The 41,789-nt window shown below is 62.9% G+C and carries 38 protein-coding genes (1 of these 38 running past the window's edge); 25 read left to right on the top strand and 13 right to left on the bottom strand.

Going from position 1 to position 41,789, the window contains the following annotated elements; genetic code table 11:
* Together AC57B1_RS23625 and AC57B1_RS23620 are read left to right on the top strand one after the other, a co-directional pair.
* On the top strand, positions 1-890 hold an 890-nt coding region (locus tag AC57B1_RS23625; RefSeq protein WP_496418838.1), incomplete at its 5' end, for an electron transfer flavoprotein subunit alpha/FixB family protein.
* Between the two features lie 124 nt (positions 891-1,014).
* Positions 1,015-2,457, top strand: coding sequence for a purine-cytosine permease family protein (locus AC57B1_RS23620; protein WP_496418837.1), 1,443 nt, complete (start codon positions 1,015-1,017; stop codon positions 2,455-2,457).
* A 25-nt stretch (positions 2,458-2,482) separates the two neighbouring features.
* Here AC57B1_RS23620 and AC57B1_RS23615 read toward each other — a convergent pair whose 3' ends face one another.
* Positions 2,483-4,459, bottom strand: a complete 1,977-nt coding sequence (locus AC57B1_RS23615; RefSeq protein WP_496418836.1) for a putative bifunctional diguanylate cyclase/phosphodiesterase — start codon at positions 4,457-4,459, stop codon at positions 2,483-2,485.
* Positions 4,460-4,645: 186 nt separating this feature from the next.
* Complete coding sequence (locus tag AC57B1_RS23610; RefSeq protein WP_496418835.1) at positions 4,646-5,029, bottom strand: hypothetical protein; 384 nt, start codon at positions 5,027-5,029, stop codon at positions 4,646-4,648.
* A 350-nt stretch (positions 5,030-5,379) separates the two neighbouring features.
* On the opposite strand from AC57B1_RS23610, the gene AC57B1_RS23605 reads away from it, so the two are divergent.
* The gene (locus AC57B1_RS23605) at positions 5,380-5,658 is read left to right on the top strand and encodes an HU family DNA-binding protein (RefSeq protein ID WP_006049832.1); all 279 of its coding nucleotides are present in this window, start codon (positions 5,380-5,382) and stop codon (positions 5,656-5,658) included.
* 217 nt (positions 5,659-5,875) lie between these two features.
* Here AC57B1_RS23605 and AC57B1_RS23600 read toward each other — a convergent pair whose 3' ends face one another.
* The 3 genes from AC57B1_RS23600 to AC57B1_RS23590 form a co-directional block, all read right to left on the bottom strand.
* Positions 5,876-6,994 (bottom strand): 3-deoxy-7-phosphoheptulonate synthase, encoded by a 1,119-nt coding sequence (locus tag AC57B1_RS23600; protein ID WP_496418834.1) that lies wholly within the window; start codon positions 6,992-6,994, stop codon positions 5,876-5,878.
* A gap of 128 nt (positions 6,995-7,122) precedes the next feature.
* Positions 7,123-7,962, bottom strand: a complete 840-nt coding sequence (locus AC57B1_RS23595) for a DUF72 domain-containing protein (protein WP_496418833.1) — start codon at positions 7,960-7,962, stop codon at positions 7,123-7,125.
* A 93-nt stretch (positions 7,963-8,055) separates the two neighbouring features.
* On the bottom strand, positions 8,056-8,802 hold the full coding sequence (locus tag AC57B1_RS23590; protein WP_408295497.1) for a TetR/AcrR family transcriptional regulator: 747 nt from the start codon (positions 8,800-8,802) through the stop codon (positions 8,056-8,058).
* A gap of 294 nt (positions 8,803-9,096) precedes the next feature.
* Between AC57B1_RS23590 and AC57B1_RS23585 the strand changes: the two genes are divergently transcribed.
* From AC57B1_RS23585 to AC57B1_RS23570, 4 genes are all read left to right on the top strand, one after another.
* Positions 9,097-10,278 carry an isovaleryl-CoA dehydrogenase gene (locus AC57B1_RS23585; protein ID WP_091807598.1) on the top strand — a complete coding sequence of 394 codons (1,182 nt, stop codon included), beginning with the start codon at positions 9,097-9,099 and terminating at the stop codon, positions 10,276-10,278.
* Positions 10,279-10,292: 14 nt separating this feature from the next.
* Positions 10,293-11,900 carry a carboxyl transferase domain-containing protein gene (locus AC57B1_RS23580; protein WP_496418832.1) on the top strand — a complete coding sequence of 536 codons (1,608 nt, stop codon included), beginning with the start codon at positions 10,293-10,295 and terminating at the stop codon, positions 11,898-11,900.
* A 31-nt stretch (positions 11,901-11,931) separates the two neighbouring features.
* A complete protein-coding gene (locus AC57B1_RS23575) occupies positions 11,932-12,717 on the top strand; it encodes an enoyl-CoA hydratase/isomerase family protein (RefSeq protein WP_408353007.1) in 786 nt (261 codons plus the stop codon).
* A gap of 80 nt (positions 12,718-12,797) precedes the next feature.
* Positions 12,798-14,840, top strand: a complete 2,043-nt coding sequence (locus AC57B1_RS23570; RefSeq protein WP_496418831.1) for an acetyl/propionyl/methylcrotonyl-CoA carboxylase subunit alpha — start codon at positions 12,798-12,800, stop codon at positions 14,838-14,840.
* Positions 14,841-14,849: 9 nt separating this feature from the next.
* Here AC57B1_RS23570 and AC57B1_RS23565 read toward each other — a convergent pair whose 3' ends face one another.
* The 4 genes from AC57B1_RS23565 to AC57B1_RS23550 form a co-directional block, all read right to left on the bottom strand.
* Positions 14,850-15,641 (bottom strand): phosphate/phosphite/phosphonate ABC transporter substrate-binding protein, encoded by a 792-nt coding sequence (locus tag AC57B1_RS23565; protein ID WP_408353003.1) that lies wholly within the window; start codon positions 15,639-15,641, stop codon positions 14,850-14,852.
* A 25-nt stretch (positions 15,642-15,666) separates the two neighbouring features.
* Positions 15,667-15,945: a DUF1488 family protein gene (locus AC57B1_RS23560; protein WP_091809223.1), complete on the bottom strand. Its 279-nt coding sequence runs from the start codon at positions 15,943-15,945 to the stop codon at positions 15,667-15,669.
* A 189-nt stretch (positions 15,946-16,134) separates the two neighbouring features.
* Positions 16,135-19,314, bottom strand: a complete 3,180-nt coding sequence (locus AC57B1_RS23555; protein WP_496418830.1) for an EAL domain-containing protein — start codon at positions 19,312-19,314, stop codon at positions 16,135-16,137.
* A 233-nt stretch (positions 19,315-19,547) separates the two neighbouring features.
* A complete protein-coding gene (locus tag AC57B1_RS23550) occupies positions 19,548-20,348 on the bottom strand; it encodes an N-acyl homoserine lactonase family protein (protein WP_496418829.1) in 801 nt (266 codons plus the stop codon).
* A 183-nt stretch (positions 20,349-20,531) separates the two neighbouring features.
* On the opposite strand from AC57B1_RS23550, the gene AC57B1_RS23545 reads away from it, so the two are divergent.
* From AC57B1_RS23545 to AC57B1_RS23470, 16 genes are all read left to right on the top strand, one after another.
* Complete coding sequence (locus AC57B1_RS23545) at positions 20,532-21,659, top strand: LacI family DNA-binding transcriptional regulator (protein ID WP_496418828.1); 1,128 nt, start codon at positions 20,532-20,534, stop codon at positions 21,657-21,659.
* A gap of 270 nt (positions 21,660-21,929) precedes the next feature.
* A complete protein-coding gene (locus tag AC57B1_RS23540) occupies positions 21,930-22,709 on the top strand; it encodes a 3-hydroxybutyrate dehydrogenase (RefSeq protein ID WP_408352995.1) in 780 nt (259 codons plus the stop codon).
* A 462-nt stretch (positions 22,710-23,171) separates the two neighbouring features.
* Positions 23,172-24,584 carry an MFS transporter gene (locus tag AC57B1_RS23535; RefSeq protein ID WP_496418827.1) on the top strand — a complete coding sequence of 471 codons (1,413 nt, stop codon included), beginning with the start codon at positions 23,172-23,174 and terminating at the stop codon, positions 24,582-24,584.
* 79 nt (positions 24,585-24,663) lie between these two features.
* Entirely contained in the window at positions 24,664-26,079 is a 1,416-nt protein-coding gene (locus AC57B1_RS23530; RefSeq protein ID WP_496418826.1) for an MmgE/PrpD family protein, read from the top strand.
* A 41-nt stretch (positions 26,080-26,120) separates the two neighbouring features.
* The gene (locus AC57B1_RS23525) at positions 26,121-27,032 is read left to right on the top strand and encodes an NAD(P)-dependent oxidoreductase (RefSeq protein ID WP_496418825.1); all 912 of its coding nucleotides are present in this window, start codon (positions 26,121-26,123) and stop codon (positions 27,030-27,032) included.
* 59 nt (positions 27,033-27,091) lie between these two features.
* Positions 27,092-27,418, top strand: a complete 327-nt coding sequence (locus AC57B1_RS23520; RefSeq protein WP_496418824.1) for an NIPSNAP family protein — start codon at positions 27,092-27,094, stop codon at positions 27,416-27,418.
* 12 nt (positions 27,419-27,430) lie between these two features.
* Complete coding sequence (locus tag AC57B1_RS23515) at positions 27,431-28,321, top strand: NAD(P)-dependent oxidoreductase (protein ID WP_496418823.1); 891 nt, start codon at positions 27,431-27,433, stop codon at positions 28,319-28,321.
* 35 nt (positions 28,322-28,356) lie between these two features.
* Positions 28,357-29,787, top strand: a complete 1,431-nt coding sequence (locus tag AC57B1_RS23510; protein WP_496418822.1) for an aldehyde dehydrogenase family protein — start codon at positions 28,357-28,359, stop codon at positions 29,785-29,787.
* Positions 29,788-29,892: 105 nt separating this feature from the next.
* Positions 29,893-30,288 carry a carboxymuconolactone decarboxylase family protein gene (locus AC57B1_RS23505; RefSeq protein ID WP_091807631.1) on the top strand — a complete coding sequence of 132 codons (396 nt, stop codon included), beginning with the start codon at positions 29,893-29,895 and terminating at the stop codon, positions 30,286-30,288.
* Positions 30,289-30,383: 95 nt separating this feature from the next.
* Positions 30,384-31,733 carry an MFS transporter gene (locus tag AC57B1_RS23500; RefSeq protein ID WP_408352983.1) on the top strand — a complete coding sequence of 450 codons (1,350 nt, stop codon included), beginning with the start codon at positions 30,384-30,386 and terminating at the stop codon, positions 31,731-31,733.
* A 22-nt stretch (positions 31,734-31,755) separates the two neighbouring features.
* A complete protein-coding gene (locus AC57B1_RS23495) occupies positions 31,756-32,670 on the top strand; it encodes an NAD(P)-dependent oxidoreductase (RefSeq protein ID WP_408352981.1) in 915 nt (304 codons plus the stop codon).
* On the top strand, positions 32,667-33,083 hold the full coding sequence (locus AC57B1_RS23490) for a cupin domain-containing protein (RefSeq protein ID WP_408352979.1): 417 nt from the start codon (positions 32,667-32,669) through the stop codon (positions 33,081-33,083). The genes AC57B1_RS23495 and AC57B1_RS23490 overlap by 4 nt, the downstream gene beginning before the upstream one ends.
* A gap of 103 nt (positions 33,084-33,186) precedes the next feature.
* Positions 33,187-33,975, top strand: a complete 789-nt coding sequence (locus tag AC57B1_RS23485; protein ID WP_408352977.1) for a carboxymuconolactone decarboxylase family protein — start codon at positions 33,187-33,189, stop codon at positions 33,973-33,975.
* Positions 33,968-34,183: a hypothetical protein gene (locus AC57B1_RS23480; protein ID WP_408352975.1), complete on the top strand. Its 216-nt coding sequence runs from the start codon at positions 33,968-33,970 to the stop codon at positions 34,181-34,183. Before AC57B1_RS23485 ends, AC57B1_RS23480 begins: the two co-directional genes overlap by 8 nt.
* Positions 34,184-34,196: 13 nt before the next feature.
* Complete coding sequence (locus tag AC57B1_RS23475; RefSeq protein WP_408352973.1) at positions 34,197-34,919, top strand: 2,3-bisphosphoglycerate-dependent phosphoglycerate mutase; 723 nt, start codon at positions 34,197-34,199, stop codon at positions 34,917-34,919.
* A 108-nt stretch (positions 34,920-35,027) separates the two neighbouring features.
* Positions 35,028-35,696, top strand: coding sequence for a GntR family transcriptional regulator (locus AC57B1_RS23470; RefSeq protein WP_408352971.1), 669 nt, complete (start codon positions 35,028-35,030; stop codon positions 35,694-35,696).
* A gap of 29 nt (positions 35,697-35,725) precedes the next feature.
* On the opposite strand, the gene adh is transcribed toward AC57B1_RS23470, so the two are convergent.
* Complete coding sequence (adh, locus tag AC57B1_RS23465; RefSeq protein ID WP_091807645.1) at positions 35,726-37,246, bottom strand: aldehyde dehydrogenase; 1,521 nt, start codon at positions 37,244-37,246, stop codon at positions 35,726-35,728.
* Between the two features lie 426 nt (positions 37,247-37,672).
* Here adh and AC57B1_RS23460 point away from each other — a divergent pair, with 426 nt between their 5' ends.
* A complete protein-coding gene (locus AC57B1_RS23460) occupies positions 37,673-39,400 on the top strand; it encodes a methanol/ethanol family PQQ-dependent dehydrogenase (protein WP_496418821.1) in 1,728 nt (575 codons plus the stop codon).
* A gap of 90 nt (positions 39,401-39,490) precedes the next feature.
* A complete protein-coding gene (locus AC57B1_RS23455; protein ID WP_496418820.1) occupies positions 39,491-40,723 on the top strand; it encodes a c-type cytochrome in 1,233 nt (410 codons plus the stop codon).
* A gap of 193 nt (positions 40,724-40,916) precedes the next feature.
* On the opposite strand, the gene pqqD is transcribed toward AC57B1_RS23455, so the two are convergent.
* The 3 genes from pqqD to AC57B1_RS23440 form a co-directional block, all read right to left on the bottom strand.
* Positions 40,917-41,198, bottom strand: coding sequence for a pyrroloquinoline quinone biosynthesis peptide chaperone PqqD (pqqD, locus tag AC57B1_RS23450; RefSeq protein ID WP_091807652.1), 282 nt, complete (start codon positions 41,196-41,198; stop codon positions 40,917-40,919).
* Between the two features lie 130 nt (positions 41,199-41,328).
* Complete coding sequence (pqqA, locus tag AC57B1_RS23445) at positions 41,329-41,403, bottom strand: pyrroloquinoline quinone precursor peptide PqqA (RefSeq protein WP_007178434.1); 75 nt, start codon at positions 41,401-41,403, stop codon at positions 41,329-41,331.
* A 263-nt stretch (positions 41,404-41,666) separates the two neighbouring features.
* Positions 41,667-41,789, bottom strand: partial view of a sigma-54-dependent Fis family transcriptional regulator gene (locus AC57B1_RS23440; protein WP_496418819.1) — the end only. It continues 1,851 nt past the right edge of the window; only the last 123 of its 1,974 coding nucleotides appear in the window; the start codon falls outside the window, past its right edge; the stop codon is at positions 41,667-41,669.

The following is a 41,789-nucleotide window of genomic DNA, read 5'->3' as shown; positions in this document are numbered from 1 at the left end:
AGGCCGCGACGCTGAACACGATCGCAGCGGCGCAGAAGATTGGCGGGGATATTCACGTGCTGGTGGCAGGGCACAACGCACAAGCCGCAGCGGATGCGGCAGCGAAGATTGCAGGCGTTTCGAAGGTCCTGCTGGCTGACGCGCCGCAACTCGAAGCGGGTCTCGCGGAAAACGTCGAAGCGACGGTGCTGAACATCGCAAAGGATTACACGCACATCCTCGCGCCGGCAACGGCGTACGGCAAGAACATCGCGCCGCGTATCGCCGCGAAGCTCGATGTCGCGCAGATCAGCGACATCACCGCAGTGGACAGCGCTGACACGTTCGAGCGCCCGATCTACGCAGGCAACGCGATCGCGACGGTGCAATCGGCTGACCCGAGCAAGGTCATCACGGTTCGTTCGACCGGTTTCGACGCTGTGGCGGCGGAAGGCGGAAGCGCAACGGTCGAGAAGATCGAAGCCGCAGCGGACAGCGGCATTTCGCACTTCGTGAGCCGTGAAGTGACGAAGCTGGACCGTCCGGAACTGACGTCGGCGAAGATCATCGTCTCGGGCGGTCGCGGCTTGGGCAACGGCGAGAACTACACCAAGGTTCTCGAGCCGCTGGCAGACAAACTTCAAGCCGCCCTCGGTGCATCGCGTGCAGCAGTGGACGCAGGCTTCGTGCCGAACGACTATCAGGTCGGCCAAACCGGCAAGATCGTCGCCCCGCAGCTGTATGTCGCGGTCGGCATCTCGGGAGCGATCCAGCACCTGGCCGGCATGAAAGACAGCAAAGTGATCGTCGCGATCAACAAAGACCCGGAAGCGCCGATTTTCAGCGTCGCCGATTACGGTCTCGTAGGCGATCTATTCGGAGCAGTGCCGCAATTCACGGCTGCGCTCTAGCGCGCCCCTGCGCGCTGCGCAGTTTGGCGAATCGAATAACAACATCAGACAGCCATCGATCGTCACTCAAACCGCTTTCCCATTGCTGCTGCAAGGCAGCGTAGCGACATGTCAGGAGATACACATGGCAACTTCTATTCCGCGCGCAGCGACGCCTTCGCTGATCGAGCGGCGCTCCATCGACTATATCCCCGAAGCGGAGCGCCACGGCAGTCTCGTTAGCCAGTTCACGCTATGGTTCGGCGCGAACCTGCAGGTTACGGCGGTCGTGACCGGCGCGCTCGCGGTGGTGCTCGGCGGCGACGTCTTCTGGTCGTTGATCGGCTTGCTCGTCGGACAGATCATCGGCGGCACGGTCATGGCGTTGCATGGCGCGCAGGGTCCGCAACTTGGTTTGCCGCAGATGATTTCGAGCCGCGTGCAGTTCGGCGTCTATGGCGCGATCATTCCGCTCACGCTGGTGTGCGTGATGTATGTGGGCTTTTCCGCGGGCGGCACCGTGCTTGCCGGGCAGGCGATCGGGCAGTTGCTGCATGTCGAGAACACTACGGCGATCGTCATCTTCGCCGGGTTGATCGTCGTGCTGACCGCACTCGGCTATCGCACCATTCACTCGATGGGCCGTATGTCGAGCATCGTCGGCGTGCTGGCGTTTCTCTATCTGTTCGCCAGTCTGCTGCATGGGCACGATATCGGCGTTCTGTTGAACAACCGGCACTTTACGCTCGGCTCGTTTCTGCTCGCCGTGTCGTTGTCGGCTTCATGGCAGATCGCGTACGGTCCGTACGTTGCCGATTATTCGCGCTATCTGCCGCGTGCCACTTCGGCACTGAAGACGTTCTGGGCGGTCGGCCTCGGTTCCGTGATCGGCGCGCAGGTCTCGATGGTGTTCGGTGTTTTCGCCGCGGCGCTGGCGGGTAATCGTTTCGCGGGGCACGAGGTGTCGTTCATCGTCGGACTGGGCGCGAGCGGCATGCTCGCAGCTGTGCTGTACTTCACGATCGCATTGGGCAAGCTCACGATCACCACGCTCAATGCCTATGGCAGTGTGATGTCGGTGGCGACCATCATGACCGGCTTCGGCGGGCAACGGTCGATTTCGAGCCGCACGCGCCTTGTCTTCATTTTCCTGATGGTGGGTGCATCGACGGGGCTTGCACTAGCGGGACATCACGCGTTTCTGAAGGAATTCACCGCGTTTCTGCTCTTTCTACTCGCCTTCTTCACGCCGTGGAGCGCCATCAATCTGGTCGACTACTATTTCGTGACCAGGGAACGCTACGACGTGCCGGCGCTGTTCGATCCGCAAGGCCGCTATGGCCGCTGGAATATGACGGGCATCGCGGTGTACGCATTCGGTGTTCTGATCCAGATGCCGTTCATCGCGACGAGTTTCTATACCGGCGGGTTGGTGGAAGCGCTGGGCGGGGTCGACATTTCGTGGATCGTCGGATTGGCCGCGCCTGCATTGCTGTACTACTTCGCAGCACGAGCAAAAAGGGCTGACATTCCCGAGCAGATGATTCTGCCGCATGAACTCGGCGGCGTGGACGGCGTGGGGCAATAGAGCAGGGCGCCGGGGCGTGCGGGCTCTATTGCTTCAGCATTTGCGCGGCATGGTCGTGCCCGCGCGGCACCTGCAAATACGCGGCAATGGCGCTCGCCCGCATCGGCCGGCTGAACAGATAACCCTGCACCGCGCGAGCGCCTAGTGCTTTGACGACCTCGACTTGCGACACCGTCTCGAGTCCCTCCACGATGCATTCGAGGCCGAGGTTCCCGCACAGGTCGAGCACCGACTTGACGATCTTTTTCGAAGCGCTGTTGGAATCCACGTCCGTCATGAAACTGCGGTCGATCTTGATCGTATCGAAGGGCAGGCGATGCACGTAGCTGAGGCTTGAATAGCCGGTGCCGAAATCGTCGAGCGATACCCGGCAGCCGGATTTCTTGATCATGGTGAGCGAACAACGGGCCTGTTCGAAATCACGCGTCACCGCGGTTTCGGTGATTTCGAACGACACGCGATGCGGCGGCACGCCGCTTGCCATGACGATATCGATCAGACGGCGGGCGCGTGCCGACGTGCAGATATCGATCGCCGACAGATTGAACGACAGGTAGAGCTCCGACGGCCAGCGCGCCACTTCGTCGAGTGCTTTGTGCAGCAGCACTTCCGTGATGCGTAGAATCAGTTCGGTACGCTCGGCAATCCGAATGAATTCTTCCGGTCTGACGGCGCCGAGCCGTGCGTTATGCCAGCGGCCGAGCGCTTCCATGCCGATGGTGCGCTGCGTGAGCACGTCATAGATCGGCTGAAACTCCAGGAACAGTTCCGACTCGAGATCCGCATGGCGGAGTTCCTGGGTGACGAGGCTCGAGCGGCGGATGCGCGTTTCATGTTCGGTCGAGAAAATGACCGGCGTGCCGCGCCGGCTTTCCTTGCCCGCGTATAGCGCCGCGTCGGCGCGTTCAAACACTTGCGCGACCGTCGTGCCGGCTTCGGGGAACGCGGCCCAGCCGATGGTGCCCGACAGTTCGGCAACGTTGCCGGCGACCCGGTAGGGCTGACTGAGCGCCCCGCAAATACGCTCGCCCAATTCGACGAGCGTCGCGTTCGCCAGTTTGTGCTGGGCGAGCACGCCGAACTCATCGCCGCCGAGGCGCGCGAAGAAAATGCCGGGCTCGGCGAGCGACAACAGGCGTGCGCCGACTTCCTGCAGGACGAGATCGCCGCTGGCGTGGCCGTAGATGTCGTTGACCTGTTTGAAGCCGTCAAGATCGATCAGGCCGACATTGAATCCCCCGCCGCTGTCGAGCGCGTGCTCGGACAGCGCGCGCAGCGAGGCGAAGAAGCTGCGCCGGTTGGGCAGGTCGGTCAGGCTGTCGATGCTCGCGAGCCGGAAGTTGTCGTCGCTCAGGCGCTGCGTCTTCTGCTGGCTCGCCTGCAACTCGCGCTGTGCGTGCACCACATCGGCGAATGTCCGGCAATACAGCTGAATGATAAAGACGAGCGCGACGCCTACCAGTGTCATATCGACAGCCATTGCGATGAATACCGGATAGCCGGTAAAGACCAGAAAGGTGGAAAAGCTTAGGATGACGATCGACAGCAGCAACATGGACGCCGCGCGCAGGTGCATCAGGCAGAACACGCAGCCGACTACCGTGGTCGCCATGTAAAACGCGACTTGCGTCTGTTCGTAGGCGGTGCCGTAGGGAAACAGGAGCAACGACCAGCTGCTGAACGCAACGGCGAAGAGGCCGGCCAGCCAGGTGAGCTTGCGCAGTTCGGACACCGCTCTGTCGTCGGTCAGAACGCGGTGCCGGAGTTGCCACCATCGTATGCATCGGACCACACACATGGCGCACAGCGCCGCCGGAAAATAGATCGCCAACCACGCAGGCGCGCAACTTATATGCGTAATGGCGACCGTCGTCGTGTTGACCAGCAGAATGAAGTAGAGAAGCGGGACCTGGTGGCCAAATGCCTCGAGCTGCGAGCGCACGAGTTCGGGGTCGCGTTTAGCGACCGACAGCGCATCCCTGAATTGGGTTAGCAGAACCATTCCCGTCCTTTTTTAAACGTTTGCGCTGCACTCGCAGCTTGGTATATCGGCAGGACGGGTGGGATCTTAAGGACACCTTGAACGAAATCGAATCCCGGTGCGAACGAGCGGTAAGTTCGACCGTAAAACGTTGCGCGGTCCGTCATTTATGCCGAATCGAGGTGGCGCAAATGACAGGTTCGCGTATCAAAGTGCAGGACACGAAAGTACACGCTGAGGCTCCAGGGTTGTGCCCGGTTGGCCGTTTTGAGCCTGCGTGCCTTGCGGCGGGGTGGAGACGAGACGTACGGCATTCACGCCGGCATTTGCCAGCACATATTTTTCGGGGCTGTTTTCGGGTTGCCAATAAGCCCGGAAAGTGCCGCCATCGCCGAAAACCAGCAGCTTGCCGTGGACGGTTCCGGCATGGCTCACCAGGTCGACGGGTTCGCCGTCACGCACCTGAAAGCTCTGCGGCGACCCGGAATGTGCCACGCCGACCAGGGTGGCGCAGGCTTTGTCGTCGGCTGCGAAGGCTGCGCACGAGGTCACAGCGAGGAGCGCACATGTTGCAATATGGCGAAATTTCATTTTTTTATTCCTCCCGGATTCTTGATTGCGGACCTCTCGTCCTGACAATTTTAGAAACTCTCTAATCCACCATAACATAGTAAAAAAGGCCGCCGGCCAAGGTTTGCGCAGCGCTAAATCACTGAAATTGCAACGGATTGTGATAGCGGGAGAATACGCATGGAGCGCGATAAATGCCTAAGCGCGCGATTCTTATGGCACTTTGCAGGAAAAAATCGTCAAATTCCCTGTGGGCGGGTGATACAAGCCTTACACCCAAGGTTTGCGCGAACCGGCGCCTATGCGTTAGTGTGTCGGTCCCGGCGCGACAGACGTGGCGCCGGTTCCATGATTACCATACGGGAAGTGCTATGAACAAACAGGAACTGATTGATGCAGTCGCCGCAGCGACGGGCGAAAGCAAAGCGGCCACCGGCCAAACCATCGACGCGATCGTCGAAGCGGTGACCAAGGCCGTGGTGGGTGGCGATACGGTGCAACTGGTCGGTTTCGGTTCTTTCTCGACTGGCGCGCGCGCAGCACGCGTCGGCCGCAATCCGTCGACCGGTGCAGAGATCCAGATCGCGGCTGCCAAGACGGTGAAGTTCACCGCTGGCAAGGCGTTTAAGGAAGCCGTCAACGCGTCGTAATGCAACGCGCTTCACGCCGGAGCATCCACGCGCGCTGCCGTGGCGCGCGGCGAGCGATGCATCGGGTGTGAGGAATCACGCGCTGCCCAACCCCGGTCAGATGGATCAACCGGCGGATGGTGCGGCGCGTGTGTTTTTGAGCCGACCCCCAACGGGACTTTCCGCAGGGGTGTTCGACGCAGGGCGTGCTCGACGCAGCGCCTGCGCCCCGGCGCACTCAGCCCGCGCGGCGTTTGCGGGTGGCCTCGGCGAGCGTCTCGAGCGCCGGCTCGGTCTGCGCCCAACTGACGCAGGCATCCGTAATGGATACGCCGCGACGCAACGGCACACCGGGCTTCAGATCCTGGCGGCCTTCTTCCAGATGACTTTCCAGCATGACGCCGATAATGCGGCGCTCGCGCTGCGACAATTGCTGCGCGATATCCTGCACGACCTCCAGCTGACGCAAATGCGATTTGCCCGAGTTCGCATGCGAACAGTCGATCATGACCTGCTCGCGCAACCCCGCTGATTTGAGCGCCGCGCAGGTGGCTTCCACCGACGCGCTGTCGTAGTTCGGCCCTTTCTTGCCGCCGCGCAGGATCACGTGCGCGTCGTCGTTGCCGCGCGTTTCGAAGATCGCGGCCATGCCCATTTTCGTCATGCCCATGAACGCGTGGCTCGCGCGCGCGGCGACGATCGCGTCCGCGGCGACCTGTACGCCACCGTCCGTGCCATTCTTGAAGCCTATCGGGCAGCTCAGTCCCGAAGCCAGTTGACGATGGCTCTGGCTCTCCGTCGTGCGCGCGCCGATCGCGCCCCAGGCGATGAGATCGGCGATGTATTGCGGGCTGAGCAGGTCGAGAAATTCGGTGGCCGTGGACAAGCCGAGGCCGTTGATGTCGAGCAGCAGTTGCCGTGCAAGACGCAGACCTTCATTGATGCGGAAACTGCCGTCGAGCCGCGGGTCGTTGATATAGCCTTTCCAGCCGACGGTAGTGCGCGGCTTCTCGAAGTAGACCCGCATCACGATCAGCAGATCGTCCTTGTAGTTGTCGGCGGCGGCCTTCAGCTTGCGCGCGTATTCGATCGCCTGGTCGTGGTCGTGAATCGAACACGGTCCGACGATCAGCACCAGCCGGTCGTCACGGCCATGCAGAATGTCGGCGATTTCCGCGCGGGTCTTCTCGACCAGCGTCTGCACCGAAAGCGGCGTGGGCAATTCGTCCTGCAACAGGGCAGGGGAAATCAACGGACGTACCGCGCCGATCCGAACGTCGTCGATGCGCGTGGTGTCCTGGGTGGCGTCGGCCGAGCCGACTTCCTGATCGTGCAAAGGATTGTCGATGGCGCTCAAAATGTTCTCCCGGACCTTGATGGTGAGGCGGCCTCGCGGCCTGACTGCGTGAGTGTGGGTGCGTCGATGCTGGCTGTCTTCGCTGCCGGGATTATGACACTCGCGTGCTGCGGCCGGGACGGCACGCGTCAAAGGCGTTTGATCAAGGCCATGGCGGCGGCCGGATTGCACTCCTTGAAGCCGCTGATCACGTAGAGATAGACATCGCGTGCGCCTGTTTTTGCGGGTGCTTCCGCCGAGGTTTCCAGATCGTCCGGTGTCGCGCCCGCCGCCAGTTGCCGCGCGCGTTCCGCCCATGCTTCCAACGCTTTGGTCGAATAACCGTTGGCCTGTTTGTCCGTTGTGCCCATGATGCGCGCGTAGACGAAGGGCGCGGTGATGTCGGCGATCTGCGGGTATTCGCTGTCGCCGGCGAGGACGATGGCGACTTTGTATTTGCGTGCGAGCGCGACGAATTCCGGCGTCTTGAAGGTGTCGTTGCGCACTTCGACCGCATGTCTTAGCTTCTGGCCTTCGATGCTGGCGGGCAGTAGTTTCAGAAAGGCTTCGAAATCTTCCTTATCGAATTTTTTGGTGGTTGCGAATTGCCAGTTGATCGGGCCGAGTTTCTGTTTGAGCAGCAGCACACCGCTGCCGAAAAAGCGTTCGATGGTTTCGCCCGCGTCCGCGAGGACTGTTCGGTTGGTCGCATAACGCGGCGCTTTCAGTGAAAAGACGAAATCGTCCGGCGTTTCCTGATACCACTTCTCATAGCTCGCCGGTTTCTGCAAACCGTAAAACGTGCCGTTGATTTCAATCGATGTGAGATTCCTGCTCGCGTATTCGAGTTCGCGGCTTTGCGTGAGGTCGGCGGGGTAGAAGGTGCCGCGCCAGGGCGCATAGGTCCAGCCGCCTATGCCGATGCGGATGTTCGTCGTTTTGGCGGCCTTCGCGGTTTTTGTGGTTTTTACGGCGGGTTCTTTCGGCACTTGGGCTCTCCATCTGGCTTCGCAGGGGAAGCAGTAGATTAGCCGCTTTTTCGCCGGATAACGCGTAAGTCCGGAGAACCGGAAGCGCGCCTGCTATTCGCCGCTTCGCGACGCGTCTGCCGCTTGACGCGCAGCCTCTTCGAACCGCCGGTTCGCTTCCGCCACTTCCGCCCTGAACTGCTGCAACGCGCTCACCGCCAGGTCGGGCGGCGTGAGCGCGGCCCACAACACGTCGATGAGCTGGTCCGCGGTCGCATCGATATCGATATGCCGGTTCGCGAGCGTGGCGTCCCACAACACGTGCTCCATCGGCCCGAACACCATCGAGCGCAGCAAGCGCAAGGGCATGTCGGCGCGAATCTGGCCGCTCTCCTGGCCTTGCGCGAGCACGCGCATCAACGGTGCGGTATAGCGGCGCTGCAACTCGGTGAGCGCCTCGCTCAATTCATGGTGGCGGGCCCGTCCTTCGGACAACACCAGCGCGCACAGATCGGTGCCGTTCACGAGCATCAACCGCAAGTGCGTGCGAACAATGAACGCGAACTGCTGGCGCACATTGCCGTCGCGCGGCAAGCCGGATTCGATCGCTTCGATGATCTCGTCGTACCAGTCGCCGATCACCCGGGCGCACAATTCGCGTTTGCCGCGGAAATAGCTGAACACGGTCGCCTCGGAAATGCCCAGGCGCTGCGCGATCTCGGCGGTTGTCGCGCGCTCGTAGCCCTTTTCGGAGAACACGTCACGCCCCGCCTGAAGGATCTCCTTCACGCGTTGCTGCGACTTGCGCCCGGCCGGCTGGCGGCGCGAGGCGGGTAACTCGGCCTTCGTGGCAACCGTCATATGAGTCCAGTTCAGATTTGTTGGTCGAATTCGGCGTGAAAGCCTGCCGATTGACCCCGTGACGCCGATGCTACCACGCCATTTCGGCCTTGTAGAGGGTTTGGCCGTTTTCTGAGTGATACTCAAAAATATCTATTGACGCTTACGTAAATCTGGCGTGAAATGCGGCTTGAACGTTGCGCTTCGTGCGGGACGATAAAGGCGGGTCCACCGGTCCGCCACCGTCCGCTGAGCCGCATCCGGACCAGCCGCCGCCTCAAGGCCGGCCGCCAACGAACTCCTGGAGACACAGCAATGAGCAACCTGCCCGGTTTGCAATTCCCGCTCGGCGAAGAAATCGAAATGCTGCGCGACAGCATCGCGGGATTCGCTGCCAAAGAAATCGCCCCGCGAGCCGCGGAAATCGATCGCACGGATCAGTTTCCCATGGACCTGTGGCGCAAGTTCGGCGATCTTGGCGTGCTCGGCATGACGGTCTCGGAGGAGTACGGCGGCGCGAACATGGGCTACACGGCGCATATGATCGCCATGGAGGAGATCTCGCGCGCGTCGGCTTCGGTCGGTCTCTCGTACGGCGCGCATTCGAATCTGTGCGTCAACCAGATTCATCGCAACGGCACGGAAGCGCAGAAGCAGAAATACTTGCCCAAGCTCGTGTCGGGCGAACACATCGGCGCGCTTGCCATGAGCGAGCCGAACGCGGGGTCGGACGTCGTCAGCATGAAGCTGCGCGCCGAGAAGAAGGGCGATCACTACGTGCTCAACGGCACGAAAATGTGGATCACCAACGGCCCGGATTGCGACACGCTGGTCGTCTACGCCAAAACCGATCCCGAAGCGAATTCGCGCGGTATTACCGCGTTTATCGTCGAGAAGGGCATGAAGGGTTTCTCGGTTGCTCAGAAACTCGACAAGCTCGGCATGCGCGGCTCGCATACCGGCGAACTGGTGTTCCAGGACGTGGAAGTGCCGGAGGAAAACATTCTCGGCCAGCTAAACGGCGGCGCTAAGGTGCTGATGAGCGGCCTCGACTACGAACGCGCCGTGCTCGCGGGCGGCCCGACGGGCATCATGGTCGCGGTCATGGACGCGGTCGTGCCGTACATTCACGACCGCAAGCAGTTCGGTCAGCCGATCGGCGAATTCCAGCTCATTCAAGGCAAGGTGGCCGATCTCTACACCACGTTGCAGGCATGTCGGGCCTATCTCTACGCAGTGGGCCGACAGCTCGATACGCTCGGCAAGGAACATGTGCGCCAGGTGCGCAAGGACTGCGCGGGCGTGATCCTCTATACCGCGGAAAAAGCCACGTGGATGGCGGGCGAGGCGATCCAGATTCTCGGCGGCAACGGCTATATCAACGAGTATCCGGTCGGCCGTTTGTGGCGCGACGCTAAGCTCTATGAAATCGGCGCGGGCACGAGCGAAATCCGCCGCATGCTGATCGGCCGCGAACTGTTCGCCGAGACGGTCTGAAGGAGAAGCCCGCCATGCCGATCATCGAATCAAAGCTGAATCCGCGCTCGGACGACTTCCGCGCCAATGCGGCGGCGCTCGAAGCGCTGGTCGCCGACCTTCGCGCGAAAGTCGAAAAACTCGCGCTGGGCGGTGGTCAGGCGGCGCGCGACAAACATACGGGCCGCGGCAAACTGCTGCCGCGCGATCGCATCGCGCAACTGCTCGATCCCGGCACGCCGTTTCTCGAGTTCTCGCAACTCGCGGCTTACGGCATGTATCACAACGATGCGCCCGGCGCGGGCGTCATCACCGGGATTGGCCGGATTGCGGGGCAGGAGTGCGTGATCGTCTGCAACGATGCGACGGTCAAGGGTGGCACCTACTATCCCGTCACCGTCAAAAAGCACGTGCGGGCGCAGGAAATCGCCGCTGAAAATCATTTGCCCTGTGTGTATCTGGTCGACTCGGGCGGCGCGAATCTGCCGAACCAGGACGACGTGTTTCCGGACCGCGATCATTTCGGCCGCATCTTCTACAACCAGGCGAATCTGTCCGCCGCGGGCATTCCGCAGATCGCCGTCGTGATGGGGTCTTGTACCGCGGGCGGTGCGTATGTGCCGGCCATGAGCGACGAGTCGATCATCGTCAAGAATCAGGGGACGATTTTTCTGGGCGGTCCGCCGCTCGTGAAAGCGGCCACCGGCGAAGTGGTCAGCGCGGAGGATCTCGGCGGCGGCGACGTGCATACGCGTCTGTCGGGCGTGGTCGATCATCTCGCGCAAAACGACGCGCATGCGCTCGGTATTGCGCGCAGTATCGTCGGCAATCTGAATCGCAGCAAGCAGGTGCCGGTTGCGTTGCAGGAGCCGAAGCCGCCGCGTTACGACGTAAAGAGCATGTACGGTGTGATTCCCGTGGATACGCGCAAGCCGTTCGACATTCGCGAGGTGATCGCGCGTATCGTCGACGACTCCGCGTTCGACGAATTCAAGGCACGCTACGGCACCACACTCTTGTGCGGTTTCGCGCATATCTGGGGACATCCGGTCGGCATCATCGCGAATAACGGCATTCTGTTTTCGGAGTCCGCGCTCAAGGGCGCGCACTTCATCGAGTTGTGCTGCCAGCGCAAGATTCCGCTGGTGTTCCTGCAGAACATCACCGGCTTCATGGTGGGCCGCAAATACGAAAACGAAGGCATTGCGCGCAACGGCGCGAAGATGGTGACGGCGGTGGCCACGGCCAAGGTGCCGAAGTTCACGGTGATCATCGGCGGATCGTTCGGTGCGGGCAATTACGGCATGTGCGGCCGCGCGTATTCGCCGCGCTTTCTGTGGATGTGGCCAAACGCGCGCATCTCGGTGATGGGCGGCGAGCAGGCGGCGTCGGTACTGGCCACGGTGAAGCGCGACGGCATTGAAGGCAAGGGCGGTGCGTGGAGCGCGGAAGAAGAAGAAGCGTTCAAGCAGCCGATCCGCGATCAATACGAACATCAGGGCCACCCGTACTATGCCAGCGCGCGCCTGTGGGACGACGGCGTGATCGACCCGGCGCAAACGCGCGACGTGCTCGGTCTCGGCCTGTCGGCTGCGATGAACGCACCGATCGAAGACACGCGTTTCGGCGTGTTCAGAATGTGACGATGCGCGAGAAAGCGCGGGAGCTGCGACGATGCAATACGAAACACTGACGGTCGAATTCGCCGGACAGATCGCCACGGTCACATTGAATCGGCCGGACGTGCGCAACGCGTTCAACGAAACGATGATCGCCGAAGTGACCTCGGCCTTCACGGCGCTCAACGATCGCGACGACGTGCGCGCGGTGGTGCTGGCCGCGAACGGCAAGGCATTCTGCGCGGGCGCCGATCTGAACTGGATGAAGAAGATGGCCGGTTACTCGGACGACGAGAACCGTGCCGATGCAATGCTGCTGGCAAACATGCTGTCGTCGATCTATCGCTGCAACAAGCCGGTGATCGCGCGCGTGAACGGCGACGCGTACGCGGGCGGCATGGGTTTGATCTCAGCGTGCGACATTGTGGTGGCGGTCGAAAGCGCGCGCTTCTGCCTTTCGGAAGCGCGCCTCGGTCTGATTCCGGCCACCATCGCACCGTACGTGATTCGTGCGCTGGGCGAGCAGGCGTCGCGCCGCTATTTCACCACCGCCGAGCAGTTCGATTGCGCAACGGCGTTGCGCCTCGGACTGGTCAGTGAAGCCGTCAGCGTGGAGCAACTCGACGCCACCGTGCGGCAGATTGCCGAGACGCTCTGCGCCAACGGTCCGCAGGCGGTACGCGCGTGCAAGCAGCTCGTGCAGGATATCGCGGGCCACGAGTTGAACGACGCGATGATCGAAGACACGGCGGCGCGCATCGCGCGCACGCGTGCCGGCGCCGAAGGGCGTGAGGGCGTGGCGTCGTTCCTCGAAAAACGCCCGCCCGCCTGGCGTAACTAACGCATCTATTCCAGGGCGCGCGCAGCGCCTTGACCAGAACAACAGCCCCGATAAAACGGCACACTTCATCGAGACACTTCATGTTCAACAAGATCCTGATTGCCAACCGGGGCGAGATTGCGTGCCGCGTCGCCGCGACCTGCAAGCGGCTCGGCATTGCGAGCGTGGCCGTCTATTCCGATGCGGACGCCAATGCTAAGCACGTGGCCGCCTGTGACGAGGCGGTGCATATCGGCGGTGCGACGGCGGCGGAAAGCTATCTGGGCGTCGAACGCATCATCGAAGCCGCACGCGCCACCGGCGCGCAGGCGGTGCATCCGGGCTACGGCTTCCTGTCGGAGAACGAAGCTTTCGCGCATGCGTGCGAGGCCGCCGGCATCGTCTTCATCGGACCGCCGGTCGAGGCGATTGCGGCGATGGGCTCGAAAGCCGCCGCGAAGGCGTTGATGCACGCGGCCGCCGTGCCGCTCGTGCCGGGCTATCACGGCGACGGTCAGGACCCGCAACTGCTGCACCGCGAAGCCGATGCGATCGGTTATCCGGTGCTGCTCAAAGCCAGCGCCGGTGGCGGCGGCAAGGGCATGCGCGTGGTCGAGCGCAGCGAGGATTTCGCGGCGGCGCTGGCTTCGTGCAAGCGGGAAGCGGCGAGCAGCTTCGGCAATGATCGCGTGCTGATCGAAAAGTATCTGACGCGGCCGCGCCATGTGGAAGTGCAGGTGTTCGCGGACAGTCACGGCGGCGCTGTCTATCTGTTCGACCGCGATTGCTCGGTGCAGCGGCGTCACCAGAAAGTGCTGGAAGAAGCGCCCGCGCCCGGCTTGCCCGCTGAAATCAAGCGCGAAATGGGCGAGGCCGCGGTGGCCGCCGCGCGCGCGGTGAATTACGTCGGTGCGGGCACGGTCGAATTCATCATGACCAGCACGGGCGAATTCTATTTCATGGAAATGAATACGCGCCTGCAGGTCGAGCATCCGGTCACGGAAATGGTCACCGGCCAGGACCTCGTGGCATGGCAACTGCGCGTTGCCGCCGGCGAACCGCTGCCGCTCACGCAGGAACAGTTGAAGATCGACGGTCACGCCATCGAAGCGCGTATCTACGCTGAGCACCCGGCGCGTGGTTTCCTGCCGTCCACAGGCACGCTCAAGCATGTGCGCATGCCGGAAGGCGTGGAGTTCGCGATCGATGCGGCAGCTCTTGGAGAGCCGGGACGCAAGGCGCCGGTGCGTATCGACAGCGGCGTGCGTGAGGGCGACACCATCACGCCGTTCTACGATCCGATGATTGCGAAGCTGATCGTGCACGGCGCCACGCGTGAAGAGGCGCTCGCGCGTCTGAGCCGCGCGCTGCATGCGTGCGAGGTGGTCGGCCCGCACACCAACATCGAGTTCCTGCAAAGCATCGTGGCTAGCGAGCCGTTTGCAACCGGCGATCTCGATACGGGCTTGATCGAGCGTCATCACGACGCCTTGTTCGCGCCGCGCAAGAAGCCATACAAGGAAGCGCTGGCGCTCGCTTGCGCGGCGCTGCTCACGCGCGAGGGCGGCACGGCGCACGGCGCGTCGCCGTGGGACGCGTTGTCGCACTGGCGCCTGAATGGCGGTTATACGCAGACGCTCGGCTGGCGCGACATGGACAGCAGCGGCGATCACGCAAGCCTGTTCACGGTCGCGTTCGCGCGCGACGGCAGCACGCAAACGCTCGAACACGACGGCGTGCGCGAGGACTTCAGCTGGTCGAGCGGCAGCGGCGCGCATGAATTCCGCGCGACGATCGGCGATGCGCGGGCAACGGGCCGCGTATTCGTCGACGGCGATACTTTCCATGTGTTTTGCCTCGGCGAAGCGCTCGCGTTCGAATGGCAAAACCTGCTCGCACACGCTGCGGACGCCGAAGGCGGCGAAGGCCGTCTGACCGCGCCGATGCCGGGCAAGGTGATCGCGGTGCTGGTGGAACCGGGCACGGCGGTGGAAAAGGGGACGCCGCTGATCGTGATGGAAGCGATGAAGATGGAGCACACCATCGGTGCGCCGGCTGCCGGCACGGTTTCGGAGGTGCTGTATTCGGTCGGCGATCAGGTTGCCGACGGCGCGCAGCTTCTGGTGCTGGACGTGCAGCAGTAAGGGCGCAACTCAGGCGAGGCGCGTATAGCCGACGGCGCGCGCCTCGCTTTCAAGCTGTTCGATGCGGTCGTAATCCGAGCGCGGCAACACGGAAAACCCCTGCAAACGCAGGCGTTTCGCACGCTCGGGCTGGATCACGAGTACCTCGTTCAACGCTTCGCGCAATGCTTCCACGGTGGCCGTGGGTACCGTGTCGGAAGCGATCAAAGGCAGGCCCGGCGAGGGCGCTGTCGTGCCGATCCGGCGCACCTGACGGGCCAGTTCCGGCATTTCGTCGCAGACGAAAGCGAAGGTCACGCAATCGATCGCCGCGACATCCGCGTGATTTTCGGCCACCGCGCGCAACGAGCCGAGATGCGAGCCGGTTCGCAATACCGCGCTGAAAAATAGACCAGCGCGCGCGAGCGGCGCCACGGCGTGGCGAAACACGTTCATGCCGCTATTCGAATCGTCCTGGTTGTACGCCGCGCGCGCGCCGCGACACGCCGCTAATGTATCGAACGGCGCATCCGCGCGCGTCACCAGCACGCTTGCATAATGCGCGCCCTCGCAACCCGGCGCGTCAAAGCGCGGCGTCGCGATCAGTTGTACCTGGTCCTGCAAGCCATGCATGAACGGATAGCCGCAGGTTTGCGAGATCAGCAGATTGGGGCGCCGCCAGAAGCCGTGCAATTCTTCGTCCGGTTCGACGATGCGGCACGCCGGCTTGACCATGCGCAGCACGTCGGCGAGCCACTCGCGCCACTCGAAGTCGAGCGCGGGTGTGACGTTATACATTGGCAGGGCGGCGATCCAGGTCATGACGCTATTCTGGCATGCCTGCTATTTAATGTCTGACCATTCGGAATTCGTCGAGTCCGAGACGCACCGGCTCCGACGGCCTGAACGCCCATTTCTGCGCGGCGACCGAAAGGATTTCCAGTTGCGCATCCTCGAATGCGACGAGCAGGTCCTGCTTGCGCTTGCTCGCCGCGCCGCAATAGGTCACGAGTGCTTCGGCGCTGACCTCGAAGATCTGCGCCCGATCATCGCAGCACACCCGGAACGCGACCGTCGCGCATTCCGTCACACAGGGCCTGAACCCTTCATCCACATAGACTGACATGGCCATCTCCCGCCGCACGCCCGAGTCATCAGGATGACAAGTCGTAAGCTCGCGGTATGTGGGAAAACCGGCATTTGCCGTGAAATGGCCGCGACTTTATCCGCTCCGGCGAGCGGCGGCTTCGCCGGTGGCCCTCAAGCGCCCGAGTTACTGCGGGAACACCCGTACGACCGCGACAGGACGCGCCGCTCACGCCACCATGCGCGCATGGGTCCAGGACCACAAATCGGCCGGCGACAACGATTTCGAAAACAGGAAGCCCTGCAGTTCGTCACAACCGATCGTACGAAGAATGCGCGCCTGATGTTCGCTCTCGACACCCTCGGCGACCACCCGCAGACCCAATTCATGGCCGAGTTCGATGATCGTGCGGACGATGGCGAGGTCCGCGCGGGCATCGAGCATGTCGAGCACGAACGCGCGATCGATCTTGAGCCGATCGAGCGGAAAGCGGTTCAGATAGCTGAGGCTCGAATAGCCGATGCCGAAATCGTCGAGCGCGAGTTTGACTCCGAGCGCGCGGATCGCGTTGATCATGGCGAGATAGTTTTCCGCGTTGTCCATCAACACGGTCTCGGTGATCTCGAGTTCTAGCCGCGACGGCTCGACGCCATGCCGCGCGAGACTGTCCGCGAGCGTGCCGATCAGGTCCGAATCGCGCAACTGGATGGCCGACAGGTTGATCGACACGCGTAGCGGCATCAGGCCTTGCGCGTCCCACTCGGCGATCTGCCGGCAGGCTTCGTCGATCACCCACGCGCCGATCGGAATGATGAGCCGCGTGTCTTCCGCGACCGGAATGAATTGCGCGGGCGACACGATGCCGATTTGCGGGCTGTTCCAACGCAGCAGCCCTTCGACGGCCACCAGTTCGCCCGTGTGCGCATCGACGCACGGCTGGTACTCGAGCCGGAACTCGTGCATCGCAATGGCGGTGCGCAGGCAGGCTTCGAGCGTCAGCCGGTAGCGCGTGCGTTCGGCAATGTCGGGCGCGAAGAACTTCACGAGATTGCGCCCCGCACCCTTCGCCTGGTACATCGCGGCGTCGGCGTTCTGCATCAGCGTCTCGATGTCCTCGCCGTCCTCGGGGAACAGCGCCACGCCGACACTGCACGACACCTGCAGCGTGACGCCGCCGACCTCGTGCGGCTGACGCACGAGCGGCAGCAGACGATCTTCGATCGTACGCGTCACGTCCGCCGCGTTGCTGACGCCGTTCAGGATCACCGTGAACTCATCGCCGCCGAGCCGGCTCACTGTGTCGTTGCTGCGCACGGCTTGCAACAGACGTCGCGAGACCGAGCGCAGCAGACTGTCGCCAATGTGATGACCCAGCGAATCGTTAATGTTCTTGAAGCGGTCGAGATCGATGAACAACACCGCTACGCGCTGCCCCGTGCGCCGCGCGTTGCCGAGCACCACGCCAAGGCGTTTCACGAACAGCTCGCGGTTCGGCAGCTCCGTCAGCACGTCGTGCTCGGCGAGGAACTGGATACGCGCCTCGCTCTTCTTGCGGTCGGTGATGTCGATCAGCGTGCAGATGTAGTGCGACAGGTTCGCGCGCCGGTCGCGCACCGCGCTCACCATCAGCCACGCCGGATAGTCACTGCCCGCGCGCCGGCGCACGTGCGCTTCGCCGTGCCATGCGCTCAGGCGGTCGACGGAATCGATCACGCCCGGGAGAATGTCGTCATGCTCCTGCGAGGCGAAGAGGAAAGCGGGCTCCTTGCCTGTCACGTCGTCGGCGCGATATCCCGTTGCACGATAGAACGACGCGTTGGCGGTCACGAGCCGCCGTTGCGCATCGAGAATCAGGATCGCTTCCGAGGACGCCTCGAACACCTTGCCCCACAATTCCAGGCGTTGCTCCATCAGCTTGATCTGGTTGATCGGCGTGAAGGCGGTCAGCACGGCGTCGCGTCCCTGGAAGTCGAGGCGCCGCGCCGACAGCATGGCCCACGTGGGCTCTTTGGCGGCTTTCCAGCGCACCTCGAATTCGTCGACTGCCTCGCGGTCGGAGAGCTGCTGGAAAAAACGCGCGCGCACCTCCGAGTCGAGGCCGACGGCCCACGGGTCGACCGTACAGCCGTTCAGCCAGTAAAGCGCGGGCTTGTTAGCGTGCAACACCTCGTGCCCCGGGATCGACGTGACGACCATCGGCACCGGGGTCGCCTCGACGAGCGCGTACTGGGCGGCCGACGCGCGTGCGGTCGCCGCGAGTTCCTTCTGCACGTCGCGCTCGCGATCGAGTTGCGCGAGCATGTCGTTGAAACCGCGCACCAGCTGGCCGATTTCGTCCTGGCTATGCCAGCGGGCGCGCAGCGAATGATCGCCCGTGCGCCGCACCGTGTCCATCACGCGCGCAAGCTGGCGCAGTGGCCGCGAAATCTGCTGGGCGACGAAATACACCATGCTCAGGATCGCGCACAGCAGAAATAGCGCTGTGCCGAGATGCAGCCACATGCGCTCAAAGAGGCCGCGCACGCGCTCGTGCAGCAGTCGTTCGAGCTGATTGCCGGTCGCGCTCCATGCGTCGCTCACGCTCATCACCACGCGCTGCTGGGCGGCATCGAGCGCGGTGAGTGTGGCGTCATCCGGGCCGGCATCGACGGCGGCGCCGGCCACACGCCGATACGCGTCGATCGCGGCGAGCATGCGCGTGAGGGGCGGGCCGATCGTCGTGGTCAGCGTGCCGTTCGTGGCCGCGGCCTCCGCATAGTCGGAACGCAGTCCCTGCAATACCGCATCGAGCTGGCCTTCCAGTACGAGGTAGCGGGTCCGCATCTCGTCGTGGCTCATCCGTGCAGCGTGAAGACGCGCGCCGGCGTCGTGCAGGTGGCGGCCCATCCGGTTGACGTCGCCGAGCAGCTCCGGATAGCGGAGGATCGACAGCGACATCGAGTAGTAGCTGTCGAGGTCCGGGTCCAGAATCAGGTTCGACTGGTTGCCGACGCGCGTGACCAGCTCGCGTGTCGCTTCGAGCCCGCCATCCACTGTCGCCGTGCCCGCATGAGGCGCGGCGCTGGCCGTCAGCGCCGCGAGCACACGCGCATTGAGTTCGCCGCTTTGCATGTTCGCGCCATAGCGGCGCTCCGCGTCGGCGAGCCCGTCCGCCGTGCGTTGCAACTGGGCTGCCGTTCGCGGCTGCCCGGCCCCCGCGAGCGCGAAGTCGATGAGCGCGTCGTGCACGGCCGCGACGTAGGCGTTGCCGACCAGCTCCTTGTCGGAGAAGTCGATCGCGATGTATTTCTCGTGGATCAGGATGCCGCTGATGTACAGCACCGCGCTCAGGTCGAGCAGATAGATCAGCAGCAGCTTGCGGCCGACGCGAAGGCGCGCGAGAAACCGGAAGAACAGATTGCGTTTCATAGGCGCTGCCGCTCGAGCGCGAAGCTTTCACCGCGTGCGCCATAAGCCAGACGTTTCACTGCGTTTCTCCATGCGGGGAGCGCCGGACCCGGGTCAGGTCCGTAGGCGGGAAAACCCCCTGATCATGGTATCGACCGGCTCGTGAACTTCTTTAGTCTTCGCTTAAAAGTCACCATTACGGTGCCGGAAACGCTGCATCACGGTGCGCATATTCGACGATGACGGGCACGTTCTCACCGTGGTGGCGCGTCGAGCCGCACGATCCATCCTTCCGTCTCCTTGCTCTGCGCAGGATAACGCGTCAGCACGGCAGGGTCGTGACCGGGCACGACGTGTTGCGCGGAGTCCGCCAGTTCGTACGCGCGACGGTAGCCTTCGATCATGTCACCCACGTTGTAGACGGCCGGGAACGGGCGGTTCTGTTCCATGTTCGCGTACAGGTGCGATGCGTCGGAAGCGAGCACCACCCAGCCGCGCTCCGTATGCACACGCACCACCTGCAAGCCGTCGGTATGGCCGCCGACGCGATGCACGCTCAAGCCCGCCGTGATGTTCGACGCGCCGTCATGAAACGCCACGCGGCCGTCGAAAACGCGGCCGACCATGGATTTGACGTCCTCCGGATCGAACGGATGGTTCAGTGCGCCATGACACATGCAGCGGCCCGTGCAATACGCCATTTCGCGATCCTGCAGGTGGTACCGCGCCTTCGGAAACAGCGAGCGGTTACCCGCGTGGTCATAGTGCATGTGCGTGACGATCACGTCTTCGACCGTGTCGGCACGAATGCCGATTGCGCCAAGCCCTTCTTCGACAGAATGCGTGATGATGCGGCGGCGCTTCGCGCCCACGTCGGCATCGAAACCCGTGTCGACGAGAAAAGTGCGGCTTTCGCCGACCACCGCCCACACGAAATAATCGAGCGGCATGTTCACATCGTGCGGGTCGCCGCCAATGAAGTTGTCGCGGGCGGGACGGTCGTGATGGGCGTACTTGATCGCGTAAATCTTGTAGTTTTCAGGCACGGTTGTCATGGCAGAGGCCTCCTGTTCCCAATGTATGAGAGCGCTATCATAGCAAGCGTCCGTCGGCTTGTGTTGCGTTGTTGCGGGCACGGTTCGGACCGTGTCGGGCTGCGCCGGTTGCCGCAATACGGCCCGGAACGCCACCTGCCATAGGCTACAATCAGCCATCAATTCAAAGAGCCGGATGGGCGAGTGAAAAAGCGTGTGGCGGCCGTCGATGACGGGAAGATCGGGTTGGCAGGCGGGCCGGCAGGGGAAGTGAAAACCACGTCGAAAGCTGCGCGGAAGACGGGCGGGAGCGTGGGCAAGACGCGCCCGGGTGGACAGGCGGTGCGCATGATCGACGTTGCGAAGGCGGCGAACGTGTCCCTGATGACAGTGTCGCGCGCGCTCAACGAACCTGAACGGCTCTCCAAGGAGACCCGCAAGCTGGTGCTCGATACGGTGCGCCGCGTGGGCTATGTTCCGAATCACATCGCGTCGAACCTCGCGTCGGCACGCTCCAACGTGGTCGGTCAGATCGTCCCGAGTATCCAGAACTCGTTGTATTCGCACAGTATCAAGGGCTGCGCCGACGTGCTGCGCGCCGCCGGCAAGCAGTTGTTGCTGGCCGACAGCGGCTACTCGCTCGAAGAAGAAGAGGCGCTGATCGATGCGTTCATCGCCCAGCGTGTGAGCGGCCTCGTGCTGCACGACACCGTGCATACGCCGCGCGCCATCCAGTTGATCCGCGCCGCCGGGATTCCCATTGTTGAAACGGGCGACCTGGTGCGCACGCCGCTCGACATGGCGGTCAGCTACTCGAATTTCAACGCAGCCAAGGAAATGACGCTGTATCTGGCAGGACGCGGCTACAAGTCGATCGGTTTCGTCTGCCTCGCCACCAAAAACAACATGCGTGCCCGCGAGCGCCTGAAGGGCTACCACGCGGCGCTCGCCGCGCTCGGCCGCGAGCGCAACCCCGTCCTGGTGCGCGAAGTGGAGGGCGGTTTGACCTCCGGCGCACATGCGATGGTGGACATGATGCAGCGCGCGCCGGAAGTAGACGCGATCTTCTTCGCTGGCGACGTGCTCGCCGTCGGCGCGCTTTTCGAAGCGCAGCGGCGTAACTGGAAAGTGCCGGAACGCATTGCGATTGCCGGCTTTGACGATCTCGACATCCTGCGCCACACGGTGCCGCGCCTGACGTGCCTGAACCTGCCGCGCCTCGAGATCGGCCGACGCAGCGCCGAAGCGCTGCTGCAAAGAATGCGCGACGAGCCGGTCGTGCCGGCGCGACTCGACCTCGGGTTCGAAATCATCCAGCGCGAAAGCACCTGAGGCTGCGGTTTCATTGCTGGTGAACCTGCGGGGCGCACAATGCGCCCCTTTCTTTTTGTGCCTTTCGAACGGCTTGCCGCGTGGCTCGACGCTGGCTGCGCAGCGGCCTGTGAACGTTCGGTCGTGCACTTCTCGCCTGTTCCCGGGCAATTCCCGATATTGCGGCGCCCGTTCTTTTCGGTTAAGTTAGCGCTATCATTCAAAGCGGCGAACGTTGGTGTTTCGCCACGGCCTGGCAACGGGCATGCTTTCGACAGGGAAAATCGCGGAATGAAGGGGAGAATTGCACTCGTCACCGGCTCGTCGCACGGGCTGGGTTTGTCGATGGCCGATGCGCTTGCAGCCGCCGGCTGCCGGGTCGTGCTGCATGGTGTCGAAACGGCCGAGCAGGTCGAACCGGCGCGTGCGGCCTTCGAGCAGAAGCATGGTTATCGCGCGGACTATCTGCAGGTGGACCTCGGCGATGCGCGCGCGGTCGAGCGGATGATGTTCGAAACGATCGAACGGGTTGGTGCGATCGACGTGCTGATCAACAATGCCGTGGTGCGCCATTTCGCGCCGATCGAAGCGTTTCCCGTCGACAGATGGGACCAGGCGCTGTCAGTCAACCTGAGCGCGGCATTCCATGCGATCCGTCTGGCGCTGCCGGGCATGCGTGAACGCGGCTGGGGCCGCATTTTCAACATGACTTCGGTGTATGGCATGCGCGGCACGGTGAATCGCGTCGATTACGTGACGACCAAGTCCGCGCTGCTCGGTCTGACGCGCGCGGTGGCCGCCGAAACGATGGGGCAGGGCATCACTTGCAATGCGGTCTGTCCGGGCGCCGTGCACACGCCGACTAGCGAGAACCGCATCCAGGCGCTGATGGAAGTCGAGGGGCTGGACCGCGAAACGGCAATCGAGCGGTTTCTGGCAGGCAAACAGCCGACCGGCCATTTTGTCCAGGCGTCGCATGTCGCGGATCTGGTGGTGTTCCTGTGCAGCGACGCGGCGGCGGAGATGACGGGCGCGATGCTGCCCGTCGACGGTGGTTGGCTGGCGACGTAACTTCCAGGTGACGGTCAGGGTCGAGCCTCGTCCGGGCAGGGTCTGAACCCGCTACCTGTAGCGGCGCGCTTCAATCCTGCGAGGTGTCTGATCGAAGCGCGGAGAAGGTGAGGCGCTCCGTTTTTGTCGCGTCACACGCTGTTCGTATGGTAGCGCCATCCTATATTGCTTGATAACGGACCACGTCAACTCGCCGCGGCGACTTGAAAATGGCGCTCGCAGCGTGTGGCACCGTAGCTGGTGCCTCTCAAATGCGCGCAGAATTGCCTATGCGTGGACACGCCTGAACGTCATGCACTGCAACACAAAAAGAAGCCTCAGAACACACAATCTCGTCTTGACCGATTGTATGACAGGAATATAATCCACTCTCATGTTACCGCTCACATTCGGTGGTGCAGTGGTGGTAAAAGCAGCAGAACCAGAACAACCAGAACAAAGCCATTGACGGAGACTGCATCCATGCAGAACGAAGCAACGATTGGATACCGGCTGGACAGCCTGCCGCTGTCCGGTTATCACTGGCGGTTGCTCGGGCTGATTGCCGCGGGCATGTACTTCGATTCGTTCGATATATACATCGCCGGCACGGTGCTTGCCGCGATGATCCATAGCGGCGAATCCACGCTGAAACTCAATGCGATATTCGTGTCCGTTACGTTCGTCGGCATGATGTCGGGCGCCTGGCTCTCCGGCCTGCTCGGCGACCGGTTCGGGCGGCGCTTCTGCTACCAGTTCAACCTCGGCATTTACGGCTTCGCGTCGATCGCCGCGGCCCTCGCGCCGTCCATGTACTGGCTGATCTTCTTCCGTCTCGTGATGGGAGTCGGTATGGGCGCGGAAATCGTGGTCGGCTACGGCACGTTGAGCGAGTTCATTCCGGCCGCGTGGCGGGGCCGCTTCGGCACGATCCTCAATCTGATCATCAACACTTCGTTGTTCCTGTCGACCTTTCTTGGCTGGCTGATCGTGCCGCACTACGGTTGGCGCTGGATGTTCGCGATCGCGGGCTGCGGCGCGCTCTTCGTGTGGTTCCTGCGCAAGTCGATGCCGGAGTCGCCGCGCTGGCTCGCTTCGCGCAATCGCGCCGAAGAAGCGGATCAGGTCGTATCGACTATCGAAAAAGCGTGCGGGGTCGATTCCGCCACGGCGATCGCGGCAGCCGCCCAGCAACCGCGCCGCGCCGCGCCGGGTAACGGGCGTCTGGGCGATCTGTTCTCGCGGCGCCTCCTCACGCGCACCGTTACCGGCATCACCGTGCTGGTCGCGCTCTTCATCGTCAATTACGCGTTCGTCAGCTGGATTCCGACCTTCCTCGTCAAGCAGGGCCACAGCGTGTCGAATTCGCTCGGCCTGACGAGCGTGATGTTCGCCGGTGGTCCGGTTGGCTCGCTGATCGCCTTTGCGCTCGCCGAACGCGTCGGCCGCAAATGGGGCATTGTGTTGTTTTCGCTGATATGCGCGGCCTTCGGCGCGGCCTATCCGTTCGCGCAATCGGAAGTGGCGATCACCGCGCTTGGTTTTGCGATCACCTGCTGTATCTACGTGCTGTCGTCGTTCAGCGTCGCGACCTACGTGCCGGAACTGTTCCCAACCGAATTGCGGCTGCGCGGTTCGGGCGTGTCGAACACAGCAGGGCGCGCGGTCAGCATCGCCGTGCCCTACGTCGTGGCCTGGGCTTTCACGGGTTTCGGCATTGCCGGTGTCCTGACGCTGATCGTCGGCACGCTGCTCGTGCAGGCGTTGATCGTCGGCGTGCTTGGTGCGGAGACCCGGAAGCGTTCGCTCGAATCGATCGCCGCCGAAGTCAGCGACACGATCGACGCGTCCGGCCAGACGGTCAGCGCTCGCGCGGCTTCGGCCACGGAACCGTAAGCGCGAATTGCGAGTGGCGCATCCGCACAAGGCAACGCAGCGAATCAAGAGAAACATCCGGTAGAGGACACACCCGCACATGGCAGCGCAGTCAGACAGCAGTTCAAGCCAGACCAGCACGAACAGCGACGCCGATCGCGTGACGCAGCGCGTCGCGCAATGGGTGGCGGACACGACGTGGCAAGACGTGCCGCCCGCCGTGCGCCACGAAGCGAAGCGCTCGCTCGTCAACTATGTGGCCGTCGCGCTGGCGGGCTGCTCCGACCCGACACTCGAAAAGGCGGTACGCACGTATCAGCGTTTTAGCGCCGGGCAGGGTTCGAGCGTGATCGGCCGCGGGGAGCGCTTCGACATGCTGAACGCCGCGGCGCTCAATGCCATGAGCGCGAACGTATTCGATTTCGACGACACGCACATCCCGACGATCATCCATCCAACCGCACCGGTCGCCGCAGCGCTATTCGCGTTCGCCGAGTCGCTCGCGGAGATCGTTCCCGACGCCCGTCCGCTGACTGGCGAAGCGCTGCTGCTCGCGTTCGTCGTCGGCGTGGAAGTGGAATGCCGGATCGGCAATGCGGTTTCACCCGAGCACTATCGGCGCGGCTGGCATATCACGTCGACCTGCGGCGTGTTCGGCGCGGCGGCGGCGATTGCCAAAGCACAAGGCCTGAGCGCGCAACAGATCGGCTGGGCACTCGGCAACGCGTCGGCGCAGGCGGGAGGTCTCGTCGAGACGCTCGGCACGATGTCGAAGAGCATCAGTGTCGGCAATGCGGCGCGCAACGGCCTGCTGTCCGCGCTGCTCGCCGCCGACGACTTCTCCGGTCCCGACGCTCCGCTCGAAGGCATGCGCGGTTTCCTGCGCGTGAGCGCAACGAAGCCGGATGTCGAGGCGTTGACGCGTGAGCTCGGCCACGAATGGGCACTGCTGTCGAACACGTATAAACCGTACCCGTGCGGTGTGGTGCTGAACCCTGTGATCGATGCGTGTCTCGATCTGCGCCGCGATGCGCGCTGGAGCGTGGACGACGTCGAGCGTGTCGAGCTGACCGGACATCCGTTGCTGCGCGAGCGCACCGACCGGCCGAACGTGCGCACCGGGCGGGAATCGCAGGTCAGTGCCCAGCATGCGGTAGCGGTCGCGCTGGCCACGGGCAAAGCGAGCCTCACGGAGTTCAACGACAGCGCGGTGGCCAACCCGTCGCTGCGTGCGTTCGGCGCGCGTCTGCGCTTTATCGACGATGCATCGTGGCCGGTGGAATCCGCCCAGGTGGCCGTCGTGCTGCGCTCGGGCGAAACGGTGTCACGGCGTATTCACGCGGCGCGTGGCAGTCTCGCGGCGCCGCTCGCCGATGTCGAACTCGCGGCGAAACTGCGCGATCTGAGCGCCCACGGCGGCTCGGGCGTGGCGCCGCAACCGCTGATCGATGCGCTGTGGCGTTTCGACCGCGAACCGGATGCCGCGTCGCTAATGCGACTCGCGCGCGCGGCCTGAATGGCGCAACGAAAACAGCTTTCCAACAGATGAGGACAGTCATGTCGAGCAGTGATGAAGGCAACAACACGATCGGGTTTGTCGGTGTAGGCGTGATGGGGCGGCCGATGGCGCGCCGTCTCATCGAGGCGGGTCATACGCTCGTCGTGTTCGATCGCGACGAGCAGGCGGTCGCGGAATTGACGGCGCTCGGCGCGCGCGCGGCGAAATCCGTGAAAGAGCTGGCCGACACCGCGCGCATCGTATTTACGAGTCTGCCTACGCCGGCAATCTTCAGGCAGGTCGCGCTCGGCGAAGGCGGACTGATCGAGGGCGGCGCGCTGAAGATTCTCGTCGATCTGTCCACGGTCGGATCGCGCATGGAAAAGGAAGTGGCCGACGGTCTGCTCGCGAAGGGTATCGACACCGTCGATGCACCGGTGAGCGGCGGCGCCGCCGGAGCGAAGAAGGGCACGCTCGCGATCATGATGGCCGGCAAACCGGCCGCGCTCGACCAGGTGCGCGTCCTTTTCGAGGTGCTCGGCAAGGTGTTCGTGGTCGGCGATCAGCCGGGCCAGGGGCAGTTGCTCAAGCTGCTGAACAACATGCTGTCGTCCACGGCATTTGCGATTACGTCGGAAGCGTTTGTCGCCGGCGTGCGTGGCGGCCTCGATCCGGAAGTGATGATGTCGGTGATCAATTCGGGCAGCGGCAAGAACGGCGCGACGATGGACAAATTCCCGAAGCATGTGCTGCCGGGCAGCTTCGATTTCGGCTTTCCGGTTGGCAGCGTGTGCAAGGACATCGGCCTCGCGGTCGACGAATGTCAGGCGCTCGGCGTGCCGATGTGGGTCGGCAGCGTCGCGCGTCAGGTGTGGAATTACGCGGCGATGCAGGACGGCTCGAAACGCGACATGACCGAACTCGTCAAGTACGTCGAACGCTGGTCGTCGGGTGAAGGACTGAAAGACTGAATTCGCCGCGAGCGAAACTCATTGGCTGCGGCCATCTGATTATCTCGAAGGAGAGGTACATGATCGTTGAAATGCGTATTTACCATTGTGCGCCGACGCGCCTGCCGGCACTGCTCGAACGCTTCACGTCGACCACGCTCGGCTTTTTCGAAAAGTACGGCATCGAACAGATTGGTTTCTGGACCACGCTGATCGGTCCGAGCAATCACGCGCTGACCTATATGGTGAAGTGGGAAAGCCTCGCGGAGCGCGAGCAGAAATGGAACGCGTTCCAGGCCGATCCCGACTGGATCGCCAAACGGGCGGCGACAGAAGCTGACAGGCCGATCGTCGAGCGCATCGAGAACCACTTCCTCACGCCGACCGCCTTCTCGGCGCTGCGCTAGGAGAGCTTTCTCATGACACAAGCCAAACGGGTCGGTTTCATCGGCCTCGGCATGATGGGCTCACCGATGGTGCAATGCCTTCGCAACGCGGGCTTCGAACTGTTCATCGACGACGCAGACGCGGCGCGCGCCGATGCGCTGGCAGAACAGACCGGCGCGCACCGTCTGAGCGCGGATAACGCGGGTGCGCTCGACGTCCTGATCACCATGCTGCCCAACTCGGCGATCGTCGAAGCCGTGGTGCTCGGCGACGGGGACAACACGGGCTGGGCCGCGCGGCTCGCGAAAGGCGCGATAGTGATCGATATGAGTTCGTCGGAGCCGGAGCGCTCACGCGAACTCGGCAAGACGCTCGAAGCGCAGGGCCTCGCGTATCTGGATGCGCCCGTGTCGGGCGGCGTCAAACGCGCGAAGGAAGGCACGCTGGCGATTCTGGCCGGTGGCCATGCGGACGTGCTCGCATGCTGCAAGCCGCTGCTCGCCGCGATGGGCGCGAACGTGCTGCATATCGGCGCGGCGGGTGCCGGGCATGCGGCCAAGGCGCTCAACAACTATGTGTCGGCGGCGAGTGTCGCGGCGACAGTCGAGGCGCTGCAAATCGCCGGCCGCTTTGGTATCGAGCCGGCGGTGATGACGGATGTGCTCAATGCGTCGACGGGCCGCAGCAATACGTCGGAGAACAAGGCCAGGCAGTTCATGCTGAGCGGCACGTTCGCTTCCGGCTTCGCGTTGCAGTTGATGAACAAGGATTTGAAGATTGCCCGCGCGCTTGCACAGGCGGTGGGGCATCCCATGACGTTCGGTGCGACCTGCGTCGACGTGTGGGACGAAGCGGCACAGCGCTCCACGCCCGCCACCGACCACACCGAGCTATACCGGCTCCTGCCCGGCGCCGCGTCCTGAACCTGTTTTCTGATCCATTGATTCCGGAGCCTGTCATGCCACGTGCAGCCCAGTTTTATATCGACGGACGTTGGGTCGAGCCCGCGTCCGCCGTCTGGTTCGACATCGTCGATCCATCGACTGAAACGTCCTTCGAGAAACTCGCGATGGGCAACGCTGAAGATGTCGATCGCGCTGTCGCCGCTGCGCGCCGCGCGTTCGCGGCCTGGTCGGCGACGAGCGTCGCTGAACGCGTCGCGTTGCTCAAGCGCATTGTGACGATCTACGAGCGCCGCTACGATGAATTCGCCGAGTTGATGCGCCGCGAAATGGGCGCGCCGATCACGTTCGCGCGCAACGGTCAGGCGGCGCGCGGCCCTGCGCATCTGAATGCGTTGATCGACGTGCTCGAACGCTTCGAGTTCGAGGAGCAGCGCGGCAGCACGCGTGTGGTGCTCGAACCGATCGGCGTGTGCGGTTTGATCACGCCGTGGAACTGGCCGGTCAACCAGATCGTCGTGAAGATCGCACCGGCGCTCGCGGCCGGCTGCACGATGGTGCTCAAGCCAAGCGAGTATTCGCCGCTAAGCGCTCTGCTGTTCGCCGAAGTGCTCGACGAAGCGGGCCTGCCGGCCGGCGTGTTCAATCTCGTCAACGGTGACGGGCCTGGGGTCGGCTCGGCGATCGCGAGCCATCCGGATATCGACATGGTGTCGTTCACCGGTTCGACCCGCGCCGGCGTGCTGGTCGCGCAGTCTGCTGCGGAAACGGTCAAACGCGTCGCTCAGGAACTGGGCGGCAAGTCGGCCAACATCCTGCTCGACGACGTCGACCTGGATCAGGCGGTGACGCGCGGCGTCGCCGGCTGCTTCACCAACTCGGGCCAGTCGTGCTCGATTCCGACACGCATGCTGGTGCCGCGTCATTTGATGAACGATGCCGCGCAGATCGCGAAGCGCGCCGCGCAGGCGTATCGGCTCGGACCGACCGACGACCCTGCGACGCAGCTTGGCCCGCTCGTCAACGCGAACCAGTTCAAGCGCGTGCAAGCGCTGATCCAGACCGGCATCGACGAAGGCGCGCGTCTCGTCACGGGCGGCACGGGCCGTCCGGATGGCATCGACAAGGGCTACTATGCGCGCCCGACCGTGTTCGCCGATGTCGCCCCGCACATGACCATCGCTCGCGAGGAAATTTTCGGGCCGGTGTTGTCGATGATTCCCTACGACTCGGAAGAGCAGGCGATCGACATTGCAAACGGTACGGAATACGGCCTTGCGGCCTACGTGCAATCCGCGGACGTCACGCGGGCGCGCAAGGTGGGACGCGCGTTGCGCGCGGGGGGCGTGCATCTGAATTACCCGCCCGCCGATTTCGGCGCGCCCTTTGGCGGCTACAAGCGTTCGGGCAATGGCCGGGAATGGGGCGAAGCGGGCCTGCGCGAATATCTGGAAACCAAGGCGCTGGTCGGCTACGGCGTGGATTGACGCGCTGCGGCTCGCACCAGGCCGAAAAAATTTTCTCCGCCTGACTTGTCCGACAATCATCCAGTCAGGCAAACACCTGCCGGATTGAACTTCAAAGGAAACACGATGGATACCAACGACCGCTTCAACAAGGGTTTCGAAAATCGCAAGGAAGTACTGGGCGCCGCTCACGTCGAAAAATCGTGGGCCAATGCCGACGACTTCAACCGGCCGATGCAGAAGTTCGTCACCGAAAGTTGCTGGGGCGACATCTGGGGCGACCCGACGCTGTCGTTCAAGACGCGCAGCATGTTGAACCTCGGCATGCTGACGGCGATGAGCCAGCATCACGAATTGTCGGTGCATGTGAAGGGCGCGCTGCGCAACGGCGTGAGCAAGGAAGAAATCCGCGCGGTGCTGATGCAGGCCGCCGTTTATTGCGGCGCGCCGCTCGCGCTCGCGGCTTTCCGCGTGGCGAGCGAGGCGATCAGGACATACGAAGCGGAAACCGGCGCGGCCTGACGCGGCAACCCATCCGGACAGCTAACGGCTGGCAGCACACGGGAAAGCGCAAGGGGAATCGCACCGCGCGGTGCGCATAACGAATGGAGACAGAGATGAAAGCGTTGACTGGGAATGACGTTGCAATGTCGGAGGGCGAGCAGTCGATTGAAACGAAGAGGCACAACGCGATCAAGGGCGCGTTCTTCTCCGAGTTCATCGATATGTTCGATATCTATCTGCCGGTGGTGGTGTTGTCGCCGGTGCTTGGATATTTCCAGCCGCCGCATCTGTCTACCGGCATGGAGACGATCCTGGCGTCACTGGTGTTCATCACGACGCTGCTCGGCCGTCCGGTCGGGTCGTTGCTGTTCGGCATGATCGCGGACCGCATTGGCCGGCGCATGGCGTCGATCTGGTCGGTATCGGGCTTTGGGGTGGTGACGCTGCTGATCGCGCTGCTGCCCGGCTATGAAAGCATCGGCATTGTGTCTTACTGGTTGCTGGTGCTGCTGCGCTTTGTCGACGGGATTTTTCTGGGTGGCGGGTATACGGGTGCGATGCCGCTCGCGATCGAGTATTCGAAGAAAGAGCAACGCGGCTTTGTCGGCGGCTTCATCATTGCCGGTTTTCCGGCCGCGTACGTGACCATCAACCTCGTCGCGATGCTCATGTTCGCGCTGTTTCCGCTGAACGGCATGCATTCGCCGTATGCGCAATGGGGCTGGCGCATTCCGTTCGTGCTCGGGGCGGCGCTCGCGGGCCTGCTGACGATGTACTACGTGCGCAAGGTCGCCGAATCGGAGATCTGGGAGAGCGAGGCGGCCGACAAGGCGGCCACCACCGAAAAGCTGCCGCTCTCCGACCTGCTGCGCGGCAAGAGCGGGCGCAACCTGCTGCAGGTGCTGGTGATGATGACGGGCTTCTGGCTCACGCAAAACATCATCACGATTTATCTGCCGACCGGCCTGCTGGTGAAGACACTGCATCTGACAGGCTTTCAGATGACCGCGACGCTGATGGTCACGTACTTCGTGCTGTTTTTCAGCTACATCGGCTCGGGGCTGATTGCGCAGCGCATTGGACGGCGCCGCTTCTTTGTGATCGTCGGCCCGCTGATCGCCACGGTCGGCGCGGTGCTGCTGTACGTGCTGGCGAATGTGGACGGGCTGTCGCTGCCGGCCATCATGGCGCTGGTGTGCGTGCTGGCGGTGCTCGTCACGTCGCCGTGGGGCGTGATCGTCACGTACATCAACGAGCGCTTCGTGACGGATGTGCGCGCAACCGGTTTCGGCGTCGGCTTCAGTCTGTCGGTGATTATCCCTTCGTTTTACGCGTTCTATATGAACTGGCTCGGCGCTTTCATGCCGCTGCGGCTGACCTCGGTCGTGCTGCTGTGCGTGGGCGGCCTGATCGGCATGATCGGCGCGCTGATGGGCCCGGAAACGAAGGATGTCGATTTCTGATTTTGAAGGAGGAGTGGAATTCATGAACAAGGAACGGGTCGGCTTTATCGGTCTCGGCAACATGGGCGGGCGCATGACGCGGCGCCTCGTCGACGCAGGCATCGCGGTGCTCGGTTACGACACCGCGCGCGAACGCGTCGACGCGGCGGGCGCGAAGGCAGCGGGCACAGTGGGCGAAGTGCTCGCGTTTGCGGACGTCGTGATGATGTCGCTGCCGGACAGCAAGGTGGTCGAAGCGGTTGTCGAGAGCGAGGACGGCGTGCTCGCGCACTGTCGCGAAGGACAGATCGTGGTCGATCTGAGCACGGCGGCGGCGAGTTCGACGATCCGCCTCGCGCGGCGTTTTGCCGAGCGCGGCGTGCGTTATGTCGATGCGGGTATTTCGGGTGGCGCCGCAGCGGCGGAGAAGGGCTCGCTGACGCTGATGGTAGGCGGCGCCGCGGAAGCCGTTGCCGCGCTGCAATGGGCGTTCGCGCCGATCAGCGCGAAAGTCGCATACATGGGAGCGAGCGGCGCCGGCCACACGACCAAGCTGCTCAACAATTTTCTGAACGCCGTGAGTCTTGCCGCCAGTGCCGAAGTGATGGTGGCGGGCAAGAAGGCGGGGCTCGATCTGCACTTGCTGCTCGACGTGCTGAACAGCAGCAGCGGTGTCAATTTCGCCACGCTCAACAGGTTCCCGAAGATCGTCGACGGTGACTATCTGGAAGGCGGCCTGACCGGCAAGCTGATGACCAAGGACGTCGTGCTGTACGTCGACCGCGTTCGCGAACTCGGCGTGATGTCACTGAATTCGGCCGGGCCTCTGGCGAGCTTTGGCCTTGGCACGGCGCTTGGTTATGGCGATGTGATCAGCAACCGTGTCGTCGATGCGATCGGCGACGTGTCGGGCGGCGTGCGGCTGTTCGACGGAGTACACAAGGAGAAAAACGCATGAAGGTCTTTCACGGCAGAGCGGCAGGCGCGATGTCCGAGCGCCGCAGCGACACGTTTACCGGCACCGTCTGGGCCGACCCGGTAATGCCGGCGACTAACGGCGTCACCATCAACACGGTGTTTTTCGCACCGGGCGGCCGCACCTATTGGCACACGCACGAGCACGGCCAGGTCCTGCAGGTCACGGCCGGTCAGGGCTGGATCTGTCTGGACGGGGAAGAGCCGCAGCCGATTCGCCAGGGCGACATTGTGTTCATCGGACCGAACGAGCGGCATTGGCACGGTGCGAGCGAAGGCAGCTACATGGTTCACATCGCGACGTCGATTGGTAAGGGTACGTGGCAGGAAGAAGTCGCGCAGCGGGATTATCCGGCAACGGTAGCGGCAACGGTCGTGGCAACGACAGCAACTTAGCGCGAGCACCATGACCGCGCGTGCGGGGCACTGGCGTTCGCAGTGAGCCTCCCGCACGCGCCAAAGAATCACGCGCTGTATTGCCAACGAGGAAATCCAGATCATGACCCAGACCACACCGCAGCCCGACGCGTCGCGTCTTCGCGATGACCTCGTCAGTCTGCACGGCAAGGCGAGTCCCGAATGGGATAGCCTCGTGCGCCTCGACCCGCGTTTCGTGGATGCGTACCTGAAGTTCGCGGGCGTACCGCGGCGCAGGAATCATCTCGACGACAAGACGCGCGCGTTCATTGCGCTCGCCGCCGATGCCTGCGCGACGCAGTTGTACGCACCGGGTGTCGCGCGCCATATCGAACGGGCGCTGTCTTTTGGCGCGACGCGCGACGAGTTGATCGAAGTGCTGGAGTTGATCAGCACGATCGGCATTCACACCAGCAACGTCGGCGTGCCGGTGCTGCTCGAAGTGCTGGAAGAAGAGGGCTTACGTCATGGCGCGCCACCGCTCGACGAACGCAGGCAAATGCTGAAAGCCGAGTTCGAGAAGAATCGCGGCTATTGGCACCCCACCTGGGAAGGCCTGCTCGAACTCGATCCTGACCTGTTCGAGGCGTATGTCGAGTTCTCGTCCGTACCGTGGCGCACCGGCGTGCTGAGCCCGAAAATCAAGGAGTTCATGTACTGCGCGTTCGACGCCTCGGCGACGCACCTGTACGTGCCGGGCCTCAAGCTGCACATCCGTAACGCGCTGCGTTACGGCGCGACTGCCGGGGAATTGATGGAGTTGCTGGAGATTGTCAGCGTAACGGGGATTCACGGCGCGGAGCTGGGCGCGCCGTTGCTGGAAGCCGCACTCAAGCGCAGCGGCGCGGCGGCGGGAGACCCGCATGCGTAATCCGGCCATGCGCGGGTCGGTCTTCGCCGTGAGTCTTGCGCCGCGCGAGCACGGCACGCCACGTCCGCCGGCTTTGCCGGACAACCGGAAGCCTGACACGGGTTCCTCGGCATGGCGGGCGATGCAGAAGCCGCCGCTTTCGGTGCTCGCGTCGAACAGCAGCGAGCATGCGCATGTGCTGGCCGTTGCGATTCTCGGCTACAACTGAAGCGGGCTTCGACATGACTCCTCAAGCGGGCACTCTGGTCGTGCTGCGTCACGGCCAGTCGATATGGAATCGCGCTAACCGTTTTACCGGCTGGAGCGACGTCGGCCTGTCCATCCAGGGTGTGGCCGACGCGCAGCGCGTTGGGGAGCGGTTGCACGAGGCGGGCTTTCGCTTCGATCTCGCGGTGAGCTCGGCGTTGCTGCGCGCCACCGACACGCTCGCGCATGTACTGCGAACCCTGGAGCAGCCGGTGCCCAACATCGTGCGCTCGTGGCGGCTCAACGATCGCCATTACGGCATGCTGACGGGGATGGAAAAGAACGAGGCAGCACTTGCCTTTGGCGCGGAACGCGTGCGGCTATGGCGGCGCGGCTTCGATCTCGCGCCGCCCGCGCTCGACGCGGACCAGCACGCGGCCCTGGTGCGCGCGCTGCATGACGACGCGATGCCCGCTGCGGGCGCGCTGCCACGCACCGAAAGCCTGCGCGACACGCTGCGGCGCGTGCTGCCGCTGTGGGACGACTGCGTTGCACCTGCGCTGACCCGCGGACAGTCCGTGCTGATGGTGGGGCACGGCAACTCGTTGCGCGCGCTTTTCAAGCAACTCGACGGCATTGGCGACGACGCAATCGCGTCGGTCGAAGTCGCGCATGCGCAGCCGTTGATCATGAGATTCGATGCAGCGCTCTCCGTTATTTCGCGCACACCGCTTGCCGCGCTGGCAGCAAGCCGCTGAAACGCACGCCGACTTGCTGTTTTTCTGCCCCATGTGCGTCAAAGACTGCCGGTGACGAAGCCGCTCACGTATCATGGAGGCTGAATCTTGTCGGACGGGAATACAATAATGTCAACAGACATGGGCTTGATCAGACCTGAGACGCTGCGGCATCACGTTGAGAACGTGCTGCGGCAGGCGATCGTGAGTGGACGTTTCGCGCCTGGCGCTCGCCTGATCGAACGCGAACTGTGCGAGTCGCTTGGCGTGAGCCGCACGTCCGTGCGCGAGGCATTGCGCAAGCTCGAAGCGGAAAAGCTGGTGCGCAGCGTGCCGCACAAGGGTCCCATCGTCGCGGTGATGTCGAAGGAGGAGGCGGTCGAACTGTACGCACTGCGCGGGCTGCTCGAAGGTTTCGCCGCCCACGAATTCGCACGCCTTGCTCACGACGACGCCATCGCGCGGTTTGGCGAAGTTGCGAAAGAACTGCGCGCCCAGGCCGCTGCGAAAAATCAGGAAGGCGTTCTGCGCGCGAAGACGGCGCTTTATGATCTGTTGCTCGAAAACTGCGGCAACGCGCTGGTCCGCGAAATCCTCAACAGTCTCTATTCGCGCATCAATCTGCTGCGCACCACGTCGCTGATGCATCCGGAGCGGCTGCCGGACAGCCTGCGTGAAATCGACCGGTTATACAAGGCATTGAAGGCTCGCGACGGCGAAGCCGCGCAGGACATCGCGCGGCTGCACGTCGCCAATGCCGAAAAGGCTGCACTGCGGATGCTGGAGAGCGCTGAGTAGCGCTCCACGCCACTCCAGATCTTAGTGCGTTAGAAGAAGCCCAACGGCTTGTCGCTATAGCTCACGAGCAGGTTCTTCGTTTGCTGATAGTGGTCGAGCATCATCTTGTGCGTTTCGCGGCCAATGCCGGACTGCTTGTAGCCGCCAAACGCCGCATGCGCCGGATAGGCGTGGTAGCAGTTGGTCCACACGCGGCCCGCCTGAATCTGCCTGCCGAAGCGATAGGCACGTGTGCCGTCGCGCGTCCACACGCCGGCGCCGAGGCCGTAGAGCGAGTCGTTGGCGATTTCGAGCGCCTCTTCTTCGTTCCTGAACGTCGTGACCGAGACTACCGGTCCGAAAATCTCTTCCTGGAAGATGCGCATCTTGTTGTGGCCGCGGAACACGGTCGGCTTGACGTAATAGCCTTTGCTCAATTCGCCGCCAAGCGCATTGCGCTCACCGCCGATCAGGCATTCGGCGCCCTCCTGTTTGCCCAGGTCGACATACGAAAGAATCTTCTCCAACTGTTCCTGCGAGGCCTGCGCACCGATCATCGTTCTGGTGTCGAGAGGATGCCCTTGCGTGATGGCGGCGACGCGTTTCAGCGCGCGTTCCATGAAGCGGTCGTAAATCTTTTCTTCGATCAATACGCGTGACGGACACGTGCACACTTCACCCTGATTCAACGCGAACATCGCGAAGCCTTCGAGAGCCTTGTCGAAAAACCCGTCGTCACGATCGATCACGTCGGCGAAGAAAATGTTCGGGCTTTTGCCGCCAAGTTCGAGCGTGACGGGAATGATGTTCTGGCTCGCGTACTGCATGATGAGGCGGCCGGTCGAAGTCTCTCCGGTAAACGCAATCTTGGCGATGCGCTTGCTCGATGCCAGCGGCTTGCCGGCTTCGAGGCCGAAACCGTTGACCACATTCAGCACACCCGGCGGCAGCAAGTCCTGAATCAGTTCGACCAGCACGAGAATCGATGCGGGTGTTTGCTCGGCAGGCTTGAGCACGATGCAGTTTCCCGCTGCGAGTGCCGGCGCGACTTTCCACACGGCCATCAGGATCGGGAAATTCCACGGAATGATCTGACCGACCACACCCAGTGGCTCATGAAAATGATAGGCCACGGTATCCGCGTCGATCTCGGAGAGCGTCCCCTCCTGTGCGCGAATGCAACCGGCGAAATAGCGGAAATGATCGATCGCGAGCGGGATGTCGGCGGCGAGCGTTTCGCGGATTGGTTTGCCGTTGTCGATCGATTCGGCGAATGCGATGCGCGAGAGGTTCTGCTCCATGCGGTCCGCAATACGGTTCAGGATGTTCGCTCGCAAGGCGGGCGACGTATCGGCCCAGGCTTTGCGGGCGCGGTGAGCCGCATCCAGAGCGAGTTCGATATCTTCTTCCGTCGAACGGGGAATCGACGTAAAGGGTTCGCCGGTGATCGGCGACACGTTGTCGAAGTACTCGCCACGCACCGGAGGAACCCACTCGCCGCCGATGAAATTGGCGTATTGCCGCGCATACGGAAATTCGACATCGAGAAACTGCATATCTGCGTGATTCATGCCTGACTCCTCCAAATGATTGTCTGAATGCCGACGGAGAAAGCGCGCTTTGGCGTGACGTGTGCGCATCACTGCGGCTCTTCATCGTGCGGAGCATTCAGCGAGAAGCGTGCCATTGGACCTGAGTGTGCGGCATGCATAGCGACGAGCGCCGTTCATTCGCGCGCGCTTTGCTTCATCGGTCGGGCAACTGTCATTTTTAGCAACACGTGTGCGTTCGAATGTGCCATGCCGCAACACTGCCGGCACGTATGGAGAGCCGCTCTTTCACGCGATTGCGGCGCGCTTTCATCGACTATCGCGGCCCGAGGCGCACTTGCCGCCAATGGCACGCGACTTGCCTTGAATGGCCCGCAGCCAGTCTGCGTTCACTAGACGATGGCGCCGCCGCACGGCCTCGCGTCGACAACTCAACAGGAGACAAGGATGAAAGCACGTTTAGCTTCGGCGACGCGGCCCACGGCGCTTGCAATGAGCGTGGCGACCGCCGTCAGTCTGTTATTCGGATCGGCGATGGCCGCCGGCGACTACCCGGCCGTCACCTATGAGCGATTGACCGCTGCGCAGAGCGATCCCGGCTGGCTCACGTACTACCGCACCTATAACGGCCAGGCGCACTCGCCGCTCAAACAGATCGACACTGCGAACGTGAAGAACCTCAAACAGGTCTGGAGCTACAAGTTTCCGGCGGACCTGCAGCAGGGATTCGAAGCCACGCCGATCGTCAACGGACGCTTTCTCTTCGTGACCACGCCGAAGGACAACGTCTATGCATTCGACGCGGTAACCGGCAAGCAATTGTGGAAGTTCGAACCGAAGCTCGGTGCGGAGTCGTTCAAGACGGCATGTTGCGACGTGATCAATCGCGGCGTGGCCCTGTATGGCAAGAACGTCTACGTCGCGATGCTGAGCGGTGACGTGGTCGCACTCGACGCGCAGACTGGCGCGGTTGCGTGGCGCAAGCAGATGTTTGAGCCGGGGCTCGGCTATGCATTCTCGCTGGCGCCGCTCGCGCTCGACGGCGCATTGGTGGTGGGCAGCGCGGGGGGCGAATACGGCGCACGCGGCTTTATCGCAGCGTTGAATCCGGACGACGGCAATGTGCTGTGGAAGCGCTTTACGGTGCCCGCGGCTAACGAGAAGGGTGGAGATACGTGGCCGAACGGCATGCAGGAACATGGCGGCGCGCCGGCCTGGCTGACGGGCACTTACGACGCCGCATCGAAAACGCTTTACTGGGGCGTGGGCAACCCAGGCCCGTGGCTGGCCGATCTGCGTCCGGGCGACAACCTTTACTCCGATTCACTCCTCGCACTCGATCCGAAGAACGGCGATCTCAAATGGCATTACCAGTACACCAAGCATGACACATGGGACTACGACGGCGTGAATACGCCGGTACTGGCGACGATCAAGTATCAGGACAAGGAGTACGACGCGATCATTCACGCGGACCGCAACGGCTTCTTCCATGCGATCGACCGCGGCACAGGCAAGCTGATCTATGCGAAGCCGTTCGTGACGGCGACTTCGGTAACGGGCTATTCGGCGGACGGCGCGCCGATTCAGGACGCGTCGAAGTACCCGAAGGCCGGCACGACGATCGAGACCTGCCCGAGCTTCCTCGGCGGCAAGAACTGGTGGTCGGTTTCGTACGATCCGGACAAGCACATTGCAGTCGTTCCGGCTTTGCACGCATGCATGTCGCTGTCGGGCAAATCGGTGAACTACATGGAAGGCTTGCCGTACCTCGGCGAAGGCTTCGAAATCAAACCGGAGCCCGGCAGCAAGGGTTATGGCGAACTGCAGGCGATCAATGTCGACACGGGCAAGAAAATCTGGAGCCACTGGAGCAAGATGCCGTGGAACGGCGGCGTGGCGACGACGGCCGGTGGTCTTGCGTTTAGCGGCTCGCTCGACGGCCACCTGTACGCATTCGATGTGACGACCGGCAAGGTGTTGTGGCAGAGCCCGAAGCTGGCAAGCGGAATCGTCGCTCAACCTTCGGTGTTCGAGGCCGACGGCAAGGAGTATGTCGCCATTCTCGCGGGCTACGGGGGCGCGAATCCGATCTGGGGCGGCCCGATGGCGAAGGCGGCGGAGAAGGTTCCACGCGGCGGCACGTTGTATGTGTTTGCGCTCAACCACGGCTGATGTCCACATGGCTGTCGCGACAAGCTGGCCGCGTCCGCATGGACACAGTCACCCGGTCGTGACGGTCTGGCCTTTTCTGGAAACAGGATCATGAAGACTCGACTCAATAGGTTCGCCGTTGCCGGTGTCTTGCTGGCCACCGGCGCACTGGCACCGGGACTCGCCAGCGCAGGTGTGCGCGTGTGCACGTTTCCCGGCAGTCCCTCGACCGCGCTCGACGAAGCGGTCGCGCGCGAAGCGTTTCGCACGGCCGGTATCGCGCTGTCGCTCTCTCCCGGAGGATTCGACAGTGGCGACGACGACGGCGTCTCGCTTAAGGAACTCAACGCGGCACTGGCGCGCAAATGCGATGTGATCGCAGGCTTCCCGCGTTCCACAGTGGCAGATGGTTCCGGCAGCAAACTGACCTTCTCGCGCGGTTATCTGCGCTCCGGCTACGTCAGCATCACCACGCGAGAATCGTCCACGCCCGCCGGCGGAGCCGAGGTGGTTGCGGCAACCTATGCGAGCCCCGCGCAATTGATTGCCGTGCAGCAGCCGAACGTGAAACTCGACCTGGAGAACACAGCGGAGCTGACGGTCGACGCCGTGGCGAGCGGGCATGCACAGCGCGCGATCGTCTGGTATCCGGCGGTGGTGGCTTACACGACCAAACATCCTGAGCGGCACTTCCGGATTGTCAATGCCGCCTCGCAGTATGCCGACTGGCAGTTGGTGTTCGCGTTCGGCAAGAACGGCGCGGGGTTACAGCCGCGAATCGACGCAGCGCTCGAAAAGATGGCATCGGACGGCCGGCTCGCGGCATTGTCTCGCCACTGGACTCTCCCCGAAGCGGCTCAGGCGAGCAGTTCTGCCGCGCCGGCGTTTGCCTATCGCGATGGCCCAGGCCGCGGCGGCGCGGTGTGGCGTATGACTTTGGCATCCGGGCAGGGTTCGCAGCAAGGTCGGTTTCTCAAGGTCGATGCGAGTGCAGCCGCCGATGCGCCGAGTTTCGACCGTACGCAGGTCGCGCACGGCAAGACGCTTTACTCGAGTTCGTGTGCGAAATGCCACGGTCCGGATCTGCAGGGACTCAATGCACCCGCATTGCGCGGGCCGGCTTTTGCACCGGCCGCCAATGCGAAGCTGACGATCGGCGGGGTGTACGGATACATGGCGAACAATATGCCGGCTGACCGCCCGGGCAAGATGAAACCGCAGGATTATGCGGACATCATGGCCTTCCTGCTGTATTCGAATGGCTATAGCGCGAGCAGCACCAAACTCACCGACGATAGCGCCAAGGCATCGACCACGCCGCTCAACGCGCGCACATCGCAATAGGCCCGGTATCTTTCTTCACTGAGTTTCTTTACTGCGTCGGCCGCCATGGAACGACGATGGCCCGGCAGTCTTCCCGTCAACCACGGGGAGCGCCGGGCCGCCTTCCTTGTAACCGTCACTTTATCGATTACCCCTGCCGCATGAGGTGTCCCTGCTGCGAACAGGCAGCGGAGCGTCGATCGGCGCAGCCGTGTCAGTCCAGCCAGCCGCGTTGCCGCGCATGGTCGATGAAACGGTACACGTCGGCGGCGAGGTCGGACGCTCTGAACAGATCTTCCAGTTCACCAATAATGTCGTCCAGTTCGCGCGTTCCGTCGCAGCGCACGAGAATTTCCCCCGCGCTCGGATTGAGATTCACGGTGCCATCGGGAGAAAGCAGCACATAGGTATCCCGAACGCCTTCCCATTGCAGGCGGAACTTCGTGCGCAAACAGGGCCGAAGGCTGGCGTAATGGTCGTGGTGCGGGGCATTCATACGGGTTACGCCTTTAAGATCTCGTCGAGCATCAGCCCGAGCCGGCAATCCTGGTCTTCATGGGCCATGTTCCGGGCGCCGTCACGCTCGCTCACATAAAGCGAGCGGCGTGCGGCGTTTTATCGTTGCTTTAGCGATTGGCGATATACATCGTGATTTCAAAACCGAAACGCAGATCGGAATAGGCGGGGGTGGTCCATTGCATGACTGTCTCCTTGAATAAAACATGTGATTGAAGAACCGCATAGGTGAAGCGGCCGTGTCGATTAACGCAAAGTCTGTGCCGGGAGAATAGAGCCAAGTTGGAAGCTGTGAAGGATGCGCCGAATGATTAGCATGTCGAATGGATAAAAAAATAATCGATGTGTGCTGTGACGTCGCATGTTCCGCGCTCGGACCGGGCGCGGAACACCTGTTCATTTCAGTTACAGCACTGTTGCAAATTGGAGCAGTTGTGACACCTACGAGTCAGGCCGCGTTTTCCGAGTCGCTCAAACCCTGCAACGGCAGCTTTCTATAAATCGTGTTGCGCGAGATGCCAAGCGCGCGAGCGGCCGCCGACACATTGCCGCCATGTTGCGCCACGGCTTG

It is taken from the genome of Paraburkholderia sp. BGA-UO-ETr-F21 (assembly GCF_059567925.1).
Note: the sequence above shows the minus strand (reverse complement) of the source record. Positions and strands in the feature narration are given on the sequence as shown.

Bases quoted from the DNA above. Each gene is read 5' to 3' on its own strand.
- AC57B1_RS23620 (WP_496418837.1), top strand. From the start codon at position 1,015: ATGGCAACTTCTATTCCGCGCGCAGCGACGCCTTCGCTGATCGAGCGG.
- AC57B1_RS23615 (WP_496418836.1), bottom strand. From the start codon at position 4,459: ATGGTTCTGCTAACCCAATTCAGGGATGCGCTGTCGGTCGCTAAACGC.
- AC57B1_RS23610 (WP_496418835.1), bottom strand. From the start codon at position 5,029: ATGAAATTTCGCCATATTGCAACATGTGCGCTCCTCGCTGTGACCTCG.
- AC57B1_RS23605 (WP_006049832.1), top strand. From the start codon at position 5,380: ATGAACAAACAGGAACTGATTGATGCAGTCGCCGCAGCGACGGGCGAA.
- AC57B1_RS23590 (WP_408295497.1), bottom strand. From the start codon at position 8,802: ATGACGGTTGCCACGAAGGCCGAGTTACCCGCCTCGCGCCGCCAGCCG.
- AC57B1_RS23585 (WP_091807598.1), top strand. From the start codon at position 9,097: ATGAGCAACCTGCCCGGTTTGCAATTCCCGCTCGGCGAAGAAATCGAA.
- AC57B1_RS23580 (WP_496418832.1), top strand. From the start codon at position 10,293: ATGCCGATCATCGAATCAAAGCTGAATCCGCGCTCGGACGACTTCCGC.
- AC57B1_RS23575 (WP_408353007.1), top strand. From the start codon at position 11,932: ATGCAATACGAAACACTGACGGTCGAATTCGCCGGACAGATCGCCACG.
- AC57B1_RS23570 (WP_496418831.1), top strand. From the start codon at position 12,798: ATGTTCAACAAGATCCTGATTGCCAACCGGGGCGAGATTGCGTGCCGC.
- AC57B1_RS23565 (WP_408353003.1), bottom strand. From the start codon at position 15,641: ATGACCTGGATCGCCGCCCTGCCAATGTATAACGTCACACCCGCGCTC.
- AC57B1_RS23560 (WP_091809223.1), bottom strand. From the start codon at position 15,945: ATGTCAGTCTATGTGGATGAAGGGTTCAGGCCCTGTGTGACGGAATGC.
- AC57B1_RS23555 (WP_496418830.1), bottom strand. From the start codon at position 19,314: ATGAAACGCAATCTGTTCTTCCGGTTTCTCGCGCGCCTTCGCGTCGGC.
- AC57B1_RS23550 (WP_496418829.1), bottom strand. From the start codon at position 20,348: ATGACAACCGTGCCTGAAAACTACAAGATTTACGCGATCAAGTACGCC.
- AC57B1_RS23540 (WP_408352995.1), top strand. From the start codon at position 21,930: ATGAAGGGGAGAATTGCACTCGTCACCGGCTCGTCGCACGGGCTGGGT.
- AC57B1_RS23535 (WP_496418827.1), top strand. From the start codon at position 23,172: ATGCAGAACGAAGCAACGATTGGATACCGGCTGGACAGCCTGCCGCTG.
- AC57B1_RS23530 (WP_496418826.1), top strand. From the start codon at position 24,664: ATGGCAGCGCAGTCAGACAGCAGTTCAAGCCAGACCAGCACGAACAGC.
- AC57B1_RS23525 (WP_496418825.1), top strand. From the start codon at position 26,121: ATGTCGAGCAGTGATGAAGGCAACAACACGATCGGGTTTGTCGGTGTA.
- AC57B1_RS23520 (WP_496418824.1), top strand. From the start codon at position 27,092: ATGATCGTTGAAATGCGTATTTACCATTGTGCGCCGACGCGCCTGCCG.
- AC57B1_RS23515 (WP_496418823.1), top strand. From the start codon at position 27,431: ATGACACAAGCCAAACGGGTCGGTTTCATCGGCCTCGGCATGATGGGC.
- AC57B1_RS23510 (WP_496418822.1), top strand. From the start codon at position 28,357: ATGCCACGTGCAGCCCAGTTTTATATCGACGGACGTTGGGTCGAGCCC.
- AC57B1_RS23505 (WP_091807631.1), top strand. From the start codon at position 29,893: ATGGATACCAACGACCGCTTCAACAAGGGTTTCGAAAATCGCAAGGAA.
- AC57B1_RS23500 (WP_408352983.1), top strand. From the start codon at position 30,384: ATGAAAGCGTTGACTGGGAATGACGTTGCAATGTCGGAGGGCGAGCAG.
- AC57B1_RS23495 (WP_408352981.1), top strand. From the start codon at position 31,756: ATGAACAAGGAACGGGTCGGCTTTATCGGTCTCGGCAACATGGGCGGG.
- AC57B1_RS23490 (WP_408352979.1), top strand. From the start codon at position 32,667: ATGAAGGTCTTTCACGGCAGAGCGGCAGGCGCGATGTCCGAGCGCCGC.
- AC57B1_RS23485 (WP_408352977.1), top strand. From the start codon at position 33,187: ATGACCCAGACCACACCGCAGCCCGACGCGTCGCGTCTTCGCGATGAC.
- AC57B1_RS23480 (WP_408352975.1), top strand. From the start codon at position 33,968: ATGCGTAATCCGGCCATGCGCGGGTCGGTCTTCGCCGTGAGTCTTGCG.
- AC57B1_RS23475 (WP_408352973.1), top strand. From the start codon at position 34,197: ATGACTCCTCAAGCGGGCACTCTGGTCGTGCTGCGTCACGGCCAGTCG.
- AC57B1_RS23470 (WP_408352971.1), top strand. From the start codon at position 35,028: ATGTCAACAGACATGGGCTTGATCAGACCTGAGACGCTGCGGCATCAC.
- adh (WP_091807645.1), bottom strand. From the start codon at position 37,246: ATGAATCACGCAGATATGCAGTTTCTCGATGTCGAATTTCCGTATGCG.
- AC57B1_RS23460 (WP_496418821.1), top strand. From the start codon at position 37,673: ATGAAAGCACGTTTAGCTTCGGCGACGCGGCCCACGGCGCTTGCAATG.
- AC57B1_RS23455 (WP_496418820.1), top strand. From the start codon at position 39,491: ATGAAGACTCGACTCAATAGGTTCGCCGTTGCCGGTGTCTTGCTGGCC.
- pqqD (WP_091807652.1), bottom strand. From the start codon at position 41,198: ATGAATGCCCCGCACCACGACCATTACGCCAGCCTTCGGCCCTGTTTG.